Here is a 55767-nt window from a genome sequence, read left to right on the forward strand (position 1 = left end):
CACCAACATCGGCCTCCCCCCCCCCCCCCACACCCCCCCGGCCCTCGCGGGGCGGGGCCGCCCCGGCCCCCCGGCCCCCCGCCGTCGTGACGCCGTGACGCCACAGAGCCTCTCGGCGCGCTCGGAAGGCGCCCCGCACCGACCTCTCACGGTCCCCGCGGGGCGCTTTTCGTCGTTCCCGGGGGCCCGAAAAGCGGCTTCCCAGGGCCCGAGAAGCGGCTTCCGGGGCCGGAGCGGCGGCCGCGCGGCTCCGCCGCCGTACCGGATCCGCGCCTCCACTGTTCGAATACGGGCTGCTCAGCGCCCCTTCTCCACAGATGTGCGGGAAATCTTCCGTCCACAGCCTGGGGACCGCGAAGTTGTCCATATTGCGTCCACAGGGCGAGCTGCCGATACTCCATCAGGCCAGGTCACATGGTTGGGGATTTGTGGTCAACCGTGATCCACAGCCTGTGGACAGAATTTTCGTCCACAGGGGGCACCCGCAGTTGTCCACCGGCAGCCCACAGGCTGGGTACCGTTGTCCCCAGCTTTGCTCTGCTTCTCCACACCCCTGTCCACTGTTCGGCAACGCAACACCCCCTCTCACCGCCCGGAGTGAAAGGCGTCACACGAAGCTGCCTGATTGGGCTGTGGGGAACTTGGGTAAAGCTGGGGACAGGCCTGGGGAGAAGTGGCCCCCTCCTGTGCATCGGGTGTGCAGAACTTCCGCCCGTCCACAGAAAGCCCCGGTTGTCCACGGGTGCCACCCACAGGGTCGGTGGACAAAAAACCGGTGCTGACCTGCGCAAACGACGTTATCCACGGTTTCCACAGGGCCTACTACTACTACCACTCAGAGTTAGCCAGGAATCCGCTTCGAAGTGGGGCCTGTGTACAACTCGACCGGCGACCGCCTCGCCGCGTTTTGCTCGACTTGACCCCGAGCAGCAACGACTGTCGGTGCCGTGCGTCAGACTGGACCCCGGAGCCACCCCGGCCGTCGGCAGGGAGCTCCGGTCCAGACGACGAAGGCCAGCAGGGCGAGCGAGCAACAGCAGGAGGCGGTTCCGGTGAAGATCCGGGTGGAGCGCGATGTACTCGCGGAGGCGGTGGCCTGGGTGGCCCGCAGCCTCCCGGCCCGTCCGCCGGCGCCCGTTCTCGCGGGCCTTCTTCTGAAGGCCGAGGACGGCGCCCTCTCCTTCTCCAGCTTCGACTACGAGGTCTCGGCCAAGGTCTCCGTGGACGCGGAGGTCGACGAGGACGGCACGGTGCTCGTCTCCGGCCGGCTGCTCGCCGACATCTGCCGCGCCCTGCCGAACCGCCCGGTGGAGATCTCCACCGACGGTGTGCGGGCCACGGTGGTCTGCGGCTCCTCGCGCTTCACCCTCCACACACTGCCTGTGGAGGAGTACCCGGCCCTGCCGCAGATGCCGACCGCCACGGGCACCGTCCCCGGCGAGGTCTTCGCCTCGGCCGCCGCCCAGGTCGCCATCGCCGCGGGCCGCGACGACACGCTGCCCGTGCTGACCGGTGTGCGCATCGAGATCGAGGGCGACACCGTCACCCTCGCCTCCACCGACCGCTACCGCTTCGCGGTCCGCGAGTTCCTCTGGAAGCCGGAGGACCCGGAGGCCTCCGCGGTCGCCCTGGTGCCCGCCAAGACGCTCCTGGACACCGCCAAGGCGCTCACCAGCGGTGACACCGTCACCCTGGCGCTCTCCGGCACCGGAGCCGGTGAGGGGCTGATCGGTTTCGAGGGCGCGGGCCGCACCACCACCACGCGGCTGCTCGAAGGCGACCTGCCGAAGTACCGCACGCTCTTCCCCACCGAGTTCAACTCGGTCGCGGTGATCGAGACGGCCCCCTTCGTCGAGGCCGTCAAGCGTGTGGCCCTGGTCGCCGAGCGCAACACCCCCGTCCGGCTCAGCTTCGAGCAGGGCGTGCTCATCCTGGAGGCCGGTTCCAGCGACGACGCACAGGCTGTGGAGCGCGTCGACGCGGTGCTGGAGGGCGACGACATCTCGATCGCCTTCAATCCGACGTTCCTGCTGGACGGGCTGAGCGCGATCGACTCCCCCGTCGCCCAGCTCTCCTTCACCACGTCCACCAAGCCCGCCCTGCTCAGCGGGCGCCCGGCCGTGGACGCCGAGGCGGACGACGCGTACAAGTACCTGATCATGCCGGTGCGTCTCTCCGGCTGACGCCCGCACGACAGCGCGGTGGGCCCGCTCCGCGCCGAGCGGGCCCACCGCGCTGTCGTCCGCCGGGCGTAGGCTCGGACCTGGGCGGAGAACGCCCCGACGCTATCGCCACGACGCTTAAGGAATCTCTGATGGAGCTCGGTCTCGTCGGCCTCGGCAAGATGGGCGGCAACATGCGCGAGCGCATCCGCCGCGCAGGCCACACCGTCATCGGTTACGACCGCAACCCGGATGTCGCCGATGTCCACAGCCTCGAAGAGCTTGTGGGCAAGCTGAAGGGCCCGCGGGTCGTCTGGGTGATGGTCCCGGCCGGTGCCGCGACCCAGTCCACGATCGACGAGCTCGCCGCGCTGCTCTCGCCCGGCGACGTCGTCGTCGACGGCGGGAACTCGCGCTGGACCGACGACGAGAAGCACGCCGTGGAGCTGGGCATCAAGGACATCGGCTTCGTCGACTGCGGCGTCTCCGGCGGCGTCTGGGGCCTGGAGAACGGCTACGCCCTGATGTACGGCGGCACCGAGGAGAACGTGGCGAAGGTCCAGCCGATCTTCGACGCGCTCAAGCCCGAGGGCGACTTCGGCTCCGTCCACGCGGGCAAGGTCGGCGCCGGCCACTTCGCGAAGATGGTCCACAACGGCATCGAGTACGCCATGATGCAGGCCTACGCCGAGGGCTGGGAGCTGCTGGAGAAGGTCGACTCCGTCACCGACGTGCGCGAGGTCTTCCGCTCCTGGCAGGAGGGCACGGTCATCCGTTCCTGGCTGCTGGACCTCGCGGTCAACGCCCTGGACGACGACGAGCACCTGGACAAGCTCCGGGGCTTCGCCGCCGACTCCGGCGAGGGCCGCTGGACGGTGGAGGCCGCGATCGACAACGCGGTGCCGCTGCCCGCGATCACGGCGTCCCTCTTCGCGCGGTTCGCCTCGCGCCAGGACGACTCGCCGCAGATGAAGATGATCGCCGCGCTGCGCAACCAGTTCGGCGGCCACGCGGTCGAGAACAAGAAGTAGCCCCGCGGCGGGAGAGACCGCAGCACAGCACCAACAGCGGAACAGCACAGGCCCGGGAGGTCGGCGCACATGCATGTCACCCATCTCTCGCTGGCCGACTTCCGCTCGTACGCCCGGGTCGAGGTCCCTCTCGACCCGGGCGTCACCGCGTTCGTGGGCCCCAACGGGCAGGGCAAGACCAACCTCGTCGAGGCGATCGGCTATCTCGCCACCCTCGGCAGCCACCGGGTCTCCTCGGACGCCCCCCTGGTGCGGATGGGCGCCGAGCGGGCCGTGGTCCGGGCGGCGGTGACGCAGGGCGAGCGCTCGCAGCTGATCGAGCTGGAGTTGAACCCCGGCCGCGCCAACCGGGCCCGTATCAACAGGTCCTCGCAGGTCAGACCGCGTGATGTGCTCGGGATCGTCCGCACGGTGCTGTTCGCGCCGGAGGACCTGGCCCTGGTCAAGGGCGACCCCGGGGAGCGGCGGCGGTTCCTGGACGAGCTGATCACCGCGCGCTCGCCCCGGATGGCCGGGGTCCGCTCCGACTACGAGCGGGTGCTCAAGCAGCGCAACACCCTCCTCAAGTCCGCCGCGATGGCCCGTCGGCACGGCGGCCGCTCCATGGACCTGTCCACCCTCGACGTCTGGGACCAGCACCTGGGCCGGGTCGGCGCCGAGCTGCTCGCCCAGCGCCTGGACCTGATCGCCACGCTCCAGCCGCTGGCCGACAAGGCGTACGGGGACGTGGCGCCGGGCGGCGGCCCCGTATCGCTGGAGTACCGCAGCTCGGTGGGCGAGGACATCGGCCCCGGGCGCACCCGCGACGAGCTGTACGAGCAGGTGACCGCGGCGCTCGTCGGGGTCCGCAAGCAGGAGATCGAGCGCGGGGTGACGCTGGTGGGCCCGCACCGGGACGATCTGGTGCTCGGCCTGCGGTCCATGCCCGCGAAGGGGTACGCGAGCCACGGGGAGTCCTGGAGCTACGCGCTGGCTCTGCGGCTGGCCAGTTACGAGCTGCTGCGCACCGAGGGCAACGAGCCGGTGCTGGTCCTGGACGATGTCTTCGCCGAGCTGGACGCCCGCCGCCGGGAGCGGCTGGCGGAGCTGGTGGCCCCGGGCGAGCAGGTGCTGGTGACGGCCGCGGTGGCGGAGGACGTGCCGGGCGTGCTGGCGGGGGCGCGGTACGCGGTGTCGGCGGGCGAGGTGGAGCGGGTATGACCGGCCGGGGCGAGAAGGCGGGGGGCGCTTGTGGCGGTACGGGGCCTGCGGCCCGTGGTGACGGCGGATCCGGTGGTACGTCGTCGGCCGGAGCGGACGGGGCCACAGCAGCCGGTACGCCTTCGGCCGGAGCAGCCGGTACGCCGTCGTCGTCGGCGGCCGGGAGTCCGAAGCCGCCCGAGGTGTCCGGGGTCGATCTCGCCCGGGTCGCGCTGCGGGCCGCGAAGGAGCAGGCCAGGGCGCGGGGCGCGGCCGCCCAGCAGAAGAAGCAGGCCCGGCGGGGCGGCGGGCTGCGCTCCGGGGCCCGCTCGGACGGCCGTGATCCGCAGCCGCTGGGCTCCGCGATCAACCGGCTGATCACCGAGCGGGGCTGGGAGACCCCGGCGGCGGTCGGCGGGGTGATGGGCCGGTGGCCGCAGATCGTGGGCGACGATCTGGCCAACCACTGCGTGCCGCTGCGGTACGACGAGGACCCGGCCGCGCGGGTGCTCACTGTGAGCTGCGACTCCACGGCGTGGGCGACCCAGCTGCGGCTGCTGGCCCCGCAACTGGTGGCCCGGCTCAACGCCGATCTGGGACAGGGCACCGTACGGATGATCAAGGTGCTCGGACCCGGAGGTCCGGAACGCCGGTTCGGGCCGCTGCGGGCGCCCGGGAGCAAGGGGCCCGGGGACACCTACGGGTGAGGTCCCAGCTCCCCTCCCGGCTTCTGACCGGAGAGCCGTACACAACCCTGAGCTGCACTTTTGGCCGGAACTTGTCGTGTTCCTGATGCCCGTGCAAGGGGCTCGGGGCCGCCCGGGGCGCCTGGTTCGGCGGGGTTCGTACCGGTGGAAACCGGAGGGTGCGCCCGGAGCGTCCCTCACCGTAGCGGGAGGTTGACAGGCCGAAGCGCTCAATGCCCGTCAGGGCCCCTTGGGGCCCCTCCCTGAATATGGGGAGTCGTCAACCGCCGATTCAGGGCGGCACATGCGTACTCAGGTACCGGCAAACCCCCATTCATGTCAGTGCTACCGGTAGACTGGTGGGTAATCCCGCTACTTCGGCGGGAGTCGTCGATACAAGCCGAACGACGCAGCCGCTCCCGCCTGTCCGGAAGACGGCCTGTGCTGTGCCAGAAAGGGCGCTTCGTGGCCGATTCCGGCAACCCCAACGAGAACATCCCGTCCACAGCCGGTGAGCACGGCGAGGTCACCGCCTCGTACGACGCCAGCGCGATCACCGTGCTGGAAGGGCTGGACGCGGTCCGCAAGCGACCCGGTATGTACATCGGCTCGACCGGTGAGCGCGGTCTGCACCACCTCGTGCAGGAGGTCGTCGACAACTCGGTCGACGAGGCCATGGCCGGCCACGCGGACACCATCGACGTCACGATCCTCGCCGACGGCGGGGTGCGCGTGATCGACAACGGCCGTGGCATCCCGGTCGACATCGTGCCGTCCGAGGGCAAGCCGGCCGTCGAGGTCGTGCTCACCGTCCTGCACGCGGGCGGAAAGTTCGGAGGCGGCGGTTACGCGGTCTCCGGCGGTCTGCACGGAGTCGGTGTCTCCGTCGTCAACGCCCTCTCCACGCGGGTCGCGGTGGAGGTCCGGCGCGACGGGTTCCGCTGGACGCAGGATTACAAGCTCGGCGTCCCCACCGCCCCGCTGGCCAAGCACGAGGCCACCGACGAGTCCGGTACGACGGTCACCTTCTGGGCCGACGGGGACATCTTCGAGACCACCGAGTACAGCTTCGAGACCCTCTCGCGCCGCTTCCAGGAGATGGCGTTCCTCAACAAGGGCCTCACCCTGAAGCTGACCGACGAGCGCGAGTCGGCGAAGGCCACGGCGGGCGCCGACAGCGCCGAGGCCGTCGAGGTTCCCGAGGAGGAGACGACGCGGTCGGTCACGTACCACTACGAGAACGGCATCGTCGACTTCGTCAAGTACCTCAACTCCCGCAAGGGCGACGTCATCCACCAGTCGGTGATCGACATCGAGGCCGAGGACAAGGACCGGCTCCTCTCGGCCGAGATCGCCATGCAGTGGAACACGCAGTACACCGAGGGGGTCTACTCCTTCGCCAACGCGATCCACACGCATGAGGGCGGTACGCACGAGGAGGGCTTCCGCGCCGCGCTGACCTCCCTGGTCAACCGGTACGCGCGTGACAAGAAGCTGCTGCGCGAGAAGGACGACAACCTCACCGGCGAGGACGTGCGCGAGGGCCTCACCGCGATCATCTCGGTGAAGCTGGGCGAGCCGCAGTTCGAGGGCCAGACGAAGACCAAGCTGGGCAACACGGAGGCCAAGACCTTCGTGCAGAAGGTCGTCCACGAGCAGCTGACGGACTGGTTCGACCGGAACCCGAACGAGGCCGCCGACATCATCCGCAAGGGCATCGCCGCCTCGACCGCCCGCGTGGCGGCCCGCAAGGCGCGCGACCTGACACGGCGCAAGGGGCTCCTGGAGAGCGCCTCGCTGCCGGGCAAGCTGAGCGACTGCCAGTCGAACGACCCCACCAAGTGCGAGATCTTCATCGTCGAGGGTGACTCCGCCGGTGGTTCGGCGAAGTCCGGCCGCAACCCGATGTACCAGGCGATCCTGCCCATCCGCGGCAAGATCCTGAACGTCGAAAAGGCCCGGATCGACAAGATCCTCCAGAACACCGAGGTCCAGGCGCTGATCTCGGCCTTCGGCACCGGGGTCCACGAGGACTTCGACATCGAGAAGCTCCGCTATCACAAGATCATTCTGATGGCGGACGCCGACGTCGACGGCCAGCACATCAACACCCTGCTGCTGACGTTCCTCTTCCGCTTCATGCGGCCGCTGGTGGAGCAGGGCAACGTCTATCTGTCCCGCCCGCCGCTCTACAAGATCAAGTGGGGCCGCGACGACTTCGAGTACGCGTACTCGGACCGGGAGCGCGACGCGCTCGTGGCGCTCGGCAAGCAGAACGGCAAGCGGATCAAGGAAGACTCCATCCAGCGCTTCAAGGGCCTCGGCGAGATGAACGCCGAAGAGCTGCGCGTCACGACCATGGACGTCGACCACCGGGTCCTCGGCCAGGTCACGCTGGACGACGCGGCGCAGGCCGACGACCTGTTCTCGGTGCTCATGGGCGAGGACGTCGAGGCGCGGCGCTCGTTCATCCAGCGCAATGCCAAGGACGTCCGCTTCCTCGACATCTGAGTCGGCCGTACCAGCGACGCCGCAGCTCGAAAGGACTTTGACCAGCAATGGCCGACGAGAACACCCCTGTGACACCTGAACCCGTGACGCCCGAGGAAGCCATCGTTCCCGGCGTGGGCATGCGTGTCGAGCCCGTCGGGCTCGAAACGGAAATGCAGCGCTCCTACCTCGACTACGCGATGTCCGTCATCGTCTCGCGTGCGCTGCCCGACGTACGGGACGGCCTCAAGCCCGTCCACCGCCGGGTGCTGTACGCGATGTACGACGGCGGCTACCGCCCCGAGAAGGGGTTCTACAAGTGCGCCCGCGTCGTCGGTGACGTCATGGGTACGTACCACCCGCACGGCGACTCCTCCATCTACGACGCCCTGGTGCGTCTGGCACAGCCGTGGTCGCTGCGGATGCCGCTGGTGGACTCCAACGGCAACTTCGGTTCCCCGGGCAACGACCCGGCCGCCGCCATGCGGTACACCGAGTGCAAGATGATGCCGCTGTCCATGGAGATGGTCCGGGACATCGACGAGGAGACCGTCGACTTCCAGGACAACTACGACGGCCGCAACCAGGAGCCGACGGTCCTGCCGGCGCGCTTCCCGAACCTGCTGGTCAACGGCTCAGCCGGGATCGCGGTCGGCATGGCGACCAACATCCCGCCGCACAACCTGCGCGAGGTCGCCGCCGGGGCCCAGTGGTACCTGGAGCACCCCGAGGCGTCCCACGAGGAGCTGCTGGACGCGCTGATCGAGCGCATCAAGGGCCCCGACTTCCCGACCGGCGCGCTGGTCGTGGGCCGCAAGGGCATCGAGGAGGCGTACCGCACCGGGCGCGGCTCCATCACGATGCGCGCGGTCGTCGCGGTCGAGGAGATCCAGGGCCGTCAGTGCCTGGTCGTCACGGAGCTGCCGTTCCAGACCAACCCCGACAACCTCGCGCAGAAGATCGCCGACCTGGTCAAGGACGGCAAGGTCGGCGGGATCGCGGACGTCCGGGACGAGACCTCCTCGCGTACGGGCCAGCGCCTGGTCGTCGTCCTCAAGCGGGACGCGGTCGCCAAGGTCGTCCTGAACAACCTGTACAAGCACACCGACCTCCAGACGAACTTCGGCGCCAACATGCTGGCGCTCGTCGACGGGGTGCCGCGCACGCTGTCCATCGACGCGTTCATCCGCCACTGGGTGACGCACCAGATCGAGGTCATCGTCCGGCGTACGCGGTTCCGGCTGCGCAAGGCCGAGGAGCGGGCGCACATCCTGCGCGGCCTCCTGAAGGCCCTGGACGCCATCGACGAGGTCATCGCCCTCATCCGGCGCTCCAACACCGTGGAGATCGCGCGTGAGGGGCTGATGGGCCTCCTGGAGATCGACGAGATCCAGGCGAACGCGATCCTGGAGATGCAGCTGCGCCGGCTGGCCGCGCTGGAGCACCAGAAGATCACCGCCGAGCACGACGAGCTCCAGGCGAAGATCAACGAGTACAACGCGATCCTGGCCTCGCCGGAGCGGCAGCGTCAGATCGTCAGCGAGGAGCTGGCCGCGATCGTCGAGAAGTTCGGCGACGACCGGCGCTCCAAGCTGGTGCCCTTCGACGGTGACATGTCCATCGAGGACCTGATCGCCGAGGAGGACATCGTCGTCACGATCTCCCGCAGCGGCTATGTGAAGCGCACGAAGACGGACGACTACCGCTCGCAGAAGCGCGGCGGCAAGGGCGTGCGCGGGACGAAGCTGAAGGAAGACGACATCGTCGACCACTTCTTCGTATCGACGACGCACCACTGGCTGCTGTTCTTCACGAACAAGGGCCGTGTCTACCGGGCCAAGGCGTACGAGCTCCCGGACGCCGGCCGGGACGCGCGCGGTCAGCACGTCGCCAACCTGCTGGCCTTCCAGCCGGACGAGAAGATCGCCCAGATCCTGGCGATCCGCGACTACGAGGCCGTGCCGTACCTGATCCTGGCGACGAAGGGCGGTCTCGTGAAGAAGACCGCGCTGAAGGACTACGACTCGCCCCGCTCGGGCGGTGTCATCGCGATCAACCTGCGCGAGATGCCGGACGGGAGCGACGACGAGCTGATCGGTGCCGAGCTGGTGTCGGCGGAGGACGATCTGCTGCTCATCAGCAAGAAGGCGCAGTCGATCAGGTTCACCGCGACGGACGACGCGCTGCGTCCGATGGGGCGTGCCACCTCGGGCGTCAAGGGCATGAGTTTCCGTGAGGGAGACGAACTGCTCTCGATGAATGTCGTCCGGCCCGGTACGTTCGTGTTCACTGCCACCGACGGCGGGTACGCCAAGCGCACCCCCGTCGACGAGTACCGCGTCCAGGGTCGCGGCGGCCTCGGCATCAAGGCTGCCAAGATCGTCGAGGACCGGGGCTCGCTCGTCGGTGCGCTGGTGGTCGAGGAGACGGACGAGATCCTCGCCATCACGCTGGGCGGCGGTGTGATTCGTACGCGAGTCAATGAAGTCAGGGAGACGGGCCGTGACACCATGGGCGTCCAACTGATCAATCTGGGCAAGCGGGATGCCGTCGTCGGCATCGCGCGCAATGCCGAGGCCGGTCGTGAGGCGGAAGAGGTCGATGGGGCCGATGATGCTGATGGCGAGACGGCCGAAGCCCACGCGGAGAGCGTGGTAGAGGGCACTGTCGAGGGCACGGAGCCCTCGACCGGGGAGCACGAGGAGTAAAGCGTGAGTGGAGCCACGGGCGCCGGTTCGGCCGCTTCCGGAGCAGGAGCGAACGGTGCCCGTGGCCCTGCCACGGACTCCCAAGGGGGCACTGTGACGGACACACGAGGGCCTCAGCCCCAGTACGAGGGTTACGCGACCGGGCCGCTGCCCGGCGAGCGTGAGCCCGCACCGGGGCCGTCGGGCCCGTACCACCCGCCCCAGGCGTACCAGACGCCCGGTGGTGGCACCCAGGGCGGCCAGCAGCGCCCCGGGCAGGGCGGGGACACGCTGGGCGGCGTGCAGGCGACGCGCAAGCCGCGTACGGGGGCGCGGACCACTCCGCGTACCCGCAAGGCCCGGCTGCGGGTGGCCAAGGCCGACCCGTGGTCGGTGATGAAGGTCAGCTTCCTGCTGTCGATCGCGCTGGGCATCTGCACGGTGGTGGCGGCGGCGATCCTGTGGATGGTGATGGACGCGATGGGCGTCTTCTCCACCGTGGGCGGCACGATCAGCGAGGCCACCGGCTCGAACGAGAGCAACGGCTTCGACCTGCAGTCGTTCCTGTCGCTGCCGCGCGTGCTCATCTTCACCTCGGTCATCGCCGTGATCGATGTGGTGCTGGCCACCGCGCTGGCGACGCTGGGCGCCTTCATCTACAACCTGTCGGCGGGCTTCGTGGGCGGCGTCGAGCTCACCCTGGCCGAGGACGAGTAGCGCGCCGGGTATCGATTTTGGGACTGGCCCCGACGTGCGCTAATCTTCAGAAGTCAGCGCGAGAGCGCGGCGGGGCTATAGCTCAGTTGGTTAGAGCGCATCCCTGATAAGGATGAGGCCACAGGTTCAAATCCTGTTAGCCCCACCAGTACCAAGAGCACCGTGTCACATGACACGGTGCTCTTGGTCGTTCATGGCCTGGTCGCCCGGCCGCCGTCGGCCGGGCCCGGCGGTCCGGCCCTGTTCGGTGGGCGTGCAACCTTCCTTCCGCCTCGTGAGTCTTCACGCTGTACTTCACTCTTGGCACAGCGTGAAAGGTTCCCGTGCACCCGAAGAGTCGCGTCGCCACCCGGGTCGGTGGTGTCATGTCTGCCGTCGTCCTCGGCAGTCTGCTGGTCGCGGTTCCGGAGGCGAATGCCGCCGGTCCCAGCTGTTCGGCCAACGTCTACAAGCGGACGTTCTACAAAAACACCTCCTTCAAGGGCAAGCCGGTGAAGACCGACTGCGACAGCGCCATCAGCCAGAGCTGGTCCGGCCGCCCGGTCGCCGGTGTGCCGAAGGACAAGTTCGGTGTCCGCTGGTCGGTGAACCGTGACTTCGGGTCCGGCGGGCCTTTCACGTTCTCCGTCGCGGCCACCGACGGCGTCCGCGTCTACCTGGACGGCGTCCGCAAGATCAACCTGTGGAAGAACACCGGCAACAGCGCCCGGACCAAGACCGTCCACGTCACCATCCCCTCCGGCAAGCACACCCTCCGCGTCGACTACGTGAACTGGTCCGGTGCCGCGAAGGTGAAGTACACGTACAAGCCGCGGACTTCGGCGAAGTACGACAAGCGGAAGCCGCTCGCCCCGACCGGTGTGAAGACCGCCTACAACGTCAAGAACCGCAAGACGACCGTCTCCTGGTCCGCCAACAAGGAGATGGACCTGCGGAACTACTCCCTCTACCGGAGGCCCGTCGGCTCCGGTGGCTGGACGAAGGTCACCACGACCACGGCCCGCAGCTTCACCGACCCCCTGGTGAACCCGGACGACCGCACGCCGTACTACTACGAGGTCCGGGCCGCGGACAAGGCGGGCAACATATCGACGGGCAGCGCGGACGCGATCGTCCGTCCCCTGCCCGTCGTCACCTCCCTGACCGGCTCCTACGACAGGAAGACCAGCACGGTCACCCTGAAGTGGCCGCTCAACAAGGAGCCGCACTTCGACCACTACACGGTCCTCAGCAACGACAAGGTCAACGGCGCCTACGTCTGGGTCCCGCTCGGCACCACCAAGGGAAGTACCTGGACCACCGACCCCATCACCCCCGACGGGGAGACCCGGCACTACCGCGTGCTCGTCACCAACGACGGCGGCACCACCACCTACAACTGGCACGGTCTCGACGGCAGGGCCGACAACGAGCTCTGGCTCGAAGTGCCCGACGGCATCGCCCCCGTGTACGCCCCCGAGGTGACCCTGGGGTCCTGCGCGACCGGTATCCAGGCGACCGCCACCGACTACACCCCCGGCTCGCTCCGCGACTTCAACGGCTTCGCGATCGAGCGCCGTGAGGCGGGCACCGGCGCCTGGTCGGTCATCCTGCGCCAGGGATACGACCCGCGCCCCATGGACGCCACGGCCACGGTCTGCGACCCGCTGCCCGCCGACGGGCGCACCTACGAGTACCGGGCCCGTACGTATGACACGGCCGGGAACTACTCCCCGTACAGCGATGTGGCCGTCATGACCCTGCCGGTGCGCTGACGGGCAGGGCACAGGGCATACGGACAAGGCCCCCGGCCGGTGTGAACCGGCCGGGGGCCTTCCGTGTGCGGTGGTGGTGCCGGGATCAGGGGGGTGGCACCGGGGAGTCGCCTTCCGGGGCCGTGTGGTGGGAGGCGGAGGTGCGGGTCGCGGACACCGGGTCGGCCGAGAGGTGGCGGGTGGCCGGGGAGGAGCCGTGGGCCTCGGCCCGGATGCGCTGCTTCATCGTGGGCGGCAGGGCCCGGTCACGCGGAAGGGTCCATCGGACCGAGGGGGCGAGTGGGGTTGCCGTGGTCGCCGCCGCGTGCTCCTGGGTTGTGGCGCTCGGCTGCGCGGCGGCGTTCGTGGCGTTCGCGGTGCTCGCCGTGGCGGTGGCGAGGCCCAGGGACGCCAGGAGGGCGAAGAAGGCGGTGACGAAGGCGGTCCAGATGCTCTTGGGCTTGAAGGTGCTCATGGCCCCTCGCTTTCGGGTGGTCCGGTGGCTGACTTCTCCGATCATGTGGATCCGGGGCCCGTTTTCGGGGAGCGACGCCCGCGCTGCGCCGATCTTCGGATTAACACCACTCGTATGGTGCAACCGCAGCTGACGGACCGTCCGGGGCGGGTTACGGGGGTCGGTACGGACCTCGTCGAGGCGTCCGGGTGGGCCGCTTTCGGGTTCCAGGCAGGTCACCGATCGGTATCGGCCGGTGTGTATAGTCGGCGACAGAAGGCCCCTATTCCAAGGAAAGACGAGGTCGCGCGGTGAAGAAGCTTCTCCTGATCGCACTGGCTGCCATCGGCGGGCTCCTCGTGTACCGCCAGATCCAGGCGGATCGCGCCGAGCAGGATCTGTGGACGGAGGCGACCGACTCCGTGCCCGCAGGTTCGGGTGTGTGAGACGGCACAGTCTGTTACGGGCCCCGGTCGCTGAGCGGCCGGGGCTTCGTGCTGTCCGGGGGCCGTCGGTGGAGGGCCTTGCTGTTGCGGGACCGTGACGCACTCGACCTTGAGTTCGCCCGAGCAAATCAATAAGTTGCTTGAGCAAAGGTGCTGAGGTTCACGGCCGAGGGGGCAACGGGTGATGGCACGCAACCACCGCCGCACCGCGACAGCGGGGGCATGGATCGGCGGGGTGCTCGTCGCCCCGGACGCGGCCGCCCTGGCCCGCCAGCTCCAGCGGGCCGCCCAGCTCTCCGCCGACGGCCACCGGTTCGAAGGGAAGCCGGTGACGGGCGCGGCGAGCGCGGACCGGGCCCCCGCCCTGCTCCCCGGGCAGTACCTGGACAGCATCGGCCCCGGCGAGGCGCGGTACTACGCCGTCGACCTGGACTCCGCCTCCACCGTCAGCTTCGCCGCCACGGCGGTCCCGCAGCCCGGCGCGGCCATCGGCACCTCCTACGGCTCCACGCACCTGTTCACCCCCGCCCGCGTCCCGATCGGCGGAGGGGGCGGCGAGTTCACCGCGAAGACCGAGGGAAGTACGGGAGGCGGGGCGGGCGGAGGGGCGGGTGGAGGGGCCGGTGGCGGGGGCAAGAACGCGGACAAGGCGGGCAATACGGCTGCGGCCGGAGACAGCAGCGGTGCGGGCGGGGCAGGATGGACCGGCATTGCGGTCGCTGCCGGAGCGGGCGCCCTGGTGATCACGGCCGGGGGACTCCTCTTCGTACGCAGCCGTCGCAGGGCGGCCATGCGGACGACGAGGGGAAGCGCGTGAAGAGGCAGCGCAGCAGGGGGCGGGTGGCGCTGGCGGCGTTCGCCGCGATGTGCGCGGTGGCGGCGCTGCCGGGACAGGCGCACGCGGCCGGCCCGCCGGCGTACGCCTTCGATCCCGGTGTGAAGAACGTGCAGGGCGCGGAGACCAACGCCGCCGCCTCCGTCCTGGAGGCGGGGAAGGTGTACCGCAGCTCGATCAGGCCGGACCAGAAGCTCTACTACCGGGTGGAGCTGGACAACGTCACCGACGCCTATGTCTCGGCGGTCGCGGTGCCCAAGAGCGAGGGCTCGGTGGCGTACGGGGACGGGATCACCGTCAGCATCCGGGACCTCAACGACTCCCAGTGCAGCTCGAACCGGACCAACTTCGGCTCGGGGGAGGTTCCGCGGCCGATCACGGCGTACGCCCACCGGACCATCGGCAAGGGGTCGCTCACCAGCTGCCAGGAGGCCGGGAGGTACGACGTCCTGGTCGAGCGGGAGAGCAAGGCCACCTCCAGCCCCGAGGCCTGGGACCTGGAGCTGCGCTTCGTGCAGGAGCCGCGGCTGAAGGGCGGCGGGCCGACGGAGACCACCGCGCCGAAGGACTGGCCCTCCAGCACGCCCGCCCCGCCGGAGGCCGAGCCGCAGAAGCGTACGGGCGGCACCAGCTACTACGACGCCACCAGCCTGAAGACCGGCGAGTGGGTCGACGACATCGCCCCCGGCCAGACCCGCTTCTACCGGGTGCCGGTGGACTGGGGGCAGCAGCTCTTCGTCTCCACCGTGCTCAGCAACAGCACGGGCGGCAAGACCGGCTTCATCGGCAACGCGCTCACGCTGTCGCTGGACAACCCGGCCCAGGGGCATGTCGTCGACACGTCCCTCTCGTACTCCGGCAAGTCCGCGAGCACCTCGCTGCGGCCGCTGCCCCCGGTGGCGTACCGCAACCGGTACGACTTCAGCTCCCAGGTCAGCTCCCTGCGCTTCGCCGGCTGGTACTACCTGTCGGTGACGCTCAGCCCGAAGGTCGCCGAGAGCTACGGCGAGGACCCGATCGCGCTGACGACGACGGTGCAGGTGAAGAACGCGGCGGGCCCGTCTCCGTACGAGGGCGACCCCGGGATCTTCGCGGTGACCGACAAGGACAAGGAGCTGGCCGAGAGCGGCGCCAGCGCTCCGAAGGCCGCGAAGAGCGCGACGATGCAGGTGGTCGCGGCGGGGGCGCTCGGGACGGGCGCCGTGCTGGTGCTCGGCCTCGGCGCCTGGACGCTGCTGGCCCGCCGCCGCGCGGCTGCCACTGCTGCTGCCGCTCCCGCTCCCGCTCCCACTGCTGGGCACCAGCCGCAGCCGCCGTACGGGGGGCCGCCGCCGCAGGGCTGGTAGCGGGCCCTGCCGCCCCGTCCGGGGCGGGCGTAGACCCTCAGACCTGGGTCAGCGCCCAGATGCCGACCGCGAAACAGATCAGCGCCACCACGAGCACCGGGACCGCCACCTTCAGGGGCGGTCCCGGACGCGTTGTGCGTACGGGGGTGGGGGCGGGGGCGTGCGCCGGAGCGTGGCCGTGGGCCGCGACGGGCTGGGCCGGGGGGTGGAACTGGGCTTGCTGGTGGGGCTGGTGGGGCTGCGGGGCGGTATAGGGGCGGGTGGCGGCGGCGTCGTGCGGGACGCCGGAGGTCGTCGCCTGGGAGGGGTCCGGGGCTCCGACGGCGTACGGGGACGGGGCGGCGGGCTGAGCGGGCAGCGGGGCCGGGGGTGGCGTGGGCTGCTGGGGGTGGGGATGGGGCTGGGGCTGGGGGTGTTGCTGGGCCTGCGGGTGGGGCTGAGGCTGGACCGGCGGGTGGGGTTGGGGCTGCTGCTGGGGCGGGGGCGCCAAGTGGAAGCTGCCGGTCTCCGACATGGAGACGGGCGGGGGCGGAGCCACGGGCGGCTCCTGGGAGGGCGGCCGGGACTGCTTCGCAGAGGTCCCGCTGCTCTCGGGGCCCTCGGAGCTCCCGGGACCCGTGGAGCTCTCGGGGCCGTCCGGGCCGAACCCCGCCGGGAGCGGCCCGATCTGGTCGAACACCTCCACCGGCTCGTCGTCCGGGCCGGGCTCGGGCAGCATCTCGACCGCGGCGGTCAGGGCCTTGCGCGCCCCCGTGGCCGTACGGAACCGGGCCTGCGGGTCCGGTTGCAGCAGACCGGCGAGAACCTGCCAGAGCGGCTCGGGTACGCCGTCGGGGGCGCTCGGGGTCCCGTGGGCGGCGAAGTGCTCCACCAGCGCCTGGGAGTCGGGCTTCTTGCCCTCCAGGAGGTAGAGGGCGACCAGGCCGACCGCGAAGAGGTCGGCGGGGAAGTCGGGTTCGGCGCCCATCATCTGCTCGGGGGCGAAGTAACCGGGCGTACCGACCACGTAGTTGGTCTCGGTCAGCCGGGGCTCGCCCTTGCGCATCGAGATGCCGAAGTCGGAGAGGCGCAGATGCGGGCGGCCCGTACCGGTCGCCTCCATGAGGATGTTGGCCGGCTTGATGTCGCGGTGCACCACCCCCTCGGCGTGCACCGTGGAGAGGCCGGCGAGCAGCTGGTCCAGGAGCAGGCAGACGAACCGGGGCGGCAACGGCCCGTAGTCGCCTATGACATGGGCGAGCGAACCGCCGCTCACCAGGTCCATGGTGAACAGGACCTTGTCGTCGTCGGCGGCCCAGCTGGCCGGGGCCAGGACGTGCGGGTGCTCGATGCGCAGCGCCTGCTCGCGGACGAAGCGCAGCAGCGTGTGCGCGTCGCTCTGCTGCAGGACCTTGGCCGCCACGTACCGGCGGCGCCGGTGGTCCCAGGCCCGCCAGACGGCGCCGACCCCACCACGTCCGATCGGATCGATCAGCTCGTACCGACCAGCGAAGACCTCACCCATTGCGCTGCGCCCGCTCCCAGTTCCTGTTGTCGCCGCGGTTCCTGCGGGGACCAGGGACCTCGGTCGTGTGCGAGGCCCTGGTTCCGTCGTGCTCCTGAACCGCTAGCTCTGGTGTCCCTCGTAGTGCGCGACCGCGTCCGCGGTGCGGCCGGCTCCGTACACCCGGAGGAACTCTGCCAGCTCCGGGTGGGTGGGGGCGAGGGCGTCGGCGGCATCGATGATGTCACCGGCCGCCGCGACCGACCTCAGCAGGGACTGGATCTCGCGCACCACGCGGCGGACGGTGGGAGCGCCGCCGGTCGAGGTGGTCTGGCCGGTTCCGGTCAGGACGGACCCGCCCTGCGACTTCTTGATCTCTTCCATCCGGTCGGTGGCCTCGCCCGCGCTGACGCTGCCGTCCGCGACCTGGCTCGACAGCTCCTGGAGCGCCTGCACGCGCTGGACGACCGCGGGGTTCCCGATCTTGGCGCGCTGGCCGCTCATCAGCTGGGAGAGCATCGGAGCGGACAGCCCGAGAACCGCGGCGAGCCGTGCCTGGTTCAGGCCGAGATCATCGATCAGCCGACGGAAGAGCGCCCCCAGCGGCTCCCCGTACCAACTGCGTTGAAGCTCCCTGGCTCTTGCCGTCGCCTCTTGCTGCGCTGCGTCCATTGCGTCTCCCCTTCGCTGCGGCTTCGCTGCTGCGAACCTCGTCGAGCATCCTACGGAGAGTGGTAGCCGACCGGGAGTCCCTATCCTTTTGCAAGATTGGGGGGAGCACCCGGTACTCTGGTCTGCGACGGTTGCCGTGGCACGGACGTGTTCGGCGTTGTCTTCGTTTGCTGCGTTTCGCTGTGTTCCGCTGTTCCCGGGGCCTTAGCTCAGTTGGTAGAGCGCTGCCTTTGCAAGGCAGATGTCAGGAGTTCGAATCTCCTAGGCTCCACAAGTAACAACCACCCCTCTGACCTGCGTAAACATGGTCAGAGGGGTGTTTTCTTGCCATGTGGACCTGTCAGGTGCTCCCGGAGGAGCCGCGCATCAGCGCCCACACCTCGTCGGCGGCCTGGTCCGCGGAGGGCCGGGCAGGGGTGGACACCCACTGGGTGAAGACCCCGACGAAGGCGCCTGCCAGGTAGTGGGCGCGGAGTCGGGTGAGTGCCTGCGCGGCCGGTGTCTCTGTCCCGGCGGCTGTCTCTGCGGCCTTCTCGTCGTGGAGCTGGGTCTCGACCTCCTGGGCCAGCAGGTCGCGGAGTTCGTTGATGAAACGTGCGGCGCCGGTCGGGCCGAGCATCCGCCGGTACAGCGTGGCGTTCGCCTCTACGTGGCGGAACAACTCGACGAGCTCGTCGGGCGTGCGGTCGGCGGGGCGGGTGAGGGGGCAGCGGGCCGCCGCGTGGGCCAGCCGCCCGATCTCCTCCTCCATGGCGTCCAGCAGGAGCGCGTCACGGTCCTTGTAGTGCTGGTAGACCGTGGCGCGGTTCACCGTGGCGCGCTCCGCGATGTCCGCGATCGTCAGCGACTCCACATCGCGTTCCGCGGCGAGTTCGAGCGCTGCGGAACGCAGGAGGGCCCGGGTGCGGAGGACCCGGGGGTCCACGCGTCGGCCGGGTTCGACGGTGGGGAGCTTCTTCGCCATGGAGGCAGCATACGCACTCCGCGACAGTTGATGAATAGACGACGGTCGTCGCGGAATGGTCTGTGCGTGAGCCGGTCGGGAGCGAGGGTGCGGGGGTGCAGGGGCGTGAGGGTGCGGGGGTACGGGGTGGGCGCGCGCAAGTTTACGACAGATGTTGCATAGTCGACTGGTGTCGCCTAGCGTGGCGGTCATGCGAATCGAGATCTGGGCAGACGTGGTCTGCGCCTGGGCCTACATCGGTAAGCGGCGTCTGGAGCGTGCTCTGGAGGGTCGCGACGATGTCGAGGTGGTGTGGCGCCCCTTCCGTATCGACCCGACCGCTCCCGCGCAGGCCATCCCGCTGGAGGAGGCGCTGCGGGACCCGCTGATGGACGAGGCGGTACGCGCATGTGCCCCGGATCTGACCCCGGCCGAGAACCGGGTCCGCATCTCCACGGTCGCCGCCGCGGAGGGCCTCGGCCCGCGCTGGGGTGCCGGCTGGCGCGCGAGCAGCCATGACGCCCACCGGCTCGTCGCCCTGGCGTACGACCACGGCGGCGCCGCCCTGCAGAACGAGGTGATGGAGCGCGTCCTGCACGCCACCTTCATTGAGGCCCTCGACATCAGCGATCGCGCCGTCCTTGCCGGGATCGCGGCTGCGGTCGGCTTCCCGCAGGGCGCCGGGCTCCTCTCCACCGGCGCCGGTGAGGTGCGGGTCCGTGAACTGCTCCTCGAAGGGAAGGCGCGCGGTGTGAAGACCTCGCCGTCCCTCGTGGTGGGCGACCGGGCGCTCGCCGGTGCCCAGGCGCCGGAGGCGATCCGGGAGTTCCTGGCGGGCTGCGGCGATGGTGCCGGGGTCCCGGCCGAGGTCGCCCGGATGCGGTGGGCGGAGTCGCTGATGGACCTGCGCGACCCCCTGGGGGCGCTGACGCTGCTCCGGCCGCTTCTGGACGAGTTCGCCGACGACCGCGCCGTACGGACCATCGCCGCGCGCGCCTACTTCGCCTCGGCGCAGCTGAAGCGGGCCGAGACCGAACTGGCGGCGCTGGTCGAGGAGTACCCGGACGACGCGTTCGCCCGGCTGCTCTACGGCCGCACCCTGCAGCGGCAGGGCCGGGCCGGGCAGGCCGCGCCGCACCTGCGGCTCGCGGCGGCCGCGAACGCCTGATCGGTGCGGGGCCCGCGCGGACATCCCGGTGATGCCGGTTCCCGGGCCCGGCTCCGAGCCCGGGAACCGGATCGCGGCGCCCGTGCTCGGGCCTCGCGCTGCCTACGCCGCCACCGTGCGGGCGGCTTCCTCGGCCGCGGTCTCGGGGGTCTGCCGCGTTCCGGTCCTGTTGTTCTCGTCGGCCCCGTCCGCCTCGTCGCGCTCAGCAGGCAGGCGGCCGCGCACACCGCTGCCACCGCCCCGGCGACGTACCAGTTGGCTCCCGGCAGACCGGCGTTGAGCGAGAGGTCGAACAGGGCGCCCGCGAGCAGGGAGCCGACCATGTTCCCGGCGCTGCGGAAGAAGTGCATGGCGCCCATCGCCTTGGCGAGGCGCTCCGCCGGGACCTTGCGGGCCACCCAGATGTCGAAGGAGGGCACGAACAGGATCTCGCCGAGCACCACCGTGAGGCAGCCGACGACCACCTATGTGAAGCTCCGGCCCGCCCCGAAGGCGACGAACGCGATCGTCATCCCGGCCAGGCCGACCGGATCATGCACTGCTGAAACCTGAAGGGGGGGCTCATGTGCGGTGCGACGGATGGCCAGGGGCCCGGGGTCCACACCGAGATATGCGAAAAGGGCCGCAAGGTCTACCGAAGTGCGCTCACACGCGGGGCGGTCGGCAGGGCCGAGGCGTCCGAATGCCTTACGGCGCGGGGACTGCTGACGCCCTCGATGCGGGGCCCGGACACGCTCGTACCCGTACCGCCCTCGGTCGCGGCCACGGCGCAGACGTACCCCGTGGAGCAGGCCATCCTCGTGCAGCAGCAGCGTCTGGCCTCACTGCGCGCCGCGGTCTCCCAGGTCGAGGGCATCTACCAGGAAGCGCGCCAGGTCGGTGTACCCGCCGTCCAGCGACTGGTCGGGCCCGGCCGTGATCAGCGCGGCGCTGGACGAGGCCGCACGGGGCCTGACCACGGAGCTGCTGACCGCGCAGCCCGGGGCAGCCGACCGGGCGAGCACGCCTGGGAGCGGGCCGATGCCGTCAGCTACCAGCCGGACCAGCGGCGGCCCAGGCTCCTCACCGAGAAGACCCGGCTCCGCGTGCTCCGGCTGATGGTCGACGGGTACACCGACGGGGCCATCGCCGGCCGCCTGGGCATGAGTACCCGTACGGTGGCGAGCCACTTGAAGAAGGCGTCGGACGCGCTCGGCAGCAACAGCCGCGCCCAACTCGCCTACCTCATCGCCCGAACCGGCCTCCTGGACGACCCGCTGCCCGATGGCTCGGTGGCCGACATGGCGGCCGGTGGCTCGGTGCCCGGTGGCTCTGTGGCCGGCGACGACCGCGACGCCGCCTCGGAGTAGGCGGGAGCCTCAGAGCAGGCGGTCGCTTCAGAATGGGCGGGAGCCTCAGAGCAGGCGGGTGCCGAGGATCTCCGTGACCGCCTCGGCCACGTGCTCCACCTCCTCCTCGGTGTTGTAGTAGTGCGGCGACAGGCGCAGGCACCAGTCGACGTCCTTGTCCCCGAAGTCGAACTGCGCGAACTCGCGGAAGCTGAGCGCCGAGTTGATCTTCCGGGCGTCCAGGGCCTCCTTGAACGGCTGCGGCTGCCAGTCACCGTCGACGGCGAAGGTGACGAGGGCGGCGAGCTGCGGGCCCCGGTCGAGCAGGCGTACTCCCGGGATGGTCTCCAGCCGGTCGCGCAGCTTCGCGGCGAGTGCCGGGGTGCGGTGGGCGATGGCTTCGAGGCCGACCTCGCGGGCGTAGCGGGTCGCGGCGGCGGAGCCGAGGACGGTGGCGTACGGGAACTCCCACTCCTCGAACCGGGCCGCCGTGTCGACGGCGCGGTACTCGCCGGGCGCGGTCCAGCGGGCGCCGTGCATGTCGATGAACAGGGGCTCGTACCCGGCGCGCAGGACGCGGTCGGAGACGTACAGGAAGCCGCTGCCGCGCGGGCCGCGCAGGAACTTGCGGCAGGTGGCGGTGAGCAGGTCGCAGCCGATCTCCTCGACGTCCAGCGGGTACTGGCCCACGGACTGGCAGGCATCGACCAGATAGAGCAGGTCGAGCTCCCGGCAGTGCCGGCCGATCTCGGCGATCGGTGAGACCAGGCCGGAGTTGGTGGGGATGTGGGTGGCGGAGACCAGGCGGGGGCGGTGGGCCCGCATCAGACGGGCCATCGCCTCCACGTCCACCCCGCCCTCCGGAGCGTCGGGCGCGTGGACGATCTCCACGCCGAACCGCTTGCGCAGGGAGAGGAAGGCGATCTGGTTGGAGACGAAGTCGTCGCGGGTGGTGAGGATGGTGTCGCCGGGCTCGAACGGGATCGAGGACAGGGCGTTGGCGTACGCGTGGGTGGCGCTGCCGGCGAAGGCGATGTTCTCCGGTGCCGTGTTGATCAGGGCGGCGAGCTCCGTGTAGAACGCGCGGACTCCGTCGGCCCGCGCGGCCGAGGCCTCGTAACCCCCGATCCGCGCCTCCAGGTTGAGGTGGCCGACCATCGCGGTCAGTACGGGGGTGGCGAGCAGCCCGCACCCCGCGTTGTTGAAGTGGACGACCTGTCGGCACCCGGGTGTCTCGGCCCGCAGGGCGGCGATGTCCAGGTGAAGTGCTTCCCGATCGGTGGCGGTAGCGCTATTGTCATCTCTCATGTCTGACAGTAGCACTTCCGGTGAACTGGCCACCAGACTCCGTACGCTGGTGGAACGGCTTTCTCCCGGCGACCGGTTGCCCAGCAGCCGGGAGCTGATCCAGCAGTACCGCGTCGGACCGGCCACCGTCGCGCGGGCCATCGCCCTGCTGGCGGCGGAGGGCGCCGTGGTGACCCGGCCGGGCAGCGGTACGTACGTGGCGGCGCACGCCCGTACGGAGAGGGGGGCGCCCGACACCGCCTGGCAGACGGTCGCGCTCACCGACCGGGCCGTCGACACCCATCTGATCGCCGAGCCGCCCGGACCGGCACCGGCCGGCACGATCGCGATGGACGGCGGGTACATCCACCGGTCCCTGCAGCCCACCCGGGCCCTGAGCGCCGCCCTGGCGCGGGCGGCGCGCCGTCCGGACGCCTGGGACCGGGCCTCCGCGAGCGGACTGCCCGAGCTGCGCGCCGTCTTCGCCCGGATCGCCGGGGGCGGCGTGACCCCCGAGGACGTGCTGGTCACCGCGGGCGGGCAGAGCGCCCTGTCGATCGCCTTCCGGGCGATCGCCGGTCCCGGCAGCCCGGTCCTGGTGGAGTCGCCCGGCTATCCGGGCGCCCTGGCCGCCGCCCGCGCCGCCGGGCTGCGCCTGGTGCCCGTGCCGGTCGACGCCGAGGGGGTACGGCCCGATCTGCTGGCCGACGCCTTCGCGATGACCGGGGCGCGGCTGTTCTACTGCCAGCCGACGTTCCACAACCCGACCGGCGCGGTCCTGGCCCCCGAGCGGCGGCGGCAGGTCCTGGACGTGGCACGGGCCAGTGGCGCCTTCGTGGTCGAGGACGACTTCGCCCGGCATCTGGGGCACGGCGGCCCGGTCCCCCGGCCGCTGGTGGCGGACGACGCCGACGGCACGGTCGTCCATGTGACGTCCCTGACCAAGCCCGTGGCGCCGAGTCTGCGGATCGGCGCGCTGACCGCCCGGGGCCCGGTGATGGAGCGGATGCGGGCGGTCCGCATGGTCGACGACTTCTTCGTCACCCGCCCGCTCCAGGAGGCGGCGCTGGAGCTGCTCAGCTCCCCCTCCTGGGACCGGCACGTCCGGGCGCTCGGGGACCGGCTGCGGGAGCGGTGCGCACGGCTGGCCGCCGCGCTCCGGGCCGAGCTGCCCACGGCGGACGTACGGAACGTGCCCGCCGGAGGGCTGCACCTGTGGCTCCGGCTGCCGCCCAGCGTAGACGGTACGGAGCTCACCGCCGCCGCCCGGCAGCGGGGTGTGGCGGTGAGCGCGGGCAGCCGCTATTTCGCCACGGAGCCGCCCAAGGAGGCCCACCTCCGCCTCGGCTTCGCCGCCACCGCCGACCTCGCCGAACTGGACGAGGGGGCGCGTCGGCTGGGGGCGGCGCTCCGGGATCCGGGGGGTGTCCGGACCGGTTCGTGAGGGACCCGTGACGTGCCGGTCCGGCGTCAGTGCCGGGCGACAGGTCGGTGGGTGATCACCGCTGCACCCGGGGCACGGGGCCTTGCCGGGAGAGGCAGCGGTCGGGGAGGGCCGTGATGACCCCGCTGGGGGCGGGGCTCGGCAGACGCGAGCCCAGCGCCGCGTGAACGAGCCCCCTTCAGGACAAGGGCAGGGGCGGGAAGGGTGCGGCGTCAGCCGGAGGGCGACGGGGGTGGCACGTCATCGAGATTCAGGCACTGCGTGTACGTCTTCACGGGCTTGACCAGCGTGGACAGCTCGACCAGTACGTCGTCCACGGCGACGACCTCGTCGGAGATCACGGCCTCCACGGCCGGGTCGCGGCCGTAGGTGACGACCGTCTTCGCGCCGTCCTCGGAGCTGTCCTCGCGGAAGACCCAGTTCACGCCGTCGACGTTCGCGCACGGGTCGGTGGTCGGGGCGGGCAGCTCGACACCGCAGCGCAGCACGATCGCGTTGCTGCCCCAGACCGCGACCCCGGGGCGGTCGCTGAACGTCAGCTCCTGCCCGCCGAGGCGGTCGGGATAGCGGTCGGCGATCTTCTCGCAGGCCGCGTTTCCGGCGTGCGGCGCGGATGTGACGCCGTCCCCCGGGGAGTCCGTCCCGCACGACACCAGAACACCGGCGGTCAGGGCACCGGCCACCAGGACGACGGCCGTCCGCGCCCGGGAGACTCGCACCACAGGAAAGGACCTCTCGTGAAGAAGGCAGCCCGTACGTTCGTCCTGGCCGCATCGGCCACCGCGCTGCTCGGTGCCGGGACGACCCCGGCCGTGGCCGGGGATGCAGGGACTATCGGAAGCTACACCAACGTCCGTCTCGCCAAGGTGTGGGGGACCAAGTAGGTCCCGGGGGCCGGTCGTCCCGTAGCGCCGGTCACCAGTCACCGGTCTCGTCGTACTGGTCGCCGGTCACCGGTCCCGTGGCATCGGTCATGCGGAAGGGCCCCGCCGAACGGCGAATTCGAGGGGCCCTTCCGCTGCTCCGTGCCGTCCGCGCGGGGCGGACGCACCGGCTCTCTCAGGGGCGGTCGTCGAGGCCCGGGGTGTCCTCGTCGCCCGCCTCGGCCTCGGCCTGCTTGGCCTTGACCTCCGGGTCGAGCAGGGTCTGGCCGCTGCCGTCGACCGAGCTCAGCGGCGAGCGCTCGTCGCCCACCTCGGTGGCGACGGGCGGCTCGACCAGCCAGTCCGGGTTGGCCTGCTTGTCCCACCAGCGCCAGGCGGCGTAGGCCCCGCCGGCGAGGACACCCAGCACCAGGAGCCCCTTGGTGGCCCGCCCGGCCCTGGCCCGCCGCTCGTGCTTACGGGCCAGCTTCTGGATCTCCTTGGCCGTGACCGTGGTCCGCAGGGCGGCCAGCGCGGCGGCGCTGCGGGCGGAGGCGTGCTCGGCCACCGGCTGGGCCGCCGCCCGGGCCTGCTCGACGCGCGGCACGGTGTAGTCGGCGGCGGTCCGGGCCGCCTTCCGTGTCGAGTGCGCCGCACGCTGCGCGGCCTCGTCGACCTTCGGCGGCACATGGGTCAGGGCCTGTTCGAGGCGGGGTGCGAGATGGGACTCGTACTGGACACGGGCCTGCTTGGCGGCCTTCGTCACCTTGGGCGCGAGCTGGACACGGGCCTCGTGCGCGTAATGTGCGGCCTGCTTCCTGGCCGTGTCGGCGTACGGCGCCACCACTTCCGCGGCGTGCTGCGCGCTGTCCCTGGCCGAGTCGGTTGCGGCGCGCACGCTGTCGATGCGGGTCACGGGATCCTCCTCCTTGGTGGCGGGTAGGTACTCCGCCTTTCCGCCCAATTCGAAATCATGCCTGTCGCGGCCATGACCGGCACGCGGGACGGGCATCCGGGTCATGATCGCTATGTCCGTCAAAACGGTTCACATCGGTAAAACGGTGCAAGTGAAGTGTGCCGACGACAATGCCATGGTTCGGCGGTGAACGCGCCGTTCCACCAGGCATCCGGCCGTACGTTTCCCGGTACGTGGGAGGATCTGCGGACGTCAGCGAAGGATTACGGAAGGCAGACCGTGGCCGAGCAGCTTTACGCCACCTTGAAGACCAGCCAGGGCGACATCGAGATCCGTCTCCTGCCGAACCACGCCCCGAAGACGGTCAGGAACTTCGTCGAACTGGCCACCGGACAGCGTGAGTGGACCAACCCCCGGACCGGCGAGAAGTCCACGGACCGGCTGTACGACGGCACCGTCTTCCACCGGGTCATCAGCGGGTTCATGATCCAGGGCGGCGACCCGCTGGGCAACGGCACCGGGGGTCCGGGCTACAAGTTCGCGGACGAGTTCCACCCGGACCTGGCCTTCACCAAGCCGTACCTGCTGGCCATGGCCAACGCGGGTCCTGGGACCAACGGCTCGCAGTTCTTCCTGACGGTGTCGCCCACCGCCTGGCTGACCGGCAAGCACACGATCTTCGGCGAGGTGTCCGGCGAGGCGGGCCGCAAGGTCGTCGACGCCATCGCGGCCACCCCGACCAACCCGCGTACCGACCGCCCTGTGCAGGACGTGGTCATCGAGTCGGTCGTCGTCGAGACCCGCTGACGTCCCGCTCCGCCGGGAACCAACCGCCCTGCCCGTCCGTACTGTTACATAGCGGACCAGCGGGGCGGCCGTGTGTGCGGCGCCCGGGGCGAGACCGAGAGGCAGGCCAGGACCGATGGACCAGCAGCCGCCGGTGGACCGGGGCGGACCGGGGAGCGGTGAGGCCGTGCCTGCCTGCTACCGGCACCCCGACCGGGAGACCGGGATCAGCTGTACGCGCTGCGAGCGGCCGATCTGCCCCGAGTGCATGGTCAGCGCCTCCGTCGGCTTCCAGTGCCCCGACTGTGTGCGTACGGGCTCCGGCACCGGCCACCACCCGGCCGCGAGCACGCCCCGCACGCTGGCCGGCGGCACCGTGGCCGCCGATCCCCGGCTGATCACCAAGATCCTGCTTGGGATCAACCTCGTGGTCTTCCTCGTGGTCGCGGCCGCCCCCGAGTCCCTGCTCGACGATCTGGTGCTGCTCGGCCGGGCCTGGGACCCGACCCCGCCGCCGGGCACGATCGAAGGCGTCGCCGAGGGCCAGTGGTATCGCCTGGTGACCTCGATGTTCCTGCACCAGGAGGTGTGGCACATCGGGTTCAACATGCTGGGCCTGTGGTGGCTCGGCGGACCGCTGGAGGCCGCGCTCGGCCGGGTCCGCTTCCTCGCGCTCTATCTGCTCTCCGGGCTCGCGGGCAGCGCCCTGATGTATCTGCTCGCCGAGCCGAACCAGCCGTCGCTGGGTGCGTCCGGCGCGGTCTTCGGGCTGTTCGGCGCCACCGCCGTCCTGATGCGCCGGATGAACTACGACATGCGCCCGGTGCTGATCCTGCTGGCGATCAACCTGGTCTTCACCTTCACCATGGGCGGTATCGCATGGGAGGCCCACGTCGGCGGCCTCGTCGCGGGCGCCCTGATCGCGGCGGGCCTGGTGCACGCCCCGCGCGAGCACCGTACGGCCGTGCAGGCCGGGACCTGTGCGCTGGTGCTGCTGGCCACCGTGGGGATCATCATCGCCCGCACGCTGTCCCTGACCTGAGCTCCAGCATGTCCCTGTCCCCGGCCTGAGCCCCACCCGTCCGGGCGGTCGGCCCCTGTCCTCCCCAGGCCACTGTCCTCCCCAGGGCAGACCACAGTTGTCCACAGTGGACGCCCGATCTTGTGCATGGCAAGGGGAACGGGTGTGCCCCTTGTCGCTGAGCTGGGTTTTTCCCGGTGGTGCAAGGGGTGCAGCCCCCCTCGAAGAGGGAGGCTGCAGTCACACCGGCGTCAACGGGAGTGGAGGTTATCCACAGATCGTCTGACCTTTTCCCCTGCCTGTGGATAACTCTGTGGGTAACTCAGGGCAAGGCTTGCGCCGAGGCGGCTTCGAAGCTATGCCGGAGCGGCGGCGGAACCGGCCGGAGCTACTTCCACTGCGTGGACACGGCGAAGCCACCGGCGATGAAGCCGAAGCCGACGACGATGTTCCAGTTGCCCAGGGCGTCGATCGGCAGGGTGCCGTCGGTCACGTAGAACACCACGATCCAGGCCAGCCCCAGGAGGAAGAGGGCCAGCATCACCGGGGCCACCCAACTGCGGTTGGTCAGCTTTATGTTCGTTGCCTGCTTCGCCGAGGGCGGCGTGAAGTCGGCCTTCTTGCGGATACGTGACTTCGGCACGAGGGACTCTCCTGTCGATGCGCTGCGTGACCGCGCAGGGGATCTGTGGCGGGCGCCGGGGCGGGGTGCCAGGGGGAATGCTGCCGCCCCCGGGCGTCCGTTAGCGTAGTGCTTCCATGGCGCCCGATGAGATAAGGGTACGTTGAGCAATTCTGCCGACTCCCCCGAAGGCCCGGTCCGGCACACCTCCGCGTGGGCGGGCCGGGTGCTCACCGCTGCCGTTTTCGCCCTGGCCGGACTCATCTTCGTCACCAGCGCCAACACGGCCAAGGGCACCAATCTGCGCAGTGACTCCTCCCTGCTCAAGCTCTCCGACCTGATCCGGGAGCGCAGCGAGAACAACGCCGGGCTGACCGAGGAGGTCGCCTCCGCCCGCGCGGACGTCGACGCGCTCGCCCAGCGCGACGACGGCTCCACCGAGGCCGAGGACGCCAAGCTCAAGGCCCTGGAGAAGGCGGCCGGGACCACGAAGATCACCGGCGACGCCGTCAGCGTCACGCTCGACGACGCGCCCCCCGACGCCACCGCCAAACCCGGCTACCCCGACCCCCAGCCCAACGACCTGGTCATCCACCAGCAGGACCTCCAGGCCGTGGTGAACACCCTCTGGCAGGGCGGGGCGCGCGGGATCCAGGTGATGGACCAGCGGCTCATCTCCACGAGCGCGGTCCGCTGCGTCGGCAACACCCTGATCCTCCAGGGCCGCGTCTACTCCCCGCCGTACAAGGTCACCGCTGTGGGTGACCCCGGCAGGCTCAAGCAGGCGCTCGACGACTCCAAGGCGATCCAGAACTACCAGCAGTACGTGAAGGCGTACGGGCTGGGCTGGAAAGTCGACCAGGACGACGCGGTGACTCTTCCCGGCTACTCGGGCACAGTGGACCTCCACTACGCGGAGCCTGTGGAGTGATCCCGGGCTGAGCCCGAGCAGAGCCCGGGCCGATCCCCCGGGAGGCCGTCCGGTGCCGGTGCGTTCGGTGCGTTCGACGCGATCAGTACGTCTCGTCGTCAGGACCTTCAGCGAGCTCTGCATCACCGTCGGCACCCTGATCGTCCTCTTCGTCGCGTACGTCCTGTTCTGGACGGGCGTCAAGGCCGCCGACGCGGCCGAGGGCGAGATCGAGACGCTCAACAGCCGGTGGGCCCGGCAGCCCGTGGCCCCGTCCGCCCCGCCGCCCTCGTCCTCGGACCCGTCCCCGTACCGCGACGGAAAGCCGTTCGCCGTCATGTACATCCCCCGCTTCGGCACCGGCTGGAAGTGGCCGGTGCTGGAGAACACCGAGCCCAGGACCTTGCAGAAGGGCCTCGGCCATTACAGCGGGACCGCCCGCCCGGGGGAGAGCGGGAACTTCGCGGTGGCCGGGCACCGCCGGACGTACGGAGACCCCTTCAAGGACTTCCCCCGGCTGCGCCCCGGGGACGCGGTGATCGTCAACGACGGGACGACGTGGTTCACGTACCGCATCGCGAAGGAGCCCCACCGGACCGTGCCCACCGACACGGGCGTCGTCGACCCCGTCCCCCGCCGCTCCGGCTTCGAGGGGCCCGGCCGCTATCTGACGCTCACCACCTGTGAGCCCGAGTGGGGCAGCAGCCACCGGCTGATCGCCTGGGCGCATCTGGACGCGACCCGGCCGGTGAGCGGGGGCAGGCCGCCGGAGCTTCCCGGCTGACCGGGCCCGGCCGGGGTTTTCCACAGGCTGACCCACTCTCCGGCCGCGGCACTCTAGTCTGGTGCGGGTACCGAATGGAGGGGTCAGCATGTACGGCTGGATCTGGCGGCATCTGCCGGGCAACGCATGGGTGCGGAGCGTTATCGCGCTCGTGCTGGTTCTCGCGGTCGTCTACGCGCTGTTCCAGTACGTCTTCCCCTGGGCGGAGCCGCTGCTCCCGTTCGGTGACGTGACCGTCGACGGCGCGAGCGCCGGTGGAGCAGGAGCCGGCCAGTGAGCGCACGCATCCTCGTCGTGGACAACTACGACAGCTTCGTCTTCAACCTCGTCCAGTACCTCTACCAGCTCGGCGCCGAGTGCGAGGTGCTGCGCAACGACGAGGTGACCACGGCCCATGCCCAGGACGGCTTCGACGGCGTCCTGCTCTCGCCCGGCCCCGGCACCCCCGAGCAGGCCGGGGTCTGCGTCGAGATGGTGCGCCACTGCGCGGACACCGGCGTCCCGGTCTTCGGCGTCTGCCTGGGGATGCAGTCCATGGCCGTCGCGTACGGCGGTGTCGTCGACCGGGCCCCCGAGCTGCTGCACGGCAAGACCTCCCCCGTGGACCACGAGGGCAAGGGCGTCTTCGCCGGGCTGCCCTCCCCCTTCACCGCGACCCGCTACCACTCGCTCGCCGCCGAACCGGCCGCGCTGCCTCCGGAGCTGGAGGTCACGGCCCGCACGGCGGACGGCATCATCATGGGGCTGCGCCACCGGGACCGGGCCGTGGAGGGCGTGCAGTTCCACCCCGAGTCGGTGCTCACCGAGCACGGCCACCTGATGCTCGCCAACTGGCTGGAGCAGTGCGGCGACCAGGGGGCCGTGGCACGGTCGGCGGGTCTCGCGCCGGTGGTGGGCAAGGCCGCCGCGTGAGCGCACCCCGCCCCGAGGACGACACCGGACTTCAGGGCCCGTACGCGGAGGGGACGTACGGGGCCGACGGGGCGTTCGTGGCGGCGGTCGAGGGCCTCGCGGATCCGCTCAACGACCCGCTGCCGGGGGAGCACGGCTCACCCTGGTTCCGGAGCGACAGCCTCCAGACGGACCCCGGTGGGGCGGGGCGGGCACAGCGGGGCGCGTCCGGGGCGGGCGAGGCTCTGCCCCATGCGTCCCAGGTGTCCCATGCGGTCCAGCAGTCCCAGGCGTTCCAGCAGCCCCATGCGGCCAAGCAGCCCTCAGGGGCTGAGCGGCCCCAGGAGGCTCCCGGCGAGTGGTACGACCCCGAGGGGTACCAACGGGACTGGTACGGCCCCCAGCGGCCCCCTGGACCCGCGACGACGCCTGTTCCCGGCTCTGGCCCCGGCCCCGGGCCCGTAACTCCCGTGGCTCCCCCCGTAACGTCCGTAACTCCCGTAGCCCCCATGACGGCGGCAGCGCCCGTCCCGGACGAGACCCTGGGGCTGTGGACCGAGGACACCCGGCGAATAGTGGCCGACCCGCTGGACCCGTTCGAACCGGCGGACCCACTGGAAGGGATCACCCCCTCCGAACCCGCGGAGCCGGTCACCGGAGGCCGTGCCGAGCGACGCAGGGCGGCCAAGGGGCGCGGCCGTCGCCGCCCCAGCCCGCCGACCGGTGCGACCGGTGCGACCGGACCGGCCGCCACGCCCGCCGCCCCGCTCTCCCGGGTGGAGGCGCGGCGCGCGGCGAAGGCGGCCAAGGACAGTCCGGCCGTCGTCGCCAGCCGGGCCGTCGGCGAGATCTTCATCTCGCTGGGCGTCCTGATGCTGCTGTTCGTCACCTACCAGCTCTGGTGGACCAACATCCGGGCCGAGCAGATCGCCGGCAAGGAGGCGAACAAGATCCAGGAGGAGTGGGCCACCGGTGCGGGCAAACCCGGGGTGTTCGCGCCCGGCCAGGGCTTCGCGATCATGCACATCCCCAAGCTGGACGTCGTCGTCCCGATCGCCGAGGGCATCAACAAGGAGAAGGTCCTCGACCGGGGCATGCTCGGCCACTACGGCGAGGGCAAACTGAAGACGGCGATGCCCGAGGACAAGCAGGGCAACTTCGCGGTGGCCGGCCACCGGAACACCCACGGGGAGCCGTTCCGCTACATCAACAAGCTCAGCCCCGGCGACCCGATCGTGGTCGAGACGCGGGAGGCGTACTACACGTACGAGATGGCCAGCATCCTGCCGCAGACCTCGCCGTCCAACATCTCGGTGATCGAGCCGATCCCGGCCGGTTCCGGGTTCACGAAGCCGGACCGGTACATCACGCTGACGACCTGCACACCGGAGTTCACGAGTACCTACCGGCTGATCGTCTGGGGCAAGATGGTCGACGAACGGCCGCGCAGCGAGGGAAAGCCCAAGGCGCTCGTGGGCTGAACATCATCACGACAGGGGCGGTGCGGTGGCAGCGAGGACCGAGCACGACGAGCGGACCGACGCGTCCACACCCCCCGCGCCCCGGCCGAGCAGGCACCCCATCGCCACGGCCGTCAGCGTCTTCGGGGAGCTGCTGATCACGGCGGGCCTGGTGCTCGCGCTCTTCGTCGCGTACTCCCTGTGGTGGACCAACGTGCTCGCCGACCGCGAGGCGGACCGGCAGGGCGACACCGTACGCAACAAGTGGGCGGACTCCGGGCCCGGTGCCCTGGACACCAAGGACGGCATCGGCTTCCTGCACGTCCCCGCCATGGAGAACGGCGAGGTGCTGGTCAAGAAGGGCACCGACCCCAAGACCCTCAACAACGGCATCGCGGGCTACTACACGGACCCGGTCCCCTCCGCGCTCCCCTGGGACGACGAGGGCAACTTCACGCTGGCCGCGCACCGCGACGGGCACGGCGCCAAGTTCCACAACATCCACAAGCTGACCAACGGTGACGCGGTCGTCTTCGAGACCAAGGACACCTGGTACGTCTACAAGGTCTACAAGACGCTTCCGGAGACCTCGAAGTTCAACGTGGACGTGATCCAGCCGGTCCCGGAGGAGTCGGGCGTGAAGAAGCCCGGCCGCTACATCACGCTGACGACCTGCACGCCGGTCTACACGTCGAAGTACCGGTACATCGTCTGGGGCGAGCTGGAGCGTACGGAGAAGGTCGACAAGGACCGTACGAAGCCGGTGGAGCTGAGCTAGCCGCCGCTGCTGCCTGTACGGGAGCGGGCACAGGCACGGGAACGGGCACGGCGAAGGCCCCGGTCACCATCCACGGTGACCGGGGCCTTCGCCGTACCGGCTGGGGGTGCTACCTGCCGAACCCGCCTCCGAAGAAGCCGCCGCCGTCCTCGCCGCCCTGGTCGCCTCCGCCGCCGCCCGTGGCGAAGATGTTGACCGCCGAGTTCTTGTCGACGCTCTCACCGGCCCTCGGCTGGGAGCCGACCACGATGGCGTTGTCGTCCTGCGACCCCTGGATGTTGCCGACCGTCAGCCCCGCCTCCTGGAGCTTCGCCTTGGCCACCGCGAGGGTCTGGCCCTGGAGGTTGGGCACCTCGGTCTTCTCCGGCTCCGGCGGTTCGGCCGGTCCCTTGGAGACCTTGAGGACGATCTGCGCGTCCTTGGCGTGCTTCCCGGGCTGCGGGCTCTGTTCGACGACCGTGCCCGCGGCCTGCTCCGACTCGACTTCGGTCCGCGAGATCTCGGTGAACCCGATGGACCGCAGCTGCTGCTCTGCGGCCTCGTAGGTGCGGTTGCGCATGTCGGGCAGGGCCAGCGTCTCCTTCTTGGCGACCGTGATGGTCACCTCGGAGCCGTCCTCCGCCTCGGAACCTCCGCTGGGGTCCTGCTTGATCACCGAACCCTCGGTCTTGTCGGACTCGACCGCGGTGACGTTGACCGTGAAGCCCTTCTCCTCCAGGACCTCGCGGGCCCCGTCCTCGGACTTCTCCAGGACGTTGGGCACCTCGATCTTCGGCGCGCCGGAGGAGACCATGACCGTGACGGTCCCGTTCTCCTCCATCGTCGCGTCCTTCGGATCCGGGGTCTGGGAGCAGATCTTGCCCTTCTCCTGCTGCTCGCACGGCTCCTCGCCGCCGACCTTGACGACGACCCCCGCGGTCTTGGCGAGTCCCTCCGCCTCCTTGAGCGTGGAGCCGACCAGGTTCGGCACCGGGACCCCGCCGGTGTCGTTGGTGGAGCTGAAGACGACCTTGCCGATCAGGATCGCGCCGATGAGCACGGCGATCGCCCCGACGATGAGCATGATCGTCGAGAGGTTGCTCTTCTTCTGCTGGCGTCGTCGGCCCGCGCGGTCGTCGTAGCCGTAGCCGCCGTCGTCCGGGTTGACCGGGGGCAGCATCGAGGTCTGTGCGTTGTTCGGGTCGGCCGCGTGCAGGGCGGTGGTGGGCTGATCGGTGTTGTAGCCGTCGTAGCCCCCGTACCCGCCGGCGCCCATCGCCGCCGCGGCCGCGACCGGCCGGCCGTCGAGGCAGGCCTCGATGTCGGCCCGCATCTCGTCGGCGGACTGGTAGCGGTAGTCCGGGTCCTTGGTGAGCGCCTTCAGCACGATCGCGTCCATCTCGGGCGTGATCTCGGGGTCGAAGTTGCTCGGCGGCTGCGGCTCCTCGCGCACGTGCTGGTAGGCCACGGCGACGGGCGAGTCCCCGACGAACGGGGGCCGGACCGCGAGGAGCTCGTAGAGGAGACAGCCGGTGGAGTACAGGTCGGAGCGCGCGTCGACCTGCTCGCCCTTGGCCTGCTCCGGGGAGAGGTACTGGGCGGTGCCGATGACCGCGGCGGTCTGCGTCATGGTCATGCCGGAGTCGCCCATGGCGCGGGCGATGCCGAAGTCCATGACCTTGACCTGGCCGGTGCGCGTCAGCATGACGTTGGCCGGCTTGATGTCGCGGTGGACGATCTGGGCGCGGTGCGAGTACTCCAGCGCCTGGAGGATGCCGACCGTCATCTCCAGCGTGCGTTCCGGCAGCAGCCGACGGCCGGAGTGCAGGAGCTCCCGCAGGGTCGACCCGTCGACGTACTCCATCACGATGTACGGGATGGAGACCCCGTCGACGTAGTCCTCGCCGGTGTCGTAGACGGCGACGATCGCGGGGTGGTTGAGCGAGGCGGCCGACTGGGCCTCACGGCGGAACCGGGCCTGGAAGGACGGGTCGCGGGCCAGGTCGGCCCGGAGCGTCTTCACAGCTACGGTGCGGCCGAGCCGGGTGTCGTGCGCGAGGTAGACCTCGGCCATGCCACCACGGCCGAGCACCGAGCCCAGCTCGTACCGGCCGCCGAGGCGACGCGGCTCTTCCATAACTGTTCCAGCCCTCTCCGTCAGTCCTGACCGCACCCGTGTGTACGGTCCGGCGGTGCGCTGTTCGCGCATACGCTACCGGGCACGCGGTTCGTGATCAGCCCGCACCCGTCAGCCGATATCCGACCGGTATCCGATGTCCGGTATGGACGGGCGGCCGCCGTGACGGGGCTCACTGCTTGCTGTCTACGACCGCCTTCATCACGGCACGCGCGATCGGGGCGGCCAGCCCGCCACCGGAGATGTCGTCCCGGTTGGCGTTGCCGTCCTCGACCACGACGGCGACGGCGACCGGGGAGCCGTTGTCGGTCTTCGCGTACGAGATGAACCAGGCGTACGGCTTCTCGCTGTTGTTCAGACCGTGCTGGGCGGTACCGGTCTTGCCGCCCACTGTGACGCCGGGGATCTGCGCCCTGGTTCCTGTACCGTCCTTGACGACGGTCTCCATCATCTGCTGGAGCTTCTGGGCGTTCTCCCCGGAGAGCGACCGGCCGAGCTCTTCGGGCTTGTGGGTGTAGATGTCGTCCAGGTCGGGGGCCTGGCGCTTGGCGACCATGTACGGCTGCATCAGCTTGCCGTCGTTGGCGATGGCGGCGGTCACCATGGCCATCTGGAGGGGCGTGGTCCGGTTCGACGCCTGGCCGATGCCGGCCATCGCGTTCTGCGGGCGGTTGTCCTCGGGGTAGATGCTCGCGTCGGCGCGGACGGGGGTGAAGACTTCCTTGTTGAAGCCGAACTTGTCCGTCTGCTCGATCATCTTCTTGTTGCCGAGGTCGTCGCTGACCTTCCCGAAGACGGTGTTGCACGAGACGCGCAGGGCTTCGCGGAGCGAGGCGTTCTCACAGGGGAGGTTGCCCTGGTTCTGCAGCGGGAGGGTGGTCTGCGGCAGCGTCCAGGGCAGCGGAGATTCGGTCTTGGCGTCGATGTCGTCGTAGAGCCCGTTCTCCAGGGCGGCGGCGGCGGTGACGACCTTGAAGGTGGAGCCGGGCGGGTAGGTCTCGCGCAATGCCCGGTTGAGCATCGGCTTGTCCTTGTCGTCCAGCAGCTTCTGCCGGGCCTTGGAGTCCTTGTCGGAGTTGCCCGCGAACACCGAGGGATCGTACGAGGGGGTGCTCGCCAGCGTCAGGATGGCACCGGTCTGCGGGTCGAGGGCGACGACGGCGCCCTTCTTCTCCCCGAGCCCCTCGAACGCGGCCTTCTGGGCGGCGCCGTTGAGCGTGGTGACGATGTTGCCGCCCTGCTTCTTCTCCCCGGTGAACATCGACAGGGTGCGGTTGAAGAAGAGCTGGTCGTCGTTGCCGGTGAGGATGCCGTCCTCGATGTTCTCCAGCTGCGAGGAGTCGAAGGCCTGCGAGGAGTAGCCGGTCACGGGGGCCCAGAGGGGGCCGTCCTTCCAGACCCGCTTGTACTTGAAGTCGCTGCCGTTGGTCTCGACGGACCCGGTGACCGCCTTGCCGTCCACGATGATGTTGCCGCGCTCGTGGGCGTACCGCTCGATGCGGATGCGGCGGTTCTCGTCGCGGGTGTTGAGATCGTCGGCGCGGACGTACTGCAGATAGTTGGTCCGCACCATCAGCGCCAGCATGAGGATGCCGCAGAAGACGGCGATCCGGCGCAGAGGCTTGTTCACGGTCGGACCACCTGGGTCATCTCGGCGTCGGTGGACGGTGAGGGCTCGGGCGCGGGCCGACGGGCGGTATCGCTGATGCGGATCAGGATGGCGATCAGCGCCCAGTTGGCGAGCACGGACGAACCACCGTACGCGAGGAACGGCATGGTCATACCGCTGAGCGGGATGAGGCCCATCACGCCGCCGGCGACCACGAAGATCTGGATCGCGAACGCGCCGGAGAGGCCGATGGCCAGGAGCTTGCCGAAGGGGTCGCGTGCGGCCAGTGACGTACGGACGCCGCGCTCGATGATCAGGCCGTAGATCAGCAGGACAGCCATCATCCCGGCCAGCCCCAGCTCTTCGCCGACCGTGGAGAGGATGAAGTCGGCGTTGGCGGCGAACATGATCAGGTCGGAGTGGCCCTGCCCGAGGCCGGTGCCGAGCGTGCCGCCCGAGGCGAAGGCCATGAGGGACTGGCCGAGCTGCTCGCTCTGAGCCCAGGTCGCCGCGGAGAACGGGTCGAGCCAGGCGTTGACACGCTGCTGTACGTGCGACTCGAAGGAGGCCACACCGACCGCACCGACCGCCGACATCAGCAGACCGAAGACGATCCAGCTGGTCCGCTCGGTGGCGACGTAGAGCATCACGACGAAGAGGCCGAAGAAGAGCAGCGAGGTACCGAGGTCGGTCTCGAAGACCAGGATCAGGATCGACAGGGCCCAGATCGTGATGATCGGTCCGAGGTCACGTCCGCGCGGCAGGTACATCCCCATGAAGCGGCGGCTGGCCAGCGCCAGCGCGTCGCGCTTCACCATGAGATAGCCGGAGAAGAAGATCGCGATGAGGATCTTGGCGAACTCGCCCGGCTGGACGGAGAAGGGGCCCAGGCTGATCCAGATCTTCGCGCCGTTCACGGCGGGGAAGAACATCGGCAGAATCAGCAGGACCAGCGCGACCACCATGGAGATGTAGGTGTAACGCTGGAGGATGCGGTGGTCCTTGAGGACCATCAGCACCGCGACGAAGAAGGCGACACCGATCGCCGAGTACAGCAGCTGCTTGGGGGCGTCGGGGCTGTACGACCCGTACAGGAACTCCGCACGCTGGATCAGCCGGGGCGACTGGTCCAGCCGCCAGATGAGCACCAGGCCCAGCCCGTTGAGCAGGGTGGCGAGCGGCAGCAGCAGCGGGTCCGCGTACGGAGCGAACTTGCGCACCACGAGGTGGGCCACGCCGCCGAGCAGGATGAGCCCGGCTCCGTAGCCGAACATGCCCGACGGCAGTGAACCGTCCAGCGCGAGCCCGACGTTGGCGTAGGCGAAGACCGAGATGGCGATGGCGAAAACCAGCATCATCAGCTCGGTGTTGCGGCGGCTCGGTGCGTCGATCGCGCCGATGGTGGTCGTGTTGGTGACAACGCTCATGATGCTGAAGGCCCCCTACGGCTTTACTGCTTACCGCACTGCGGGACCAGCTTCTTCTCTTCCTCCGAGAGGCTGGGGCCGGGAGTGGGAGTCGCTTTGGTCGGCTTGGTCCCCGTGGCGGCGGACGTGGCGGAAGTCCTGGTGGCGGGGGCCCCGGCGGTGCCGCCGGCCTCGCCCTCGCCCGTACGGGCCCTGGTCTCGGCCTCGGCCGCGCGGCGCTGCGCGTCCTTCTTGCAGGCCGAGGCCTGGGCCGCGAGTTCGTCGACCTTCTTGCGGGCGTCGGCGATGCTGCCCTCGGCGATCGTCGCCTCGACCTGCTTGCGCTGGTAGGGCGGCAGGTACTTGAGCTCGATCTCGGGGTGGTCCTTCTCGACCTCGGAGAGCGAAATCCAGGCGAGGTCCTGGCTGATGCCGCGGAACAGCGCCACGTTCTCGTTCTGCGCGCCGACGTAGTACTGGGTCTGCGTCCAGCGGTAGCCGCCGTAGAGACCGCCGCCGATCACGGCCAGCGCCAGCACGGCGAAGACGGACCGCTTGAGCCATCTACGGCCGCCGCGCGGCTTGGCGGGGCCGTCGTCGGTGTAGGAGTCGTACGAGCCGTCCGGCATCCCGCCGTAACCGGAGTCGCCGCTGCCGGGCGGACCGAAGCCGCCCGAGGGGGGCGGGACGGGGCGGCCGAGACCGGCCGCGCGTCCGGCGGGGGTCTGCATGGCCCCGCCGTCGCTCAGCTGGGCCGCCTGGTTCTCCGCGACCGCGCCGACGACGACCGGGGTGTCGCTGAGCCGGCCGGCCAGGGTGTCGTTGTTGTCGACGTCCAGGACGTCGGCCACGATGCAGGTGATGTTGTCGGGGCCGCCGCCGCGCAGCGCGAGCTGGATCAGCTCCTGGATGGTCTCCTGCGGGCCCTGGTAGCTGGCCAGGGTCTCTTCCATCGTCTGGTGCGAGACCACGCCGGAGAGGCCGTCGGAGCAGATCAGATAGCGGTCGCCGGCGCGGACCTCGCGGATGGAGAGGTCCGGCTCGACATGGTCGCCGCTGCCCAGCGCCCGCATCAGCAGGGAGCGCTGCGGGTGGGTGGTGGCCTCTTCCTCGGTGATGCGGCCCTCGTCGACCAGGCGCTGCACCCAGGTGTGGTCCTGGGTGATCTGCGTCAGGACGCCGTCGCGCAGCAGGTACGCGCGGGAGTCGCCGACGTGCACCAGGCCGAGCCGGCGGCCGGTCCAGAGCAGGGCGGTGAGCGTGGTGCCCATGCCCTCCAGCTGGGGGTCCTCCTCGACCATGACGCGCAGCTGGTCGTTGGCCTGCTGCACCGCCGTACCGAGCGAGGTCAGGATGTCCGAGCCGGGCACGTCGTCGTCGAGCTGGACGAGCGTGGAGATCACCTCGGAGCTGGCGACCTCACCGGCCGCCTGGCCGCCCATGCCGTCGGCGATGGCGAGGAGGCGCGGACCGGCATAGCCGGAGTCCTCGTTTCCCTCCCTGATCATGCCCTTGTGCGATCCGGCGGCGAATCGCAGCGACAGACTCATGCGCACCTGCCCGGTCGACGCCGCCTCGGGGTACAGCCTGTCTCGAGCCACACTGCCCACCCTCCGGTCGGGAACCGGGCAGCGTCCGTCGTCCGGGCCGCCGCGGCTCGCTCGCTCCGCTCGCTCATTGTCGTACTACTTCCGCAGCTCGATGACGGTCTTGCCGATACGGATCGGCGCGCCCAGCGGAACGGGCGTCGGGGTGGTGAGCCGGGTCCGTTCCAGATACGTGCCGTTCGTGGAGCCGAGATCCTCGACGATCCACTGCCCGTCCCGGTCCGGGTAGATCCTGGCATGCCTGCTGGACGCGTAGTCGTCGTCCAGCACGATGGTCGAGTCGTGGGCCCGGCCCAGGGTGATGGTCTGGCCCTGGAGCGCGACCGTGGTGCCCGTGAGGGTGCCTTCGGACACGACCAGCTTCGTGGGTGCCCCGCGGCGCTGGCGCCCGGGCTGCTGGCGCTGCTGGGGCGGCGCCGCTTGTTGCTGTTGGCGGCCCTGTTGCGGGCGCGCGTCGGCGGCAGTGCGGCGTGAGCCGCGCTGCGTGACGCGCGTTCCGAACAGGTCGCTGCGGATGACCTGGACGGCCACGATGACGAACAGCCACAGAACGGCCAGGAAACCCAGCCGCATGACCGTCAGGGTCAGCTCTGACATTGCCCCCGCTTCACCCTTCGGCTTGCCGGTAAACGATGGTGGTGCTGCCCACGACGATCCGCGAGCCGTCGCGGAGCGTAGCGCGGGTGGTGTGCTGCCCGTCCACCACGATGCCGTTGGTGGACCCGAGATCCTGGATCGTCGAGGGCGTTCCGGTCCGGATCTCACAGTGCCGGCGCGATACGCCGGGGTCGTCGATCCGCACGTCGGCGTCGGTGGATCGTCCCATCACCAACGTCGGGCGGGAAATCTGATGGCGGGTGCCGTTGATCTCGATCCAGCGCCGCACCTGGGCATCCGGCAGGGCGCCGGGCCCGGCGGGCGCGCGCCGGTCGCTCGTGGGGGCCGCGGGCCGTCCACCGCCGGGCGGCGGGGCGGGGGGCATCGGCGGAGCGGCGGTCGGGGGGTAGCCGTAGCCGCCCGGGGGCGCGGGACGCCCGGGGGCGGGCCGCGGGGACTGGCCGGGCTGCCCCGGCTGGTCCTGCTGTGACGAACTCGACGCCAGGGTGCGGCTGCGCACCCGGTACAGACCGGTGTCGAGGTCGTCGGCCTTCTCCAGATGGACCTTGATCGGCCCCATGAAGGTGTAGCGCTGCTGCTTGGCGTAGTCGCGCACCAGGCCGGACAGCTCGTCGCCCAGCTGACCCGAGTACGGGCTGAGCCGCTCGTAGTCGGGGGTGCTGAGCTCGACGATGAAGTCGTTGGGAACGACGGTCCGCTCGCGGTTCCAGATCGTCGCGTTGTTGTCGCACTCCCGCTGGAGGGCGCCCGCGATCTCGACCGGCTGCACCTCGGACTTGAAGACCTTGGCGAAGGTGCCGTTGACCAGCCCTTCGAGACGCTGCTCGAAACGCTTCATGACCCCCATGGGGCACCTCCTCCGGTGTCATCGTCCCTGTACTGCTTACTGATCGTATCCACGCGTCGGGAAATCGGCTGGTTCCCCTTCTCTGGCCTGTGGATGAGTGTCACCTCTCACACGGATCGTAGAGGTGGCCTCCTCACAGTGTCCCGCACACGCGGTGCTCTCTGAAGGAGTGGGGGAGACGGCTCCGCGTTCCCGTTTCCCGTTCAGGGTTCGGCAAAACAACGGATGTGAATCCACCCTGTCCACCGTGCTAATCTTCCGGATGTCGCCAGGCGCTCGCACCACACGGTGAGGGAGCCGGGAAACACCACTCTTGCGCGAGTGGCGGAACGGCAGACGCGCTGGCTTCAGGTGCCAGTGTCCTTAGGGACGTGGGGGTTCAAATCCCCCCTCGCGCACAACGGACAGTTGATCGTGACTGTCGGGTTGGTTCGACAGAACCCCCGCTTCGGAGAGATCCGGAGCGGGGGTTCTTCGTTTGCTGTGCCTTCCGGCTGTTCCGCACCGTGCCCGTCCCGTTCCGTGCCCGTCCCGTTCTGCGGCTGTCCCTGTGTCGCCGGAGGACGTGCGGGGTAAACAGGCAGCGCGGGCGGAGTGGCCCGGCTGAGGCCGAAGCGGGCGGCGGGGGACCTCTCCGGGGCGGTTGCCGGAGCGGTTTCCGGACAGACCGATGGTCGGTGGGCCGGCATCCATGCATACGCTGGCCGCAGAGGCTGGATCGACGGCTGCTCGGCAGTGAAGGGCTGAGCGCACAGAACGTCCCGGAGGCAGGAAATGGCGAAGCAGGCTCGCGCGGTGCAGACGTGGCGGTCGATCGTGGATGCCGCGGCGAGCGTCTTCGACGACTACGGCTACGAGCGTGCCGCCATCTCGGAGATCCTCCGCCGCGCCAAGGTGACCAAGGGGGCGCTGTACTTCCACTTCGCGTCCAAGGAGGCCATCGCCCAGGCGATCATGGATGAGCAGACGTCCACGGTCGAGTTCGCGCAGGAGGGATCGCCGCTCCAGTCGCTGGTGGACGGCGGCCAGCAGTTTGCCTATGCCCTGCGCCACAACGCGATGGCGCGCGCCGGGACCCGCCTCTCCATCGAGGGCGTCTTCCTCGGCGGGCCGCACCCGTGGGGCGACTGGATCGACGCCACGGCCCGGATGCTGGAGCTGGGCAAGGAGCGGGGCGAGGTGCTCCCCCAGATCGACCCGATGGTGTCCGCCAAGGTCATCGTCGCCTCGTTCACCGGTATCCAGCTGATATCCGAGGCCGACACCGGGCGTGCCGACCTGCGGGAGCAGGTGGCCGAGATGTGGCGCCACCTCCTTCCGTCGATCGCCCACCCCGGTGTCATCGCCCACATCAAGCCGGAGGGCCGGGTGGATCTCGCGGCCCAGGCGCGCGAGAAGGCGGAGCAGGCGGAGCGGGAGGCCCGGGAGATCGCCGCGGCGGCGGAGGCGGCCCGTGGCTCGTCCGCGGCCGGGCCCCGGAACGGCGGGGGCGGCCCGCGCGGCGGTGGAGCCGGACGCGGTACGCGGAGCCGGCCCGACGGCGAGGGTGCCGATGAACCTGCCGGGGTCGAGGCCGGGGCTGGGACTGGGGAGCGGGTGGCGGCCGGAGGGCGGGCCTGATCGGGGGCTGTGTGTGCGTTTCACGTGGTTTGGTTTCACGTGAAACGTCCGGTTGCTGACATCGCCGAGCTGGTCACTGACATCACAGGGCCGTGGAACTCGATCGAGTTCCACGGCCCTGTTCCGTGTTGTTCCGTGTTGTTCCGCGTTGCCTTCTTCTGTGTGCTGCCAGGGTCTGTGTGCTGTCAGGCGGCGAGGCGGGAGGCGAGGGCCAGCTCCGGGCGAGGGGCAGCTCCGGAACGATGAAGTCCACCTCGGCGGAGAACATGCTCGTGAGCAGCTTCTCCAGGTAATTCTGGACAAACTCGAAGCTCTCCCGGGGGTGCCCGGGGCGTACGAGCCGCCGCGGCCGGCGACGACGGTCACCGGGGTCCCGGGCACGGGGGAGTCGGGTACCGCGTTGTGCCCGACGACGATCACCTGGTCCAGCCAGGCCTGGACGAACGCGGCGGTGACGTCGCGGGACGCGGAGACCGGTGCACTTCGCGGAGTTGCGCCGCGCGATCCCCGGGATCAGCGAGCGGATGCTCTCGGACCGGATGACCGAGCTGGGGGCGGCCGGTCTGGTGATCCACGAGGTCGACGAGGGGCCGCCGTTGCGTGTCGCGTACCGCCTCACCGAGGCCGGAGCGGCGATGGAGCCGGCGCTCAAGGAGCTCGGCCGGTGGGCGGACACGTACCTCGCGGTGCCGGAACAGGGGACCGGCTGCTGAGCGCCTCCGGCGGTCGCCGGGGGCCGCTGCCGGAGTTGTCCACAGGGGCGGGCGGCCGCGGGCGAACGGCGGTACGGTCGTGCTCGGTTGCAGACAGACAGCACCGCTGACCGGGACGGACGACCGGATCGGCCGGAGAGCTGACGAGGGTGGGGGAGGGACGCTCCATGGGCGTTGTCGAAGGCATGGGTACGGACACGGGTGCGGGTGCGGACACGGGGGTCGGCGGGAGCACGGGCCTCGGCGAGGCGCCGGGGCTGCGGGACGCGGAGGCGGATGCCCGTATCCCGGTCGTCCCCGGGTTCGCCCGGCGGGGCGGGGCGGGTTCGCCGAAGGCGGCGGGCAAGGCGCTGCGCGAGCGGGTGCCGCGTGCCTCGCACGGTTCGCTGGTCCTGCCGCCGGGCCGCCCGGACGCGGTGCGGTCCGTCGAGGAGTCCAACCGGGGCCGCGTGCCGGGTCTGGCGCCGATCCGGGTGGGGCGGATGGCCGCCTCGCCCTTCGCCTTCCTGCGCGGTTCGGCCGGGCTGATGGCCCACGACCTGACGGGCACCCCGGTCACCGGGGTGGGCGCTCAGCTCTGCGGCGACGCCCACGCGGCCAACTTCGGCCTCTACGGCGATGCCCGGGGCAGCCTGGTGATCGACCTCAACGACTTCGACGAGACCGTCTTCGGCCCCTGGGAGTGGGACCTCAAGCGGCTCGCCACCTCGCTCGTGCTGGCGGGCCGGGTCGCCGGGGCCGACGAGGACACCTGCCGCAAGGGCGCATACGACACCGTAGGCGCCTACCGGCGCACCATGCGGCTGCTGGCGCGGCTGCCCGCACTCGATGCCTGGAACGCCATCGCGGACGAGGAGCTCGTCTCGCACACGGACGCGCGCGATCTGGTCGGCACCCTGGAGAAGGTCTCGGAGAAGGCCCGCAGGAACACCAGCGCCCGGTTCGCCGCCCGGTCCACGGAGGACTGCCTCGACGGCGGCCGGCGCTTCGTCGACGCCCTGCCCGTGCTGCGCCGGGTGCCGGACGCGGAGGCCGCGGCGGTGGCGGCCGGGCTCGGCGGCTATCTCGCGACGGTCGCCGAGGACCGGCTGCCGTTGCTGGCCCGGTACGCGATCCACGACGTGGCGTTCCGGGTGGTCGGCACCGGCAGCGTCGGGACCCGGTCGTACGTGGTGCTGCTGCTCGACCACCGCGGGGAGCCGCTGGTCCTCCAGGTGAAGGAGGCGCGGCCGTCGGCGCTGGCGCCCCATCTGCCGGCCGTCGGCTTCGACGCGCCCCCGGCCGGCCACGAGGGCCGCCGGGTGGTGCTCGGCCAGAAGCGGATGCAGGTCGTCAGCGACATCCTGCTCGGCTGGACGGACGTGGACGGACGGCCGTACCAGGTAAGGCAGTTCAGGAACCGCAAGGGCAGCGTGGACCCCGCCGCGCTCACCGTCGAACAGGTCGACGACTACGGCCGGATGACCGGTGCCCTGCTGGCCCGCGCCCACTCCCACAGCGCCGATCCCCGCCTGCTCGCGGGGTACTGCGGCAAGAGCGACGAGCTCGACCACGCCGTGGCCGACTTCGCGGTGGCCTACGCCGACCGCACGGAGGCCGACCACGCGGAGCTGGAGCGGGCGATCAAGGCGGGACGGGTGCCCGCCGAGCGCGGTATATGAGCGGGATGTGAGGGGCGAGGGGTTCGGGGCGGGCGGTTACTTCTCCCGATCGGGCCGGGGAGGACGGCTGCTTCCCCCGGTTCCCCCGGCCCGGGCCAGGGAGGGGCGGCTGCTCCCTCCGGGCCGGGCCGGGGCCGTGCGGTACGGGGCGGGTGGCCGTGGCCATACGCTGGACGGGTGACCCACGAAGCCGCCGGGGTGCCTCCCACCCGGAACGATGATGACCGGCCCGCCGAGCAGCAGGACGCCGCGCCACCGGCGCAGGGCGCCCCGGCCGGGGAGGCCGGGCCGGACGGTGACCCGCAGGACGCCCCGCCGCGTCCCGAGGCGCGGCTGGCCAGGGCCGTGCAGGTCGCCGAGCAGGCGCTGATCGAGTTCGAGATCGCGGTGGAGACCTTCCGGGTGGAGGTCGAGAACTTCTCCCGGCTGCACCACCAGAAGCTCGGCCCGATGTACGCGCGCCTCGACGAGCTGGACGCGCAGATCGCCGAGGCCCGGGCGGCCAGGACCGGTGACCCCGAGGACGTGCGCAAGGCCAAGGAGGCGCGGGACATCGTCATGCCGATGCCCGGCGTCGATGAGCTCTTCCACGACTGGATGGACTCCGACGGGCTCTCCCCCGAGGCCTCCGCCATGCTCACCGAGCAGCCGGTGCGGCCGCCGAAGCGGGTCAGGCCCAGCGAGGAGGCCCGCAAGCTCTACCGCGAGCTGGCCCGCAAGGCCCACCCGGACCTCGCCCAGGACGAGCCGGAGCGGGAGCGCCGGGACGAGTTCATCACCCGGGTGAACGCCGCCTACGGGCGCGGTGACGTCGAGCTGCTCAAGGAGCTGGCAGCGGAGTGGGCGGCGGGCCCGGTCCAGCCGCCGGTCGCGCTGAGCGAGAGCGAGGAGCTCTACGCCCGTCTGGAGTGGCTCAGCAGGCGCAAGGAGCTGCTCACGGTGCTCGCCAAGGAGCTGGAGGAGAGCGCGATCGGCTCGATGCTCCGGATGGCCCCGGACGACCCGGACCAGCTGCTGGAGGACATCGGGGACCAGTTGCTGGGCGAGGTGTCCCGGCGGGAGGCCGAGCTCGCGGGGATGGTGCAGTAGCGTTCCCGGTGACGTGGCCGCGTACGTACGAGAGAAGGCATGACCCATGAATTTCGCCCCGCTGCCCTCGGTGGACGTCGCGGAGGTGCCGTCGGACGGCCTGGTCCTGGACGTGCGCGAGAACGACGAGTGGGCGGCCGGTCATGTCGAGGGCGCGCTGCACATTCCGATGAGCGACTTCGTGGGCCGGTTCGGTGAGCTGACCGAGGCCGCCGAGGACGGCCGGCGCGTCCATGTGATGTGCCGGGTCGGCGGCCGGTCCGCCCAGGTCACCCAGTACCTGGTGCAGCAGGGGATCGACGCCGTGAACATCGACGGCGGAATGCTCGCCTGGGACGGGGCCGGGCGCCCGATGGTGACGGAGAACGGGGCCTCGGCCTTCGTCCTCTGACCTCCGCCCCGGCCTTTCGGTGGCGTCACGCCAGGGGGTGGGTGGCCAGCAGGTCGCCCAGCGCCTCCTCGTGGGCCGCCGCCGGGCCGAGGGAGAGTTCGATCTGCTTCGCCCAGGCATGGAAGCGGTGCAGCGGGTAGTCGGTGTCCGCGCCGAAGCCGCCGTGCAGGTGCTGGGCGGTCTGCACGATGCGGCGGACCCCGTCGGAGGCCCAGATCTTCGCCACGGCGATATCGCCCGTGGCGGGCAGTGGACCCCCGGCGTCGGTGGAGATCCGCCAGGCGGCCTGCCAGAGCGTCACCTCCATGGCCCGCAGGTCGATGTACCGGTCGGCGGCCTGCACCGCCACCGCCTGGAACGTGGCGACGGGGAACCCGAACTGTTCGCGCTTGCCGGTGTATTCGGCGGTCATCGCGAGCACCCGCTCCCCCAGCCCGAGGGCCAGTGCGCAGGTGCCCGTGGTGAGCAGGGCCCGGAGCCGGTCCCAGGCCCCGGCCGCGTCGATCAGCTCGCGGGCCTCGATGCGTACGCCGTCGAGCCGGACCTCCGCCAGGCGCTCGCCGCTGGTGGAGACCTGGTCCGCCAGGGTGACGCCCGCACGGGCGGGGTCCACGAGGGCCAGCACGGACCGGCCGTCCCCGGTGCGGGCGGGCACGGCGATCAGATCAGCCACCTGGGCCCAGGGCACGGCGGACTGAACCCCGTCGACCACCCAGCCCGAAGGCCCGGCGCCCTCCTTGAGCCCGCCTTCCGGCCGTACGGGGCCGGTCTCCGCGCCCTCCGGCCGTACGGGGCTGGTCCCTTCGGACTCCGGCCGTACGGGGCCGCTCTTCGTGCCCTCCGGCCGTACGGTGACGGCGAGTTCGGCCGGGTCGTGGCCGGTGCGCCCGTTGGCTCCGGCGGTCAGGATCAGCTCGCCCCGGACGGCCCGGGGCAGCAGCTCCGCCGCGAGGCCGCGCTCCCCGTACCGCTCGACTGTCATAGCGACCGCGCAGCTCTCCAGCAGCGGGACCCTGGCCAGGACCTTGGCCGACTCGCGCAGGACCAGGCAGAGCGCGACCGGGTCGAGCCCCGCGCCCCCGTACTCCTCGGAGAGCGTGAGGCCGAGCAGGTCCGAGGCCGCCAGCTCGCCCCAGAGCCCGCGGTCGATGTCCTCGGCCACGGCGCCCGGGGTCAGGGCGGGGCTGGGCACACGGTCGGGCGTGACGCCGGAGAAGACGGCCCGGGCCGCCTCGACGGCTGCCCGCTGTTCCTCGGTGAAGGTGAAGTCCACTGTCCCGGCCTCCCGTTGGCAGTCCCTGAACCCGTCGCTGAACCAGTCCCTGAACCAGTCCTTGACGGGCCGTCAAGATAGAACAGGTTCTAGGAGAAGGGAACAGGTCCTACGGGAGGCGCAGGTTCTCCGGGAAGTGGACCGCGTCAGCGGTCGAAGTCCAGCTCCACCTCCGGGGTGAGCGGGTGCGACTGGCAGGCCAGCACGAAGCCCGCGTCCGTCTCCTCCGGCTCCAGCGCGAAGTTCCGCTCCATCCGGACCTCGCCCGAGACGAGGAAGGCACGGCAGGTCCCGCACACCCCGCCCTTGCAGGCGTACGGAGCGTCCGAGCGGCTCCGCAGCACCGTCTCCAGCAGCGACTCCGTGTCCTGGACGGGCCAACTGCCCGAGCGGCCGTGGAGGGTGGCCGTCAGCGTGGCGTCGGAGGGTGCGGCGACCTTGACCACCGTGACGTCGGAGGGGCCGTCGTCGACGTGGAAGATCTCCTGGTGGACCCGGGACCGGTCGACGCCGAGCGTGCGCAGCGCCTTCTCCGTCCCCCGTACGAGACCGAGCGGCCCGCAGAGGAACCAGCCGTCCACCTCCGCCACCGGAAGCAGCGCGGGCAGCAGGGCGGTGAGCCGCTCGGTGTCCAGGCGGCCGGAGGGGAGCCCGGCCGACTGCTCCTCCCGCGAGAGCGCGGTGATCAGCTGGAAGCGGTCCGGATAGCGGTCCTTGAGGTCGGCCACCTCGTCCAGGAACATCGTGGAGGCCGCCGTGCGGTCGCTGCGGATCAGGCAGAACCGCGCCTTCTCCTCCCGGGCCAGGAGCGTCGCCGCCATCGACAGCACCGGGGTGATCCCGCTGCCGCCGACCACCGCCGCGAACAGCCCCGGACGCGGCTCCAGCACGAAGCGGCCCATCGGAGGCATGGCCTCCACCTGGTCCCCGACGGCCAGTTCCTTCAGGGCGTAGGTGGAGAACGCCCCGCCCTCGACCCCGCGGATGCCGACCCGCACCACCGGCTCGGCGGGCTGTTCGGTGGCCGGGGCGCAGATCGAGTACGAACGGCGGATCTCCTTGCCGTCCACGGTGAAGCGCACGTTCAGATGCTGGCCCGGCTGGTGGCGGAAGGTCTCGCGCAGCTCGGCGGGCACGGCGAAGGTGACGGCCACCGCATCGTCCGTGATCCGTTCGATCGCGCTGACCCGGAGCGGATGGAACATCTACAACTCCTTGAAGTGGTCGAACGGTTCGCGGCAGGCGACGCAGCGGCGCAGGGCCTTGCACGCCGTGGAGGAGAACCGGCTGAGCAGCTCCGTCTCCGTGGAGCCGCAGTGCGGGCAGCGCACCGAGAGCGTCAGGGGCACCGGGCCGCCGTCGGCGCTGTGGGCGCGCGGGGGCGCTATGCCGAACTCGGCCAGCTTGCGGCGGCCCTCGGCGCTGATGTCGTCGGTCGACCAGGCCGGTGCGAGCACCGTGACCACGGAGACCTCGGGCACGCCGTTCTCATGCAGCACCCGCTCGATGTCGGCGGACATGGCCTCGATCGCGGGGCAGCCCGTGTACGTCGGGGTGAGCCGCACGGTCACCCGGCCCGGGCCCTCCACGTCCACGCCCCGCAGGACGCCCAGCTCGGCCAGGGTCAGCACCGGGAGCTCGGGGTCGGGGACGGAACCGGCGAGGGAGCGCAGCTCCGCCTCCAGCGGGGTGTCGGTCACCATGACGCCCCCGGGTGGCTGCGGTGCAGGTGCTGCATCTCGGCGAGCATCCGCCCGAACGGCTCGGTGTGCAGGCCCTGCCGGCCCGCGCCCGCCGCCCACCCTCCCGTGCGCGGCCCGGCCGGGAGCGTCAGCGTGGCCCGCTCCACGGTGCCGGTGACGGCGGAGAGCCAGGCGGTCTCCAGCTCCTCCCGGTCGACGCCGGAAGAGGCGTCGAGCCCTTCCACCGGCTGGAACATCTCTCCGGTGAAGCGCCAGAGCGCGTCCAGGCCCGCCTGCATCCGCTCGTGGCTCTCGGCGGTGCCGTCGCCGAGCCGCAGGACCCACTGTTCGGCGTGGTCCCGGTGGTAGGCGACCTCCTTGACGGCCTTCGCCGCGAGGTCCGCGAACGCGCCGCCCCCGGCCGCCAGCCGCTCGTACAGCAGGTGCTGGTAGACGGAGAAGTAGAGCTGCCGGGCGATGGTGTGGGCGAAGTCCCCGTTCGGCTGCTCGACCAGCTGGAGGTTGCGGAAGGCCCGCTCCTCGCGGAGGTAGGCCAGCTCGTCCTCGTCACCGACGAGCGAGAGCAGCACCCGGGCCTGGCCCAGCAGGTCCAGGGCGATGTTGGCGAGCGCCACCTCCTCCTCCAGGACGGGGGCATGGCCCGCCCACTCCCCCAGCCGGTGCGAGAGCACCAGCGCGTCGTCGCCGAGGGCGAGGGCGGCGCTCACAGGTGCTTCACCCCGTCCGGGATCTCGTAGAAGGTCGGGTGGCGATAGGGCTTGTCGCCGGCCGGCTCGAAGAAGGAGTCCTTCTCGTCGGGGGAGGAGGCGGTGATCGCGGTGGACGGGACCACCCAGATCGAGACGCCCTCCGAGCGGCGGGTGTAGAGGTCGCGCGCGTTGCGCAGGGCCATCTCGGCGTCGGGGGCGTGGAGGCTGCCCGCGTGGGTGTGGGACAGCCCGCGCCGTGAGCGCACGAACACCTCCCACAGCGGCCAGTCGGTCGAGCTGCTCATGCCGTCTCCTCCACGTGCGGTGCGGTCTGTGCTGTCCGGCTGGACGGGGTCGTGTGCTTGGCGGCGTACGCGGCGGCCGCGTCCCGGACCCAGGCGCCCTCTTCGTGGGCCCTGCGCCGCTGGCTGATCCGCTGTTCGTTGCACGGGCCGTTGCCCTTGAGGACCTGCTGGAACTCCGTCCAGTCGATCGCGCCGAAGTCGTGCTGCCCGCGCTCCTCGTTCCACCGGATGTCGGGGTCCGGCAGGGTGAGGCCCAGTGCCTCGGCCTGGGGCACGCAGATGTCCACGAAGCGCTGCCGCAGCTCGTCGTTGGAGTGCCGCTTGATCTTCCAGGCCATCGACTGCTCGGAGTGGGAGGACGCGTCGTCGGGCGGGCCGAACATCATCAGGGACGGCCACCACCAGCGGTCCACCGCGTCCTGGGCCATCGCGTGCTGGGCCTCGGTGCCGCGGCTCAGGGCGAGCAGCAGCTCGTACCCCTGGCGCTGGTGGAAGGACTCCTCCTTGCAGATGCGGACCATCGCGCGGGCGTAGGGGCCGTAGGAGCAGCGGCAGAGCGGCACCTGGTTGGTGATCGCCGCGCCGTCCACCAGCCAGCCGATCGCGCCGACATCGGCCCAGGTCAGGGTGGGGTAGTTGAAGATCGACGAATAGCGCTGGCGGCCGGCGTGGAGCTTGTCGAGCAGCTCCTCGCGGCTGGTGCCCAGCGTCTCGGCCGCGCTGTAGAGATACAGGCCGTGTCCGGCCTCGTCCTGCACCTTGGCCATCAGGATCGCCTTGCGGCGCAGCGAGGGCGCGCGGGTGATCCAGTTGGCCTCGGGCTGCATGCCGATGATCTCCGAGTGGGCGTGCTGGGCCATCTGGCGGACCAGCGTGGCGCGATACGCCTCGGGCATCCAGTCGCGCGGCTCGATGCGGTCGTCGGCCGCCACGGCCGCGTCGAAGGCCGCGAGGAGTGCCGCGTCCGCCGGGTCCCCGGCCACGCCTGCCGCCGTACCTGCCCCATTCGCCGTGCCTGAGGTGCTCTGCGTCTTCTGGTCCGCAGTCACTGCCGCCATCCCGGGCTCCCTACCGACCGATCGTTCGGTTCACTGACTTCAATGGTCGGTCGACGGCCCGTAGGGTGTCAACCCTGTGGATAACCGAGGTGCGATCGACGGTGAACGGGGCGGGATGGATTCGGACCACGGCGGGAGCTCCGCCGGCGAGGCTTCCGGCACCGGGTACTCCGGCGACGGGCACTCCGGCGGCGCGCACCCCGGCGACGGGCACTCCGGTGAGCCGCACCCCGGCGGCGCGCATTCCGGTGAGCCGCACCCCGGCAGCGGGCAGCAGTCCGCGGGCCCGGGCATAGCCGGGCTCTCCTTCGGCTACCAGGTCGTCGCTGCCCTGGCCCTCTCCCTCATCGGGCTGCTGGCCTGCGCACAGGTGGCGATGGTCTTCCTGCACGTGGCCCCGTCGAACACGCTGACCAAGCAGCACGGGAAGACGATCGACGACTGGATCTACCCGGAGTTCGAGCAGAACTGGAAGCTCTTCGCCCCCAATCCGCTCCAGCAGAACATCCACGTACACGTCCGGGCCGAGGTGGCGGGGCCCGACGGACGCCGCACCACCACCGGCTGGATGAGCCTCTCCCACGAGGACGGCGAGGCGATCCGCGGCAGTTTCGTCCCCAGCCATGTGAACCAGAACGAGCTCCGCCGGGGCTGGGACTTCTACGTGAACTCGCACGACAGCGACAACCGTCCCAACGGTCTGCGCGGCGAGCTCTCCGAGCGCTACGTCCGGCGCATCGCGATGCTGCGGCTGAGCGAGCGCGATCTGGGCGGCACGGTCGAGCGCATCCAGATGAGGTCGGCCACCACCCTCATCCCGCCGCCCTCGTGGTCCACCGAGAAGGCCAAGCCCCGGACCGACCACCGCGTACTCCCCTGGTGGGACGTGACCCCCGACGATCTGCCCGCCCCGCGTGACGCGGCGCGCGGCGAGGAGGGGACCAAGTGACCACCACCCCGCCCACCGCACCTCCGGCCGACCGGTCCGCCCCCGGCCCGGGCCGCGGCGGCCCCGACCGGATCGCCGAGGCCGGGGTCTCCCTGGCCCGCGCCCTCCAGCGCATCACCGCGTCGGCCCTCGGCCCGTACCAGAGCGCCGTCATCCGGATCGGCTTCTCCGCCACCTACCTGTTCTTCCTGCTCCGCGAGCTGCCGCACCGCCATGAGCTGTACGGCCCCGACAGCCCGTGGCACTGGGACCTGGCCCGGCAGCTCACGGCGGGCAACGACGCCTTCTCCGTCCTCCTCTGGTCGGACAGCGCGCTCTGGTTCGAGGCGGTGTACGCGCTCACCCTGCTGTCCGCCGCCGCCCTGCTCCTGGGGTGGCGCACCCGGACCATGTCGGTCCTCTTCATGGTCGGCGTGCTCTCCGTACAGAACCGCAGCGTCTTCATGGGCGACGGCGGCGACAACGTCATCCATCTGATGGCGATCTACCTCGTGCTGACGCGCTGCGCCCAGGTCTGGTCGCTGGACGCCCGGCGCGCGGCGCGGCAGGCCGAGCGGGCGGCGGCCGGGCTGCCGCCCGTACGGGATGTCGTGGGACCGGTGCTCTGGGCGCTGCTCGGCCCCGTCCTGATCGTCGCCACGGTCATGGACGGGCTCGGCGGGACCTGGTGGTTCCCGGTCCTGCTGTGGCTCCTGTGGCTCTCCGCCGCCGCCTGGTGGGCCGCGAACCGCTACGCGCCGTACGGGCAGCCGCGCGCCCTGCTCGATGTGCTGGCCAACCTCGTCCACAACGCCACGCTCGTCGTGATCATGGTCGAGGTCTGCCTGATCTACGCGACCGCCGGCTGGTACAAGATCCAGGGCTCGCGCTGGCAGGACGGCACCGCCCTCTACTACCCGCTCAAGCTCGACTACTTCACCCCGTGGCCCGCCCTGTCGGACGTGCTCGCCTCCAGCGGGCTGATGGTGATGGTGCTGACGTACGCGACGGTCATCGTCCAGGTCGCGTTCCCGTTCACCCTGTTCAACCGGCGGATCAAGAACGTCCTGCTGGTCATCATGATCGGCGAGCACGCGGGTATCGCCCTGCTGCTGGGGCTGCCGTTCTTCTCGATGGCGATGATCGCGGCGGACGCGGTGTTCCTGCCGACGGTCTTCCTGGTCTGGCTGGGCGGCCGGGCCGCGCTGGGGCGGCGGAGACTGCTCGCGTGGCTGCCGCTGCCGTCCCGGTTCCGGCGCGAGGAGAAGGCGCCGGACGTCCCCGGCGCGCGCCCGGCGCCTGAGGAACGCGGCGGTACGGGGGAGGCCCCGCCGCACGGTGGTGGCGGGGGCCATACGCTCGTCGGGTGAGCAGCGAGACCGGCAGTACCCCAGAGTCCCCCGCCGAGCCCCTTCAGTACGACGACGGCTACGGCCAGGAGATCGGCGTCGGGCCGCACCCGCTGCCCTGGCCCGAGGGCAAGCGTTACGACCCCGAGCTGCTGGCCCACGGCGACCGGCGCAACGTCGGCGACGCCTACCGCTACTGGACGCGGGAGGCGATCGTCGCCGATCTCGACCTGCGGCGGCACGACTTCCACGTGGCTGTGGAGAACTGGGGCCACGACTTCAACATCGGCTCGGTCGTGCGGACCGCCAACGCCTTCCTGGCCAAGGAGATCCACATCGTGGGCCGACGGCGCTGGAACCGGCGTGGCGCCATGGTCACCGACCGCTACCAGCATGTGCGCCACCACCCCGACACGGCGGACCTGACCGCCTGGGCGGCGGCCGAGGGGCTGCCGATCATCGGGATCGACAACCTCCCCGGCGCCGTACCGCTGGAGCGGACCGAGCTGCCACGCCGCTGTGTGCTGCTGTTCGGGCAGGAGGGGCCGGGCCTCACCGAGGAAGCGCGTGAACACGCCTCGATGGTGTGCTCCATCGCCCAGTTCGGCTCGACCCGGTCCATCAACGCGGGGGCCGCGGCGGCGATCGCGATGCACGCGTGGGTGCAGCGCTACGCCGATGTCCCCGACCCCCGGGACGCCTTCTAGCTACGCCTGGCGGCGGACCTCGACCACGCGGAAGCGGTTGGCGACGAAGGCGGCGTCGCACAGGGCCGCGTTGGCCGCCGGGTTGCCGCCCGAGCCGTGGAAATCGGAGAACGCGGCTGTCTGGTTGACGTAGACCCCGCCGGTCAGATTCAGCGAGAGCTGGGCCGACTCGTCCAGGCAGACGTCCTCGATCGCCCGCTCCACCTCGGGGGAGGTGGTGTAGGCGCCGACCGTCATGGCGCCCTTCTCACGGATCGTGCGGCGCAGCAGCTCCAGGGCGGCGGACGTCGACTCGACCGCGACGGCGAAGGAGACCGGCCCGAAGCACTCCGAGAGGTAGGGCGCGTCCTCGTCGGTCTTCGTGCCGTCGAGCTTGACGACGACCGGCGTACGGACGACGGCGTCGGGGAAGTCGGGGTTGGCGACCGTACGGGAGGGGAGAGCCACCTCGCCCAGCTCACCGGCCGCCTCCACCCGGGCCTTGACGTCCGGGTTGACCAGGGCGCCGAGCAGGGCGGAGGCGCGGGCGTCGTCGCCGAGGAGGCCGGTGACGGCCGCGCCGATGTCGGTGACCACCTCGTCGTACGACTTGGCGCCGTCGTCCGTGGTGATGCCGTCCCGGGGGATCAGCAGGTTCTGCGGGGTGGTGCACATCTGGCCGCTGTAGAGCGAGAGCGAGAACGCTACGTTGGCGAGTAGGCCCCGGTAGTCGTCGGTGGAGTCGACGACGATCGTGTTGACCCCGGCCTTCTCCGTGTAGACCTGTGCCTGCCGGGCGTTGGCCTCCAGCCAGTCGCCGAAGGCGGTGGAGCCGGTGTAGTCGATGATCCGGATCTCGGGGCGGACCGCGAGGGTCTTGGCGATGCCCTCGCCGGGCCGCTCGGCGGCGAGCGCGACCAGATTGGGGTCGAAGCCCGCCTCGGTGAGCACCTCACGGGCGATCCGGACGGTGAGCG

General features: G+C 70.8%; 53 protein-coding genes, 3 tRNA genes and 2 pseudogenes (1 of these 58 cut by a window edge). 35 read left to right on the forward strand and 23 right to left on the reverse strand.

Annotated elements, in window-relative coordinates; genetic code table 11:
• The first annotated feature begins 1052 nt into the window (after window positions 1-1052).
• The 9 genes from dnaN to ACFW9Z_RS06140 all read left to right on the forward strand — a co-directional run bounded on the left by dnaN (window position 1053) and on the right by ACFW9Z_RS06140 (window position 12706).
• Complete coding sequence (dnaN, locus tag ACFW9Z_RS06100) at window positions 1053-2183, forward strand: DNA polymerase III subunit beta (RefSeq protein ID WP_093686791.1); 1131 nt, start codon at window positions 1053-1055, stop codon at window positions 2181-2183.
• A 131-nt stretch (window positions 2184-2314) separates the two neighbouring features.
• On the forward strand, window positions 2315-3193 hold the full coding sequence (gene gnd, locus ACFW9Z_RS06105) for a phosphogluconate dehydrogenase (NAD(+)-dependent, decarboxylating) (RefSeq protein WP_103509458.1): 879 nt from the start codon (window positions 2315-2317) through the stop codon (window positions 3191-3193).
• 69 nt (window positions 3194-3262) lie between these two features.
• Window positions 3263-4393 (forward strand): DNA replication/repair protein RecF, encoded by a 1131-nt coding sequence (recF, locus tag ACFW9Z_RS06110; protein ID WP_384635061.1) that lies wholly within the window; start codon window positions 3263-3265, stop codon window positions 4391-4393.
• Complete coding sequence (locus tag ACFW9Z_RS06115; RefSeq protein WP_384635064.1) at window positions 4390-5079, forward strand: DUF721 domain-containing protein; 690 nt, start codon at window positions 4390-4392, stop codon at window positions 5077-5079. The genes recF and ACFW9Z_RS06115 overlap by 4 nt, the downstream gene beginning before the upstream one ends.
• 420 nt (window positions 5080-5499) lie before the next feature.
• The gene (gyrB, locus tag ACFW9Z_RS06120; RefSeq protein ID WP_384635067.1) at window positions 5500-7569 is read left to right on the forward strand and encodes a DNA topoisomerase (ATP-hydrolyzing) subunit B; all 2070 of its coding nucleotides are present in this window, start codon (window positions 5500-5502) and stop codon (window positions 7567-7569) included.
• A gap of 47 nt (window positions 7570-7616) precedes the next feature.
• A complete protein-coding gene (gyrA, locus tag ACFW9Z_RS06125; protein ID WP_384635070.1) occupies window positions 7617-10256 on the forward strand; it encodes a DNA gyrase subunit A in 2640 nt (879 codons plus the stop codon).
• 93 nt (window positions 10257-10349) lie between these two features.
• Window positions 10350-10952, forward strand: a complete 603-nt coding sequence (locus ACFW9Z_RS06130) for a DUF3566 domain-containing protein (RefSeq protein ID WP_384635073.1) — start codon at window positions 10350-10352, stop codon at window positions 10950-10952.
• 71 nt (window positions 10953-11023) lie between these two features.
• Window positions 11024-11100: transfer RNA gene (locus ACFW9Z_RS06135), tRNA-Ile, on the forward strand.
• 217 nt (window positions 11101-11317) lie between these two features.
• Window positions 11318-12706, forward strand: coding sequence for a fibronectin type III domain-containing protein (locus ACFW9Z_RS06140; RefSeq protein ID WP_384635076.1), 1389 nt, complete (start codon window positions 11318-11320; stop codon window positions 12704-12706).
• Between the two features lie 85 nt (window positions 12707-12791).
• Here the strand turns inward: ACFW9Z_RS06140 and ACFW9Z_RS06145 are convergent, their stop codons facing one another.
• Window positions 12792-13160 (reverse strand): DUF6344 domain-containing protein, encoded by a 369-nt coding sequence (locus ACFW9Z_RS06145; protein ID WP_384635079.1) that lies wholly within the window; start codon window positions 13158-13160, stop codon window positions 12792-12794.
• A gap of 290 nt (window positions 13161-13450) precedes the next feature.
• Between ACFW9Z_RS06145 and ACFW9Z_RS06150 the strand changes: the two genes are divergently transcribed.
• From ACFW9Z_RS06150 to ACFW9Z_RS06160, 3 genes are all read left to right on the forward strand, one after another.
• Window positions 13451-13585 (forward strand): DLW-39 family protein, encoded by a 135-nt coding sequence (locus tag ACFW9Z_RS06150; RefSeq protein WP_208857699.1) that lies wholly within the window; start codon window positions 13451-13453, stop codon window positions 13583-13585.
• A gap of 184 nt (window positions 13586-13769) precedes the next feature.
• On the forward strand, window positions 13770-14402 hold the full coding sequence (locus ACFW9Z_RS06155) for a hypothetical protein (RefSeq protein ID WP_384635082.1): 633 nt from the start codon (window positions 13770-13772) through the stop codon (window positions 14400-14402).
• On the forward strand, window positions 14399-15766 hold the full coding sequence (locus ACFW9Z_RS06160) for a hypothetical protein (RefSeq protein WP_384635085.1): 1368 nt from the start codon (window positions 14399-14401) through the stop codon (window positions 15764-15766). Before ACFW9Z_RS06155 ends, ACFW9Z_RS06160 begins: the two co-directional genes overlap by 4 nt.
• 37 nt (window positions 15767-15803) lie before the next feature.
• Here ACFW9Z_RS06160 and ACFW9Z_RS06165 read toward each other — a convergent pair whose 3' ends face one another.
• Window positions 15804-17270, reverse strand: a complete 1467-nt coding sequence (locus ACFW9Z_RS06165; RefSeq protein ID WP_384635088.1) for a serine/threonine-protein kinase — start codon at window positions 17268-17270, stop codon at window positions 15804-15806.
• 102 nt (window positions 17271-17372) lie between these two features.
• Entirely contained in the window at window positions 17373-17921 is a 549-nt protein-coding gene (locus tag ACFW9Z_RS06170) for a DNA-binding protein (protein WP_015609814.1), read from the reverse strand.
• 198 nt (window positions 17922-18119) lie between these two features.
• Between ACFW9Z_RS06170 and ACFW9Z_RS06175 the strand changes: the two genes are divergently transcribed.
• Window positions 18120-18192: transfer RNA gene (locus ACFW9Z_RS06175), tRNA-Ala, on the forward strand.
• A gap of 69 nt (window positions 18193-18261) precedes the next feature.
• Here ACFW9Z_RS06175 and ACFW9Z_RS06180 read toward each other — a convergent pair.
• The gene (locus ACFW9Z_RS06180) at window positions 18262-18885 is read right to left on the reverse strand and encodes a TetR/AcrR family transcriptional regulator (RefSeq protein ID WP_384635091.1); all 624 of its coding nucleotides are present in this window, start codon (window positions 18883-18885) and stop codon (window positions 18262-18264) included.
• Window positions 18886-19075: 190 nt separating this feature from the next.
• Here ACFW9Z_RS06180 and ACFW9Z_RS06185 point away from each other — a divergent pair, with 190 nt between their 5' ends.
• Window positions 19076-20032: a DsbA family protein gene (locus ACFW9Z_RS06185; RefSeq protein ID WP_384635099.1), complete on the forward strand. Its 957-nt coding sequence runs from the start codon at window positions 19076-19078 to the stop codon at window positions 20030-20032.
• On the opposite strand, the gene ACFW9Z_RS06190 is transcribed toward ACFW9Z_RS06185, so the two are convergent.
• Window positions 19951-20451, reverse strand: a complete 501-nt coding sequence (locus ACFW9Z_RS06190) for an MFS transporter (protein ID WP_384635761.1) — start codon at window positions 20449-20451, stop codon at window positions 19951-19953. The genes ACFW9Z_RS06185 and ACFW9Z_RS06190 overlap by 82 nt on opposite strands.
• Here ACFW9Z_RS06190 and ACFW9Z_RS06195 point away from each other — a divergent pair.
• Both ACFW9Z_RS06195 and ACFW9Z_RS06200 read left to right on the forward strand, forming a co-directional pair.
• Window positions 20354-20584, forward strand: a complete 231-nt coding sequence (locus ACFW9Z_RS06195; RefSeq protein ID WP_384635801.1) for a hypothetical protein — start codon at window positions 20354-20356, stop codon at window positions 20582-20584. The two genes, ACFW9Z_RS06190 and ACFW9Z_RS06195, sit on opposite strands and share 98 nt — an antisense overlap.
• Window positions 20585-20595: 11 nt before the next feature.
• Entirely contained in the window at window positions 20596-21381 is a 786-nt protein-coding gene (locus ACFW9Z_RS06200; RefSeq protein WP_384635102.1) for a response regulator transcription factor, read from the forward strand.
• A gap of 45 nt (window positions 21382-21426) precedes the next feature.
• Here ACFW9Z_RS06200 and ACFW9Z_RS06205 read toward each other — a convergent pair whose 3' ends face one another.
• Window positions 21427-22668 (reverse strand): aminotransferase class V-fold PLP-dependent enzyme, encoded by a 1242-nt coding sequence (locus ACFW9Z_RS06205; RefSeq protein WP_384635105.1) that lies wholly within the window; start codon window positions 22666-22668, stop codon window positions 21427-21429.
• On the opposite strand from ACFW9Z_RS06205, the gene ACFW9Z_RS06210 reads away from it, so the two are divergent.
• Window positions 22667-24091, forward strand: a complete 1425-nt coding sequence (locus ACFW9Z_RS06210) for a PLP-dependent aminotransferase family protein (protein ID WP_384635108.1) — start codon at window positions 22667-22669, stop codon at window positions 24089-24091. The genes ACFW9Z_RS06205 and ACFW9Z_RS06210 overlap by 2 nt on opposite strands.
• 212 nt (window positions 24092-24303) lie before the next feature.
• On the opposite strand, the gene ACFW9Z_RS06215 is transcribed toward ACFW9Z_RS06210, so the two are convergent.
• Window positions 24304-24813, reverse strand: a complete 510-nt coding sequence (locus ACFW9Z_RS06215; RefSeq protein WP_384635111.1) for a DUF3515 family protein — start codon at window positions 24811-24813, stop codon at window positions 24304-24306.
• A 15-nt stretch (window positions 24814-24828) separates the two neighbouring features.
• On the opposite strand from ACFW9Z_RS06215, the gene ACFW9Z_RS06220 reads away from it, so the two are divergent.
• Window positions 24829-24975 carry a hypothetical protein gene (locus ACFW9Z_RS06220; protein ID WP_384635114.1) on the forward strand — a complete coding sequence of 49 codons (147 nt, stop codon included), beginning with the start codon at window positions 24829-24831 and terminating at the stop codon, window positions 24973-24975.
• A gap of 175 nt (window positions 24976-25150) precedes the next feature.
• Here ACFW9Z_RS06220 and ACFW9Z_RS06225 read toward each other — a convergent pair whose 3' ends face one another.
• Entirely contained in the window at window positions 25151-25870 is a 720-nt protein-coding gene (locus ACFW9Z_RS06225) for a DUF5324 family protein (protein ID WP_384635117.1), read from the reverse strand.
• 279 nt (window positions 25871-26149) lie between these two features.
• On the opposite strand from ACFW9Z_RS06225, the gene ACFW9Z_RS06230 reads away from it, so the two are divergent.
• Window positions 26150-26677 carry a peptidylprolyl isomerase gene (locus ACFW9Z_RS06230; protein ID WP_384635120.1) on the forward strand — a complete coding sequence of 176 codons (528 nt, stop codon included), beginning with the start codon at window positions 26150-26152 and terminating at the stop codon, window positions 26675-26677.
• 115 nt (window positions 26678-26792) lie between these two features.
• On the forward strand, window positions 26793-27698 hold the full coding sequence (locus ACFW9Z_RS06235; protein ID WP_384635123.1) for a rhomboid family intramembrane serine protease: 906 nt from the start codon (window positions 26793-26795) through the stop codon (window positions 27696-27698).
• A 367-nt stretch (window positions 27699-28065) separates the two neighbouring features.
• Here ACFW9Z_RS06235 and crgA read toward each other — a convergent pair whose 3' ends face one another.
• The gene (gene crgA, locus ACFW9Z_RS06240) at window positions 28066-28320 is read right to left on the reverse strand and encodes a cell division protein CrgA (protein WP_384635126.1); all 255 of its coding nucleotides are present in this window, start codon (window positions 28318-28320) and stop codon (window positions 28066-28068) included.
• Window positions 28321-28462: 142 nt separating this feature from the next.
• Between crgA and ACFW9Z_RS06245 the strand changes: the two genes are divergently transcribed.
• The 6 genes from ACFW9Z_RS06245 to ACFW9Z_RS06270 all read left to right on the forward strand — a co-directional run bounded on the left by ACFW9Z_RS06245 (window position 28463) and on the right by ACFW9Z_RS06270 (window position 33122).
• Window positions 28463-29230 (forward strand): DUF881 domain-containing protein, encoded by a 768-nt coding sequence (locus ACFW9Z_RS06245; protein ID WP_384635129.1) that lies wholly within the window; start codon window positions 28463-28465, stop codon window positions 29228-29230.
• 67 nt (window positions 29231-29297) lie between these two features.
• Window positions 29298-29993: a class E sortase gene (locus ACFW9Z_RS06250; protein ID WP_384635132.1), complete on the forward strand. Its 696-nt coding sequence runs from the start codon at window positions 29298-29300 to the stop codon at window positions 29991-29993.
• Window positions 29994-30081: 88 nt separating this feature from the next.
• On the forward strand, window positions 30082-30270 hold the full coding sequence (locus ACFW9Z_RS06255) for a hypothetical protein (RefSeq protein ID WP_069735720.1): 189 nt from the start codon (window positions 30082-30084) through the stop codon (window positions 30268-30270).
• The gene (locus ACFW9Z_RS06260; RefSeq protein ID WP_366388659.1) at window positions 30267-30905 is read left to right on the forward strand and encodes an aminodeoxychorismate/anthranilate synthase component II; all 639 of its coding nucleotides are present in this window, start codon (window positions 30267-30269) and stop codon (window positions 30903-30905) included. Before ACFW9Z_RS06255 ends, ACFW9Z_RS06260 begins: the two co-directional genes overlap by 4 nt.
• Complete coding sequence (locus ACFW9Z_RS06265; protein ID WP_384635136.1) at window positions 30902-32365, forward strand: class E sortase; 1464 nt, start codon at window positions 30902-30904, stop codon at window positions 32363-32365. Before ACFW9Z_RS06260 ends, ACFW9Z_RS06265 begins: the two co-directional genes overlap by 4 nt.
• 25 nt (window positions 32366-32390) lie before the next feature.
• Window positions 32391-33122, forward strand: coding sequence for a class E sortase (locus ACFW9Z_RS06270; RefSeq protein ID WP_384635139.1), 732 nt, complete (start codon window positions 32391-32393; stop codon window positions 33120-33122).
• Window positions 33123-33231: 109 nt separating this feature from the next.
• Here ACFW9Z_RS06270 and pknB read toward each other — a convergent pair whose 3' ends face one another.
• The 6 genes from pknB to ACFW9Z_RS06300 all read right to left on the reverse strand — a co-directional run bounded on the left by pknB (window position 33232) and on the right by ACFW9Z_RS06300 (window position 41325).
• Window positions 33232-35238 carry a Stk1 family PASTA domain-containing Ser/Thr kinase gene (gene pknB, locus ACFW9Z_RS06275; RefSeq protein WP_384635142.1) on the reverse strand — a complete coding sequence of 669 codons (2007 nt, stop codon included), beginning with the start codon at window positions 35236-35238 and terminating at the stop codon, window positions 33232-33234.
• Window positions 35239-35410: 172 nt separating this feature from the next.
• Complete coding sequence (locus tag ACFW9Z_RS06280) at window positions 35411-36868, reverse strand: peptidoglycan D,D-transpeptidase FtsI family protein (RefSeq protein ID WP_384635145.1); 1458 nt, start codon at window positions 36866-36868, stop codon at window positions 35411-35413.
• Entirely contained in the window at window positions 36865-38274 is a 1410-nt protein-coding gene (locus ACFW9Z_RS06285) for an FtsW/RodA/SpoVE family cell cycle protein (protein ID WP_384635148.1), read from the reverse strand. Before ACFW9Z_RS06285 ends, ACFW9Z_RS06280 begins: the two co-directional genes overlap by 4 nt.
• A gap of 23 nt (window positions 38275-38297) precedes the next feature.
• Window positions 38298-39803 (reverse strand): Stp1/IreP family PP2C-type Ser/Thr phosphatase, encoded by a 1506-nt coding sequence (locus ACFW9Z_RS06290; RefSeq protein WP_384635764.1) that lies wholly within the window; start codon window positions 39801-39803, stop codon window positions 38298-38300.
• Window positions 39804-39938: 135 nt separating this feature from the next.
• Window positions 39939-40457, reverse strand: coding sequence for an FHA domain-containing protein (locus tag ACFW9Z_RS06295; RefSeq protein ID WP_003967913.1), 519 nt, complete (start codon window positions 40455-40457; stop codon window positions 39939-39941).
• A gap of 10 nt (window positions 40458-40467) precedes the next feature.
• Window positions 40468-41325 carry an FhaA domain-containing protein gene (locus ACFW9Z_RS06300; RefSeq protein WP_384635151.1) on the reverse strand — a complete coding sequence of 286 codons (858 nt, stop codon included), beginning with the start codon at window positions 41323-41325 and terminating at the stop codon, window positions 40468-40470.
• Window positions 41326-41640: 315 nt separating this feature from the next.
• On the opposite strand from ACFW9Z_RS06300, the gene ACFW9Z_RS06305 reads away from it, so the two are divergent.
• Both ACFW9Z_RS06305 and ACFW9Z_RS06310 read left to right on the forward strand, forming a co-directional pair.
• Window positions 41641-41723: transfer RNA gene (locus ACFW9Z_RS06305), tRNA-Leu, on the forward strand.
• A gap of 376 nt (window positions 41724-42099) precedes the next feature.
• Window positions 42100-42945, forward strand: coding sequence for a ScbR family autoregulator-binding transcription factor (locus ACFW9Z_RS06310; protein WP_384635154.1), 846 nt, complete (start codon window positions 42100-42102; stop codon window positions 42943-42945).
• Between the two features lie 82 nt (window positions 42946-43027).
• Here ACFW9Z_RS06310 and ACFW9Z_RS06315 read toward each other — a convergent pair.
• Window positions 43028-43386, reverse strand: a pseudogene (locus ACFW9Z_RS06315) (hypothetical protein); the annotation flags it as partial.
• Window positions 43387-43412: 26 nt separating this feature from the next.
• Between ACFW9Z_RS06315 and ACFW9Z_RS06320 the strand changes: the two are divergent.
• From ACFW9Z_RS06320 to ACFW9Z_RS06335, 4 genes and pseudogenes are all read left to right on the forward strand, one after another.
• Window positions 43413-43658, forward strand: a pseudogene (locus ACFW9Z_RS06320) (winged helix-turn-helix transcriptional regulator); the annotation flags it as partial.
• Between the two features lie 167 nt (window positions 43659-43825).
• The gene (locus ACFW9Z_RS06325) at window positions 43826-45319 is read left to right on the forward strand and encodes a DUF2252 domain-containing protein (protein ID WP_384635157.1); all 1494 of its coding nucleotides are present in this window, start codon (window positions 43826-43828) and stop codon (window positions 45317-45319) included.
• A gap of 177 nt (window positions 45320-45496) precedes the next feature.
• A complete protein-coding gene (locus tag ACFW9Z_RS06330) occupies window positions 45497-46408 on the forward strand; it encodes a J domain-containing protein (RefSeq protein ID WP_384635160.1) in 912 nt (303 codons plus the stop codon).
• Window positions 46409-46454: 46 nt separating this feature from the next.
• Window positions 46455-46799, forward strand: a complete 345-nt coding sequence (locus ACFW9Z_RS06335; RefSeq protein ID WP_384635163.1) for a rhodanese-like domain-containing protein — start codon at window positions 46455-46457, stop codon at window positions 46797-46799.
• 25 nt (window positions 46800-46824) lie between these two features.
• On the opposite strand, the gene ACFW9Z_RS06340 is transcribed toward ACFW9Z_RS06335, so the two are convergent.
• From ACFW9Z_RS06340 to paaA, 6 genes are all read right to left on the reverse strand, one after another.
• Window positions 46825-48072 carry an acyl-CoA dehydrogenase family protein gene (locus ACFW9Z_RS06340; protein WP_384635166.1) on the reverse strand — a complete coding sequence of 416 codons (1248 nt, stop codon included), beginning with the start codon at window positions 48070-48072 and terminating at the stop codon, window positions 46825-46827.
• A gap of 146 nt (window positions 48073-48218) precedes the next feature.
• A complete protein-coding gene (locus ACFW9Z_RS06345; RefSeq protein WP_384635169.1) occupies window positions 48219-49277 on the reverse strand; it encodes a 2Fe-2S iron-sulfur cluster-binding protein in 1059 nt (352 codons plus the stop codon).
• Window positions 49278-49775, reverse strand: coding sequence for a 1,2-phenylacetyl-CoA epoxidase subunit PaaD (gene paaD, locus ACFW9Z_RS06350; protein WP_019762360.1), 498 nt, complete (start codon window positions 49773-49775; stop codon window positions 49278-49280). It abuts the gene before it with no gap.
• Window positions 49769-50482 carry a 1,2-phenylacetyl-CoA epoxidase subunit PaaC gene (gene paaC / locus ACFW9Z_RS06355; RefSeq protein ID WP_384635174.1) on the reverse strand — a complete coding sequence of 238 codons (714 nt, stop codon included), beginning with the start codon at window positions 50480-50482 and terminating at the stop codon, window positions 49769-49771. Before paaC ends, paaD begins: the two co-directional genes overlap by 7 nt.
• Window positions 50479-50769 carry a 1,2-phenylacetyl-CoA epoxidase subunit PaaB gene (gene paaB / locus ACFW9Z_RS06360; protein WP_010060350.1) on the reverse strand — a complete coding sequence of 97 codons (291 nt, stop codon included), beginning with the start codon at window positions 50767-50769 and terminating at the stop codon, window positions 50479-50481. Before paaB ends, paaC begins: the two co-directional genes overlap by 4 nt.
• Window positions 50766-51827, reverse strand: a complete 1062-nt coding sequence (gene paaA / locus ACFW9Z_RS06365; protein ID WP_384635178.1) for a 1,2-phenylacetyl-CoA epoxidase subunit PaaA — start codon at window positions 51825-51827, stop codon at window positions 50766-50768. Before paaA ends, paaB begins: the two co-directional genes overlap by 4 nt.
• A gap of 76 nt (window positions 51828-51903) precedes the next feature.
• On the opposite strand from paaA, the gene ACFW9Z_RS06370 reads away from it, so the two are divergent.
• The 3 genes from ACFW9Z_RS06370 to ACFW9Z_RS06380 are packed head-to-tail and all read left to right on the forward strand — an operon-like array spanning window position 51904 to window position 54811.
• Window positions 51904-52776, forward strand: coding sequence for a DUF5819 family protein (locus ACFW9Z_RS06370; RefSeq protein ID WP_384635181.1), 873 nt, complete (start codon window positions 51904-51906; stop codon window positions 52774-52776).
• Window positions 52773-54125, forward strand: a complete 1353-nt coding sequence (locus ACFW9Z_RS06375) for an HTTM domain-containing protein (protein ID WP_384635184.1) — start codon at window positions 52773-52775, stop codon at window positions 54123-54125. The genes ACFW9Z_RS06370 and ACFW9Z_RS06375 overlap by 4 nt, the downstream gene beginning before the upstream one ends.
• Window positions 54122-54811, forward strand: coding sequence for a TrmH family RNA methyltransferase (locus tag ACFW9Z_RS06380; RefSeq protein WP_384635187.1), 690 nt, complete (start codon window positions 54122-54124; stop codon window positions 54809-54811). Before ACFW9Z_RS06375 ends, ACFW9Z_RS06380 begins: the two co-directional genes overlap by 4 nt.
• On the opposite strand, the gene paaN is transcribed toward ACFW9Z_RS06380, so the two are convergent.
• Window positions 54812-55767 carry the 3' portion of a phenylacetic acid degradation protein PaaN gene (paaN, locus tag ACFW9Z_RS06385; RefSeq protein WP_384635190.1) on the reverse strand. It continues 745 nt past the right edge of the window, so the window shows 956 of its 1701 coding nt (coding positions 746-1701); its start codon lies off the right edge, out of view — the gene reads right to left on this strand; the stop codon is at window positions 54812-54814. It lies immediately after the preceding gene.

It is taken from the genome of Streptomyces sp. NPDC059452 (genome assembly GCF_042750035.1).
GTDB lineage: Bacteria > Actinomycetota > Actinomycetes > Streptomycetales > Streptomycetaceae > Streptomyces.

Coding starts and splice junctions, on each gene's coding strand:
- ACFW9Z_RS06290 (WP_384635764.1), bottom strand. CDS start 39,803: ATGAGTCTGTCGCTGCGATTCGCCGCCGGATCGCACAAGGGCATGATC.
- paaB (WP_010060350.1), bottom strand. CDS start 50,769: ATGAGCAGCTCGACCGACTGGCCGCTGTGGGAGGTGTTCGTGCGCTCA.
- ACFW9Z_RS06335 (WP_384635163.1), top strand. CDS start 46,455: ATGAATTTCGCCCCGCTGCCCTCGGTGGACGTCGCGGAGGTGCCGTCG.
- recF (WP_384635061.1), top strand. CDS start 3,263: ATGCATGTCACCCATCTCTCGCTGGCCGACTTCCGCTCGTACGCCCGG.
- ACFW9Z_RS06325 (WP_384635157.1), top strand. CDS start 43,826: ATGGGCGTTGTCGAAGGCATGGGTACGGACACGGGTGCGGGTGCGGAC.
- gnd (WP_103509458.1), top strand. CDS start 2,315: ATGGAGCTCGGTCTCGTCGGCCTCGGCAAGATGGGCGGCAACATGCGC.
- ACFW9Z_RS06235 (WP_384635123.1), top strand. CDS start 26,793: ATGGACCAGCAGCCGCCGGTGGACCGGGGCGGACCGGGGAGCGGTGAG.
- ACFW9Z_RS06165 (WP_384635088.1), bottom strand. CDS start 17,270: ATGGGTGAGGTCTTCGCTGGTCGGTACGAGCTGATCGATCCGATCGGA.
- paaA (WP_384635178.1), bottom strand. CDS start 51,827: ATGGCGGCAGTGACTGCGGACCAGAAGACGCAGAGCACCTCAGGCACG.
- ACFW9Z_RS06185 (WP_384635099.1), top strand. CDS start 19,076: ATGCGAATCGAGATCTGGGCAGACGTGGTCTGCGCCTGGGCCTACATC.
- ACFW9Z_RS06180 (WP_384635091.1), bottom strand. CDS start 18,885: ATGGCGAAGAAGCTCCCCACCGTCGAACCCGGCCGACGCGTGGACCCC.
- ACFW9Z_RS06140 (WP_384635076.1), top strand. CDS start 11,318: ATGTCTGCCGTCGTCCTCGGCAGTCTGCTGGTCGCGGTTCCGGAGGCG.
- ACFW9Z_RS06155 (WP_384635082.1), top strand. CDS start 13,770: ATGGCACGCAACCACCGCCGCACCGCGACAGCGGGGGCATGGATCGGC.
- ACFW9Z_RS06295 (WP_003967913.1), bottom strand. CDS start 40,457: ATGTCAGAGCTGACCCTGACGGTCATGCGGCTGGGTTTCCTGGCCGTT.
- ACFW9Z_RS06170 (WP_015609814.1), bottom strand. CDS start 17,921: ATGGACGCAGCGCAGCAAGAGGCGACGGCAAGAGCCAGGGAGCTTCAA.
- ACFW9Z_RS06205 (WP_384635105.1), bottom strand. CDS start 22,668: ATGAGAGATGACAATAGCGCTACCGCCACCGATCGGGAAGCACTTCAC.
- ACFW9Z_RS06115 (WP_384635064.1), top strand. CDS start 4,390: ATGACCGGCCGGGGCGAGAAGGCGGGGGGCGCTTGTGGCGGTACGGGG.
- ACFW9Z_RS06345 (WP_384635169.1), bottom strand. CDS start 49,277: ATGTTCCATCCGCTCCGGGTCAGCGCGATCGAACGGATCACGGACGAT.
- ACFW9Z_RS06285 (WP_384635148.1), bottom strand. CDS start 38,274: ATGAGCGTTGTCACCAACACGACCACCATCGGCGCGATCGACGCACCG.
- ACFW9Z_RS06210 (WP_384635108.1), top strand. CDS start 22,667: ATGTCTGACAGTAGCACTTCCGGTGAACTGGCCACCAGACTCCGTACG.
- pknB (WP_384635142.1), bottom strand. CDS start 35,238: ATGGAAGAGCCGCGTCGCCTCGGCGGCCGGTACGAGCTGGGCTCGGTG.
- ACFW9Z_RS06195 (WP_384635801.1), top strand. CDS start 20,354: ATGTTCCCGGCGCTGCGGAAGAAGTGCATGGCGCCCATCGCCTTGGCG.
- ACFW9Z_RS06300 (WP_384635151.1), bottom strand. CDS start 41,325: ATGGGGGTCATGAAGCGTTTCGAGCAGCGTCTCGAAGGGCTGGTCAAC.
- paaD (WP_019762360.1), bottom strand. CDS start 49,775: ATGGTGACCGACACCCCGCTGGAGGCGGAGCTGCGCTCCCTCGCCGGT.
- ACFW9Z_RS06200 (WP_384635102.1), top strand. CDS start 20,596: ATGTGCGGTGCGACGGATGGCCAGGGGCCCGGGGTCCACACCGAGATA.
- ACFW9Z_RS06255 (WP_069735720.1), top strand. CDS start 30,082: ATGTACGGCTGGATCTGGCGGCATCTGCCGGGCAACGCATGGGTGCGG.
- ACFW9Z_RS06310 (WP_384635154.1), top strand. CDS start 42,100: ATGGCGAAGCAGGCTCGCGCGGTGCAGACGTGGCGGTCGATCGTGGAT.
- gyrA (WP_384635070.1), top strand. CDS start 7,617: ATGGCCGACGAGAACACCCCTGTGACACCTGAACCCGTGACGCCCGAG.
- ACFW9Z_RS06145 (WP_384635079.1), bottom strand. CDS start 13,160: ATGAGCACCTTCAAGCCCAAGAGCATCTGGACCGCCTTCGTCACCGCC.